Origin of the sequence: Aquimarina sp. RZ0, assembly GCF_008370685.1 — a bacterium.
GTDB lineage: Bacteria > Bacteroidota > Bacteroidia > Flavobacteriales > Flavobacteriaceae > Aquimarina.
Window position 1 is genome coordinate 57,672 of the sequence record NZ_VTZU01000012.1, and the last position, 53,436, is coordinate 111,107.

Annotated in this window: 44 protein-coding genes and 2 tRNA genes (1 of these 46 cut by a window edge); 19 read left to right on the plus strand and 27 right to left on the minus strand. The window is 33.1% G+C overall.

From position 1 onward, the window contains the following. The 5 genes from F0000_RS06590 to F0000_RS06610 form a co-directional block, all read left to right on the plus strand. Nucleotides 1-406, plus strand: partial view of a CsgE family curli-type amyloid fiber assembly protein gene (locus F0000_RS06590; protein WP_149623922.1) — the 3' portion only. The gene continues 320 nt to the left of window position 1, outside the view; only the last 406 of its 726 coding nucleotides appear in the window; its start codon lies beyond the left edge, outside the window; the stop codon is at nucleotides 404-406. Between the two features lie 22 nt (nucleotides 407-428). Beyond that, nucleotides 429-836 carry a curli production assembly/transport component CsgF gene (locus tag F0000_RS06595; protein WP_149623923.1) on the plus strand — a complete coding sequence of 136 codons (408 nt, stop codon included), beginning with the start codon at nucleotides 429-431 and terminating at the stop codon, nucleotides 834-836. A gap of 6 nt (nucleotides 837-842) precedes the next feature. Beyond that, on the plus strand, nucleotides 843-2,318 hold the full coding sequence (locus tag F0000_RS06600; RefSeq protein ID WP_149623924.1) for a CsgG/HfaB family protein: 1,476 nt from the start codon (nucleotides 843-845) through the stop codon (nucleotides 2,316-2,318). A 13-nt stretch (nucleotides 2,319-2,331) separates the two neighbouring features. Further along, entirely contained in the window at nucleotides 2,332-3,822 is a 1,491-nt protein-coding gene (locus F0000_RS06605) for a carboxypeptidase regulatory-like domain-containing protein (protein ID WP_149623925.1), read from the plus strand. A 78-nt stretch (nucleotides 3,823-3,900) separates the two neighbouring features. Then, on the plus strand, nucleotides 3,901-5,082 hold the full coding sequence (locus F0000_RS06610) for an AIR synthase related protein (RefSeq protein WP_149623926.1): 1,182 nt from the start codon (nucleotides 3,901-3,903) through the stop codon (nucleotides 5,080-5,082). Nucleotides 5,083-5,365: 283 nt separating this feature from the next. Here the strand turns inward: F0000_RS06610 and F0000_RS06615 are convergent, their stop codons facing one another. The 3 genes from F0000_RS06615 to F0000_RS06625 all read right to left on the minus strand — a co-directional run bounded on the left by F0000_RS06615 (nucleotide 5,366) and on the right by F0000_RS06625 (nucleotide 6,911). After that, nucleotides 5,366-5,746 (minus strand): peptide-methionine (S)-S-oxide reductase, encoded by a 381-nt coding sequence (locus F0000_RS06615; protein WP_255452656.1) that lies wholly within the window; start codon nucleotides 5,744-5,746, stop codon nucleotides 5,366-5,368. Between the two features lie 364 nt (nucleotides 5,747-6,110). Then, complete coding sequence (locus tag F0000_RS06620) at nucleotides 6,111-6,305, minus strand: hypothetical protein (protein WP_149623927.1); 195 nt, start codon at nucleotides 6,303-6,305, stop codon at nucleotides 6,111-6,113. A 219-nt stretch (nucleotides 6,306-6,524) separates the two neighbouring features. Continuing rightward, complete coding sequence (locus F0000_RS06625; protein ID WP_149623928.1) at nucleotides 6,525-6,911, minus strand: hypothetical protein; 387 nt, start codon at nucleotides 6,909-6,911, stop codon at nucleotides 6,525-6,527. Nucleotides 6,912-7,271: 360 nt separating this feature from the next. Here F0000_RS06625 and F0000_RS06630 point away from each other — a divergent pair, with 360 nt between their 5' ends. Then, nucleotides 7,272-8,798 (plus strand): T9SS type A sorting domain-containing protein, encoded by a 1,527-nt coding sequence (locus F0000_RS06630; RefSeq protein ID WP_149623929.1) that lies wholly within the window; start codon nucleotides 7,272-7,274, stop codon nucleotides 8,796-8,798. Nucleotides 8,799-9,133: 335 nt separating this feature from the next. Beyond that, on the plus strand, nucleotides 9,134-10,210 hold the full coding sequence (prfA, locus tag F0000_RS06635) for a peptide chain release factor 1 (RefSeq protein ID WP_149623930.1): 1,077 nt from the start codon (nucleotides 9,134-9,136) through the stop codon (nucleotides 10,208-10,210). 140 nt (nucleotides 10,211-10,350) lie between these two features. Here prfA and lgt read toward each other — a convergent pair whose 3' ends face one another. From lgt to folE, 4 genes are all read right to left on the minus strand, one after another. Continuing rightward, complete coding sequence (gene lgt, locus F0000_RS06640; protein WP_149623931.1) at nucleotides 10,351-11,283, minus strand: prolipoprotein diacylglyceryl transferase; 933 nt, start codon at nucleotides 11,281-11,283, stop codon at nucleotides 10,351-10,353. 82 nt (nucleotides 11,284-11,365) lie between these two features. Beyond that, a complete protein-coding gene (gene yidD / locus F0000_RS06645) occupies nucleotides 11,366-11,653 on the minus strand; it encodes a membrane protein insertion efficiency factor YidD (protein ID WP_149623932.1) in 288 nt (95 codons plus the stop codon). A 10-nt stretch (nucleotides 11,654-11,663) separates the two neighbouring features. Further along, nucleotides 11,664-13,160, minus strand: a complete 1,497-nt coding sequence (gene cysS, locus F0000_RS06650) for a cysteine--tRNA ligase (protein ID WP_149623933.1) — start codon at nucleotides 13,158-13,160, stop codon at nucleotides 11,664-11,666. Between the two features lie 49 nt (nucleotides 13,161-13,209). Then, on the minus strand, nucleotides 13,210-13,887 hold the full coding sequence (folE, locus tag F0000_RS06655; protein WP_149623934.1) for a GTP cyclohydrolase I FolE: 678 nt from the start codon (nucleotides 13,885-13,887) through the stop codon (nucleotides 13,210-13,212). 334 nt (nucleotides 13,888-14,221) lie between these two features. On the opposite strand from folE, the gene F0000_RS06660 reads away from it, so the two are divergent. Both F0000_RS06660 and F0000_RS06665 read left to right on the plus strand, forming a co-directional pair. Then, complete coding sequence (locus F0000_RS06660; protein ID WP_149623935.1) at nucleotides 14,222-15,709, plus strand: T9SS type B sorting domain-containing protein; 1,488 nt, start codon at nucleotides 14,222-14,224, stop codon at nucleotides 15,707-15,709. A gap of 229 nt (nucleotides 15,710-15,938) precedes the next feature. Then, on the plus strand, nucleotides 15,939-18,497 hold the full coding sequence (locus F0000_RS06665) for a T9SS type B sorting domain-containing protein (protein WP_149623936.1): 2,559 nt from the start codon (nucleotides 15,939-15,941) through the stop codon (nucleotides 18,495-18,497). A 77-nt stretch (nucleotides 18,498-18,574) separates the two neighbouring features. Here the strand turns inward: F0000_RS06665 and F0000_RS06670 are convergent, their stop codons facing one another. Beyond that, complete coding sequence (locus F0000_RS06670) at nucleotides 18,575-20,086, minus strand: OmpP1/FadL family transporter (protein ID WP_149623937.1); 1,512 nt, start codon at nucleotides 20,084-20,086, stop codon at nucleotides 18,575-18,577. Between the two features lie 31 nt (nucleotides 20,087-20,117). Further along, nucleotides 20,118-21,164 (minus strand): hypothetical protein, encoded by a 1,047-nt coding sequence (locus F0000_RS06675; RefSeq protein ID WP_149623938.1) that lies wholly within the window; start codon nucleotides 21,162-21,164, stop codon nucleotides 20,118-20,120. 99 nt (nucleotides 21,165-21,263) lie between these two features. Between F0000_RS06675 and proS the strand changes: the two genes are divergently transcribed. From proS to rpsT, 4 genes are all read left to right on the plus strand, one after another. Continuing rightward, entirely contained in the window at nucleotides 21,264-22,742 is a 1,479-nt protein-coding gene (gene proS, locus F0000_RS06680) for a proline--tRNA ligase (protein WP_149623939.1), read from the plus strand. An 80-nt stretch (nucleotides 22,743-22,822) separates the two neighbouring features. Next, nucleotides 22,823-22,894, plus strand: a tRNA-Glu gene (locus F0000_RS06685). Between the two features lie 69 nt (nucleotides 22,895-22,963). After that, nucleotides 22,964-23,035 (plus strand) — tRNA-Glu (locus tag F0000_RS06690). Nucleotides 23,036-23,070: 35 nt separating this feature from the next. After that, nucleotides 23,071-23,319, plus strand: a complete 249-nt coding sequence (rpsT, locus tag F0000_RS06695; RefSeq protein WP_149623940.1) for a 30S ribosomal protein S20 — start codon at nucleotides 23,071-23,073, stop codon at nucleotides 23,317-23,319. 133 nt (nucleotides 23,320-23,452) lie between these two features. Here the strand turns inward: rpsT and F0000_RS06700 are convergent, their stop codons facing one another. From F0000_RS06700 to F0000_RS06710, 3 genes are all read right to left on the minus strand, one after another. Further along, a complete protein-coding gene (locus tag F0000_RS06700; RefSeq protein WP_149623941.1) occupies nucleotides 23,453-24,688 on the minus strand; it encodes a glycosyltransferase in 1,236 nt (411 codons plus the stop codon). A 148-nt stretch (nucleotides 24,689-24,836) separates the two neighbouring features. Further along, nucleotides 24,837-25,613, minus strand: coding sequence for a zinc ribbon domain-containing protein (locus tag F0000_RS06705; protein WP_149623942.1), 777 nt, complete (start codon nucleotides 25,611-25,613; stop codon nucleotides 24,837-24,839). Between the two features lie 3 nt (nucleotides 25,614-25,616). Beyond that, entirely contained in the window at nucleotides 25,617-26,711 is a 1,095-nt protein-coding gene (locus F0000_RS06710) for a Nif3-like dinuclear metal center hexameric protein (protein ID WP_149623943.1), read from the minus strand. Between the two features lie 146 nt (nucleotides 26,712-26,857). On the opposite strand from F0000_RS06710, the gene lpxK reads away from it, so the two are divergent. Next, nucleotides 26,858-27,871, plus strand: a complete 1,014-nt coding sequence (gene lpxK / locus F0000_RS06715; RefSeq protein ID WP_149623944.1) for a tetraacyldisaccharide 4'-kinase — start codon at nucleotides 26,858-26,860, stop codon at nucleotides 27,869-27,871. A 1,019-nt stretch (nucleotides 27,872-28,890) separates the two neighbouring features. On the opposite strand, the gene F0000_RS06720 is transcribed toward lpxK, so the two are convergent. From F0000_RS06720 to lipA, 3 genes are all read right to left on the minus strand, one after another. Then, complete coding sequence (locus tag F0000_RS06720) at nucleotides 28,891-31,035, minus strand: response regulator (RefSeq protein WP_149623945.1); 2,145 nt, start codon at nucleotides 31,033-31,035, stop codon at nucleotides 28,891-28,893. A gap of 106 nt (nucleotides 31,036-31,141) precedes the next feature. Further along, nucleotides 31,142-32,146, minus strand: coding sequence for a type I glyceraldehyde-3-phosphate dehydrogenase (gap, locus tag F0000_RS06725; RefSeq protein WP_149623946.1), 1,005 nt, complete (start codon nucleotides 32,144-32,146; stop codon nucleotides 31,142-31,144). Between the two features lie 29 nt (nucleotides 32,147-32,175). Next, the gene (lipA, locus tag F0000_RS06730) at nucleotides 32,176-33,048 is read right to left on the minus strand and encodes a lipoyl synthase (protein WP_149623947.1); all 873 of its coding nucleotides are present in this window, start codon (nucleotides 33,046-33,048) and stop codon (nucleotides 32,176-32,178) included. An 847-nt stretch (nucleotides 33,049-33,895) separates the two neighbouring features. Here lipA and F0000_RS06735 point away from each other — a divergent pair. After that, on the plus strand, nucleotides 33,896-34,117 hold the full coding sequence (locus F0000_RS06735) for a hypothetical protein (protein ID WP_149623948.1): 222 nt from the start codon (nucleotides 33,896-33,898) through the stop codon (nucleotides 34,115-34,117). Between the two features lie 55 nt (nucleotides 34,118-34,172). On the opposite strand, the gene F0000_RS06740 is transcribed toward F0000_RS06735, so the two are convergent. From F0000_RS06740 to F0000_RS06755, 4 genes are all read right to left on the minus strand, one after another. Further along, nucleotides 34,173-34,745, minus strand: a complete 573-nt coding sequence (locus tag F0000_RS06740) for an RNA polymerase sigma factor (RefSeq protein ID WP_149623949.1) — start codon at nucleotides 34,743-34,745, stop codon at nucleotides 34,173-34,175. 35 nt (nucleotides 34,746-34,780) lie between these two features. Beyond that, complete coding sequence (locus tag F0000_RS06745) at nucleotides 34,781-34,987, minus strand: membrane or secreted protein (RefSeq protein ID WP_149623950.1); 207 nt, start codon at nucleotides 34,985-34,987, stop codon at nucleotides 34,781-34,783. Nucleotides 34,988-35,260: 273 nt separating this feature from the next. Beyond that, on the minus strand, nucleotides 35,261-36,274 hold the full coding sequence (gene murB / locus F0000_RS06750) for a UDP-N-acetylmuramate dehydrogenase (protein ID WP_149623951.1): 1,014 nt from the start codon (nucleotides 36,272-36,274) through the stop codon (nucleotides 35,261-35,263). 51 nt (nucleotides 36,275-36,325) lie between these two features. Continuing rightward, nucleotides 36,326-37,555 carry a pyridoxal phosphate-dependent aminotransferase gene (locus F0000_RS06755; protein WP_149623952.1) on the minus strand — a complete coding sequence of 410 codons (1,230 nt, stop codon included), beginning with the start codon at nucleotides 37,553-37,555 and terminating at the stop codon, nucleotides 36,326-36,328. A 167-nt stretch (nucleotides 37,556-37,722) separates the two neighbouring features. Between F0000_RS06755 and F0000_RS06760 the strand changes: the two genes are divergently transcribed. Continuing rightward, nucleotides 37,723-39,042 (plus strand): pepsin/retropepsin-like aspartic protease family protein, encoded by a 1,320-nt coding sequence (locus F0000_RS06760; RefSeq protein WP_149623953.1) that lies wholly within the window; start codon nucleotides 37,723-37,725, stop codon nucleotides 39,040-39,042. A 50-nt stretch (nucleotides 39,043-39,092) separates the two neighbouring features. On the opposite strand, the gene F0000_RS06765 is transcribed toward F0000_RS06760, so the two are convergent. Continuing rightward, nucleotides 39,093-39,497, minus strand: a complete 405-nt coding sequence (locus F0000_RS06765) for a DUF1573 domain-containing protein (RefSeq protein WP_149623954.1) — start codon at nucleotides 39,495-39,497, stop codon at nucleotides 39,093-39,095. Nucleotides 39,498-39,622: 125 nt separating this feature from the next. On the opposite strand from F0000_RS06765, the gene F0000_RS06770 reads away from it, so the two are divergent. Then, entirely contained in the window at nucleotides 39,623-42,259 is a 2,637-nt protein-coding gene (locus F0000_RS06770; protein ID WP_149623955.1) for a valine--tRNA ligase, read from the plus strand. A gap of 579 nt (nucleotides 42,260-42,838) precedes the next feature. Here F0000_RS06770 and F0000_RS06775 read toward each other — a convergent pair. The 7 genes from F0000_RS06775 to F0000_RS06805 all read right to left on the minus strand — a co-directional run bounded on the left by F0000_RS06775 (nucleotide 42,839) and on the right by F0000_RS06805 (nucleotide 49,915). Further along, nucleotides 42,839-44,389 carry a spermidine synthase gene (locus F0000_RS06775; RefSeq protein ID WP_149623956.1) on the minus strand — a complete coding sequence of 517 codons (1,551 nt, stop codon included), beginning with the start codon at nucleotides 44,387-44,389 and terminating at the stop codon, nucleotides 42,839-42,841. Continuing rightward, nucleotides 44,386-44,985 (minus strand): hypothetical protein, encoded by a 600-nt coding sequence (locus F0000_RS06780; protein WP_149623957.1) that lies wholly within the window; start codon nucleotides 44,983-44,985, stop codon nucleotides 44,386-44,388. The genes F0000_RS06775 and F0000_RS06780 overlap by 4 nt, the downstream gene beginning before the upstream one ends. Nucleotides 44,986-45,213: 228 nt before the next feature. Then, on the minus strand, nucleotides 45,214-47,289 hold the full coding sequence (locus F0000_RS27635) for an ATP-binding protein (protein WP_188112032.1): 2,076 nt from the start codon (nucleotides 47,287-47,289) through the stop codon (nucleotides 45,214-45,216). A 223-nt stretch (nucleotides 47,290-47,512) separates the two neighbouring features. Beyond that, nucleotides 47,513-47,749 carry a TM2 domain-containing protein gene (locus F0000_RS06790; RefSeq protein WP_223148878.1) on the minus strand — a complete coding sequence of 79 codons (237 nt, stop codon included), beginning with the start codon at nucleotides 47,747-47,749 and terminating at the stop codon, nucleotides 47,513-47,515. A gap of 418 nt (nucleotides 47,750-48,167) precedes the next feature. Further along, nucleotides 48,168-48,776 carry a hypothetical protein gene (locus tag F0000_RS06795; protein WP_149623958.1) on the minus strand — a complete coding sequence of 203 codons (609 nt, stop codon included), beginning with the start codon at nucleotides 48,774-48,776 and terminating at the stop codon, nucleotides 48,168-48,170. Between the two features lie 544 nt (nucleotides 48,777-49,320). Next, nucleotides 49,321-49,626, minus strand: coding sequence for a DUF4134 domain-containing protein (locus F0000_RS06800; protein ID WP_149623959.1), 306 nt, complete (start codon nucleotides 49,624-49,626; stop codon nucleotides 49,321-49,323). Next, nucleotides 49,613-49,915, minus strand: coding sequence for a hypothetical protein (locus tag F0000_RS06805; protein ID WP_149623960.1), 303 nt, complete (start codon nucleotides 49,913-49,915; stop codon nucleotides 49,613-49,615). The genes F0000_RS06800 and F0000_RS06805 overlap by 14 nt, the downstream gene beginning before the upstream one ends. 786 nt (nucleotides 49,916-50,701) lie before the next feature. Between F0000_RS06805 and F0000_RS06810 the strand changes: the two genes are divergently transcribed. Further along, nucleotides 50,702-52,636 (plus strand): OmpA family protein, encoded by a 1,935-nt coding sequence (locus tag F0000_RS06810; protein WP_149623961.1) that lies wholly within the window; start codon nucleotides 50,702-50,704, stop codon nucleotides 52,634-52,636. Nucleotides 52,637-52,927: 291 nt separating this feature from the next. After that, nucleotides 52,928-53,206 (plus strand): hypothetical protein, encoded by a 279-nt coding sequence (locus F0000_RS06815; RefSeq protein WP_149623962.1) that lies wholly within the window; start codon nucleotides 52,928-52,930, stop codon nucleotides 53,204-53,206. Nucleotides 53,207-53,436 lie beyond the last annotated feature (230 nt).

Consider the following 53,436-nt stretch of genomic DNA (forward strand, 5'->3'; position numbering starts at 1 on the left):
ATATGAGGAAGACAAAATTGTAGGTAAAGATCGATTAGCTTTTAATGAAGCTACAAAAAAAGAGGTAGTTAAAGAAGATGATAATACTGCTGATGATGGGATCACATTAAGAGGTATTGTTATAGAAGAAACAAAAACAAAGCCGGGAAAAGATTTTTATGAATTTTTCTATAACTCATATACGCTTAATAGAATTAATGGTAATAAAATTGTAGGAGTTTATGAAAAGTTGAGTTTTGGAAGAAGTACCATCGTTCAGGTAAAGATTGAAGATAATGTCATTCATGAATTTCTTGGAAAGCCTGATTTAGAATACCTCGAACAAATGTCCAAAATTTCTATTCGAAAAGTTTATAAATATTTTAAAGATCAAGAAAACCAAAAGAACGATATTTTTCAATATTAAATTTATTTTTATTCACACAAATATGAAGTCACTCGTCATTACTGCTATCCTTGCTTTGTTTGCCTATTCGGGCGGTACCGCTCAAGATTTGGTATACAGACCAAAAAACCCAGCCTTTGGTGGAGATACATTTAATTATCAATGGTTATTGAGTTCTGCGGAGGCTCAAAATACTTTTACAGAAGATACCAGTTCTGATAGAAACCAAAGATCTGATTTGGACAGGTTTACAGAAGGTCTTAATAATCAATTGTTGAGTCAAATTTCCAGAACCTTATTCAATGAGCAATTCGGACAAGATGGACTTACAGAAGGGACATTTAGTTTCGGAACTTTGTTTATAGAAATTTTTCCTTCAGGAGAGGGTTTGGTAATCAATATTTTAGATACAAATACAGGAGATCAGTCTCAAGTAATAATTCCTAACTAAATTTTAATGCGTCATACGTTTTATCAGGTAATTGTAATACTTTCATGTATTTTATTACTACCTCGATGTGGAGCTTATTTTAATCAACCGATCACCATTGAACAAGCTCGTATAGGTGAAGATACAGAAATATCTCAGAAATTAAGAAATTTTCCATTACCCGTAGAACCAGTTGTGGTGGGTGTTTATAAATTTAGAGATCAAACTGGGCAATACAAGCCTACAGATGCGGGAAGTACATTTAGCACTGCCGTTACGCAAGGGGCAACTACTATTTTGATTAAAGCTCTAGAAGATTCTAAGTGGTTTGTACCTATAGAAAGAGAGAATCTTAGTAACTTATTAAATGAGCGTAATATCATACGATCTACGCGCAAGGAATATAGAAAAAACAAGAATACGAGCGAACCTCAATTACCACCATTACTGTATGCAGGAATTATTCTCGAAGGAGGTATTGTATCTTATGATTCTAATATTATAACAGGTGGATTAGGAGCACGTTATTTTGGTGTAGGCGGTTCTACGCAATATAGACAAGATAGAATTACGGTATACCTTAGAGCTGTATCTACCTCTAGTGGTAAGATCCTGAAAACAGTATATGTTTCTAAAACAGTCTTATCTCAGGCATTGGATGCCAGTTTTTTTAGATATGTAAAGTTCAGTAGATTATTTGAGGCAGAAACCGGGTTTACTAAAAATGAACCAGGTCAGATTGCAGTTTCTGAGGCAATCGGAAAAGCAGTAGAAGGTTTGATCATAGAAGGTATAGAAGACAAATTGTGGAGCTCGAAAGCAGCACCAGAAAAAATTGCTGCTATGATCACAGAGTATAATGCAGAAAAAAACGAAGCACAGAATACAGGGCTGTATGAACGATATTTTAAAGAGAGAAGAGGAGAAACCGCTGTATTTGGTAACGGCGGGGTTGCATTGATAAGTGGAGATTATAACAATTCTAATATATCTTACTCTGCAAGAGCAGGAGGTAAGTGGTATCTTAACCCATATCTAAATGTTAATGCAAGTCTTAATAAATTCGAACTCAGAAATGAACAAACTTTTTCAGAAGGGTTTAATGCTGTAGATATAAATACAGAACTAGTGTTGCTTCCTTTTGAGAAATTGACACCATCTTTTTTTGGTGGAATGGGGACGGTGAATAGTGATGATTTTAGTAGCACATTTTTTAAATTTCAATATGGCGGAGGTGTAGAATATTTGGTTTCAGATCATATAGGTGTTTCTCTTAATGCAACACATAATCTTGTTTTGGGAGATAAATTAGATGGAATAGCACAAGGGAAAAGAGATGATCAATATTTTAATTTTTCAATAGGATTAAATTGGTATTTTAAAAAACCTTTAAAAATGGATAAAGAGCTTCGGAAACAAAAGCGTATAGAACAAAAAGAATTAAAGAAGTTAAAGAAGAGAAATCAAGAAGTTATCAAAAATAGAGGAGTTCCAAAAGAATAAAAATTTCATGATGATGAAAAGAAATATAGTAAAAATAATTAGTATCGTTACTATTACGTTGGCTACCGCTTGTAGCGAAGATACCGTAGATTTAGAAGGGTTAGGTGCTGTAAGAGGTAGAGTAGTTGCTGTTGATACCAATGAACCATTAGAAAATGTAAAAATATCAACAAACCCATCTACAAGTACAGTCTTTACTAATAAAGACGGATTTTATGAAATAGAGAATATACCTTCTGGAGATTATTCTCTTTCTGCTCAGAGAGAGGGGCTTTTGGCGCAATTTGAAGGGATTTCTATAATCGCAGATCGAGAATTAGAAATAGTTTTTGAGATGGATGTAGAAACTGCCGGAAACAAACCGCCAGATGCTGCAATTCTTATTGAACCTACAGATAATGCAGTGGATCAACTATTGGAGGTCACATTAAAATGGAGCGGTAAAGATCCTGATGATGATGACCTGAGCTATAGAATAACACTGAGGAATGATGAAAATTCTGATATCCAAACCTTTGAAAACATAACAGATACTACTTATGTGCTTACTGATCTTTCTTATAAAGTGAAGTATTTTTGGCAGGTAAGTAGTAATGATGGTATTAATTCTTCAGTGAATAGTGAAACATTTGCTTTTGAGACACAGAGTCCGCCAAATAACAGGATTGTGTATATGCGTTCTGTAAATGGTAATGGAGTGATCTACTCTGCCGATGAAGGAGGTATGACAGAGGTTAAGCTCACCTCAGAATCCAAAAATAGTTTTAGACCCAGAAGAAATACCAGTACTGGTAAGATAGCTTTTTTACAATCAGTAGGATCACAAACTCATTTATTTACAATGAATGAGGATGGATCGCAGGTAACACAAGTTACTTCTCAGGTTTCTGTCACTGGTTTTAACCTGGAAGAAATCGATTTTTCCTGGGCAGAAAACGGATCAAAGTTATTGTTTCCTAGTCAAGATAAATTATATAGTATCAACGCAAACGGGAGTGGTCTTTCTCTCGTGTATCAAACATCAAATGGAAAGCTAATAACAGAAGTAGATAAAAACGATGTCAATAACACGATAGCCTTAAAAACTAATAATCTGGATGGTTATGAAGTAGAAATCTTCACTATTAATTCCTCCGGGGATGTGTTAGAAACAATATTATCTGATGTTCCTGGTGCCGCAGGAAGTGTAAACCTTTCTGTAGACGGGACTCAACTTTTGTATTATTATGATGTTTCAGGTTTTGAAAATAGTGATTACAGACAACTAGACACACGTCTTTTTGTGTATAATTTTGGTGATAGTTCTCAAACAGATATTTCTGGAGACAAACCAGCAGGAACTAATGACATAGATGCGCGTTTTTCACCAAATGAGGCTGTTGTGATATATACGAATACATCTAATGACGGAATCTCTCAAAAAAATATACAAACCATAGAAATACTTGAATTATCCAACAGGACGGATTTGATTATGAATGCCTCTATGGCAGATTGGGAATAATATAATTCTGAATTCTGAATTCTGAATTCTGAATTTCGAGTATCTTTGCTGCCTAATAGTGGTAATAATACAATAGTAATGAGTCAAGAAGTAAGTAAACGTTATGCTCAGCGTGGAGTTTCGGCATCCAAAGAGGATGTGCACAGTGCAATCAAAAATATTGATAAAGGACTTTTTCCTCAAGCATTTTGCAAGATAGTTCCTGATTACCTTACAAGAGATGAAGCATATTGTTTGATTATGCATGCAGACGGAGCAGGTACCAAATCTTCTCTTGCCTATATGTACTGGAAAGAAACAGGAGATATTTCGGTTTGGAAAGGAATTGCTCAGGATGCATTGATTATGAATATTGATGACTTATTATGTGTGGGAGCTACCGATAATATTATGCTATCTTCCACGATTGGAAGAAATAAAAAACTGATTCCTGGAGAAGTCATTTCGGCTATTATTAACGGCACCGAAGAATTATTAAATGAATTAAAAAGTTTTGGAGTAACTATTCATTCTACAGGAGGCGAAACCGCCGATGTGGGAGATCTGGTACGTACAATCATTGTAGATTCTACAGTTACTGCCAGAATGAAGCGTAGTGATGTTATTGATAATGCCCGAATTAAAGAAGGTGATGTCATTGTGGGTTTAGCCTCTTTTGGACAAGCTACTTATGAGAAAGCATATAATGGAGGTATGGGAAGTAACGGTCTGACTTCTGCTCGCCACGATGTGTTTGCTAAAACTCTCGCAGAGAAATATCCAGAAAGCTTTGACGCAGCAGTGCCATCAGATTTAGTATACTCTGGTAAAACTCAGCTGACGGATTCAGTCAAGAATTCTCCTATTGATGCAGGTAAATTAGTGTTGTCGCCTACAAGGACATATGCGCCTATTATTAAACAAATATTATCAAAATTTGATAATAACACCATTCACGGAATGGTACATTGCAGTGGTGGAGCACAAACAAAGGTTTTACATTTTGTTGATAAGCTACATATTATTAAAGATAATTTATTTGATGTTCCCCCCTTGTTTCGATTAATTCAGGAAAATTCTGGTACAGACTGGAAAGAAATGTATCAGGTGTTTAATATGGGGCATCGTATGGAGCTGTATGTATCTCCAGAAATTGCAGACGAAATTATGACAATCTCTAAAAGATTTGATGTAGATGCTCAAATAGTAGGTAGGGTTGAAGCTGCTTCAGAAAAGAAATTGACCATAACAAGTGAATTTGGGACATATACCTATAATTAACTACGTTGCGATATTAGAGTATTTGTTTCTTAAAAAATCTAATTTTGGATTGATATATTTCTTGCAAAAAGGTTTTTCTGGATTTTTTATATAGTAATTGAGAAGTTCATTTCTGGAAGGTTGAAATTCTTTGAATTTAAGGATACGTGTAATACGATTTATAACTAAAAATTTCGCATATTCATCGTTTCTTTTTCCTTTCTACTTCGTTTAAAAAATAAACCGTAGCTATAGCTATGCTTGATTTTTTTGCCTTGCATAAAGAAAAAATAATTCAATGAATTTATACGAATTTTTTAATCACAAATCGTATAATTATAGCAGTGTCAAAATCTTTTTGAAGCTCGCAAAGTACATGTTCTATGTATTCGTATTGTTTCTCATTTTCTTTAAAATAATATACGGCACTTCTGTATTTCTTTCTAAAACTGTGGTTCGAAGTACTATTATGGGTATGTAAATGAATTTCAATTAAATCTTTTAGATTGATTATTTGTGGATCATAAGAAACGATAACAGCTTCAGAGAAATAGTCATTTTTGTCAAAACTACTAATATAGCCTTGCGCTACTTTTGTAACACCATTCAGTTGCTGAAAAACAGCTTCTGTACACCAATGACATCCACCACCAAAACCTATTTTTTGCGTACGAATCATTGTCATATCCTACAAATTAAAAATTGAGAAAATAAATATTTTATTATGTTGATTTTAAAATTAAGTTATTAAAAGTCAAGATGAGTTCATACATAAAAAATACATTGGTAAGAGTATTTTATAAAAAGTAAATATATTTAAAATTGCAATGATATAATGACAGTTCTCAAATAAAATTACCTGCTAAAATCGTTTCTTTTTGTTTTATTTCTCGTCTGAATTAAAAAACAATTTGATTCAGTTTACAATGATTTCACCCAAGAACTGCTATAAAACGCTATTTTAATACAGTTTTCTTTTTGTGAAATTAGTCAAGATGAGTTCAATATGTGTCATCAGAGAATTTAAATAAATTGATACAAAAGAATACTCAAAATTTTGCCTCTTGCGCTGTTTTTGAATTACTTTCTCCATCCTCTTCTTCTGTTGTTACAAGTTCAATAGTTGTGTCGTTATCAAATTTTCCTTCCTTTTTTTGTACAAAGATTGGAACGGGAATTAAAGCAACTATAATTAATGATATAATAAAGACAATCCGTCTTAATGTTTTTTTTAATCTTTTCATTGTTTTATAAAAATAAATGGGAATTGAAATAATAGAAGTTCACCATTATTGATTTTGCAAAATGTTTTACATACAATTGGTTAAGGGTAGTAAACTAAGTGGATGTTTAAAAAGAATATAGTCAGAAAGCCCTGTTTCAATAAGAAACATGTCAGGTTATTAAGATCATTTGAAACGATCTTAAGATTTTCAAAAAATAACTACTGACAAATAAGGTTTTTAAACAAATGTTACATGAAAAGAGTTTCCTTCAGTATCATATGAATTACGATGAGGGAGGAGTATGGTGTAAATATTGGATAAAGAAATTAAGGTATTATATTCTTTATCTTTAAGAGTGCTGAGGATAGTATGAAATTTTGACAACCAGTTTACATACAAACCAACTTCAAAAATATGAATAGATTTCCCTTTGTTGTAAAGTGTTTTAAATGAAACAGATGGCCTTGAGGAGCTTCTTTGGTTTTTTATTACCAATTCTGTAGTTACCTCCGGGCAGAGTGGTTGGTTATAATTAGAATATCCTGTAACGCTACACAGAAGTAGTACGGAAAATAACCATTCTTTTATAAGATGTTTTCTATATGGGTTTGTATCTCTATTCATAATAGCCTTATAAAGATACAATTTTTGAATAGATAATAATAGGAGTAAGGGCGTAATGATAAATATAAGGTATGCTCTTTTAAAGCTGTATAATTAAGATTCTAATTTTGGGATAAAAAAAATGTTCAGCATAAAAATTTGTAGCAGTTTTTGTTTTAAGGATTATGTAAAAAAGACACGGTTTTATTAATGAATTCAAATTGGAAAAGGAATTAGTTACAATGTATAGGAAATCTAATTATAGAAATGTATGAATCCTTTGTAGAATCATCTGCAATTTATAATTTTGGACGGCATAGAGATTATGTCATAGATCTTTTAATTGATTAATTATTCAGTACTAAAAAAATATATATTTTAATGAACACAGATAGAATGATGAAACTGGGCTTATTTGCATTATTGTTAATTACTTTAAATACTAATGCTCAGGTCAATGATTTGCGAGATTGGCTAAATCTTGTTCCTGCAAACAGACCGCCGTTGGAAGATTTAAATTTTTCTAAGGAAGCCTTATCACAAAGTGAGGCTACTACAGCACTAAACCTTTTGATTGAAGAGAAACAAGCAAGAATGCTTGATGATTTTGACTTTCAATGGGATAATCGTGTGCTTAAACATGATATTTATGAAATGCCTTTTTATTATCAAATTTTTGGAACAGAACCTGTTGATGGGCGTAGTTTATTTATTTCATTGCACGGAGGAGGAGGAGTCCCGATTGAAGCTAATGATCAACAATATGAAAATCAAAAACATTTGTATGATGTCATAATGAATTCGCTAGAAGGGGTTTATCTCGCTCCAAGAGCTCCTACCAATGTATGGAATTTATGGCATCAAGAGCATATAGATGATTTTCTTAATATTATTATTCAATTGGCAGTTATAAAAGAAAATGTAAATCCCAACAAAGTATATATACTTGGATACTCTGCAGGAGGTGATGGTTTATATCAATTGGCTCCGAGAATGGCCGATAGATGGGCCGCCGCATCCATGATGGCAGGCCACCCTAATGATGCCTCCCCTTTAAGTCTTAGAAATACACCTTTTGCAATACACGTGGGTGCATTAGATAGTGCTTTCAATAGAAATGGTGTCGCAGAAGAATGGGGTGTTCTTCTTGATGATTTGCAAGCTAATGATCCTCAAGGATACGTTCATGATGTTAATTTGCATGAAGGGCGAGGTCACTGGATGAGTCTTGAAGATGCTGTAGCACTCCCCTGGATGAAAAATTACCAACGCAATCCACTCCCAAAAAAAGTGGTATGGAAACAAGACGATCGACATCATACTAGTTTTTACTGGCTTCAAGTACCTCAAAACAAAATTGTAACCGGAGAAGAGGTTGTAGCCGAATATAATAAATCCTCAAACGAAATCAATATAATTGAAAATTACAGCGACACTCTCCAATTACTAATTAATGATACTATGTTGGATTTGGATGTGCCAATTACTATAAAATATCAAAACACTGTAATTCATCAAGGTATGTTTCACAGGACTATTCTAAATATTTACAAAAGTTTATTTGATAAAGGAGATAGAAATCTGGTTTTTCCGGGTATGATTTCGATAGCAAATAATCAAACAGTAACCGAAGAGGATGTTACATTAGGATTGTTAGATGATATAGCTATTCAAGGTATAACCATTTATCCGAATCCTATCGTTGAATATGTTAATGTTGATTTGTTAGCAAAATTTGAAAAAGAAACAACGATTTCTCTCATAGATATTCGCGGGAGTATTGTAAGAAAAATAAAAACTTTTTCACCAAAAAATAAAATAAATTTGGGTGCGTTAGCTAATTCGGTATATTTTCTTAAAATTGAAAATGATGAAAAGATACATACATACAAAATTTTGAAATTATAATATTCTAGTAGCTTTTCGAGTGGTGAGAAGCAAATATAACCTTCTTGTATAGTTCTCATGACTGTTATCCAGTAATTTTTATAATATATTTTGACAAGCATTATCAAAATTAGCAAAGTAAACGAATACATAAATAGATTCGTTAAGAGGTTTAAGCGAGTGCCTTAAATGAGCTAGTTGTATGAGTTTGATGTCAAAGCTAAGTACTATAACTTAGATTTTGTTTTATTCTAAAAATTCATTAACCGGAAATCTTTTAGAATCTTAAAAAGCCATATGAGCTTTTATCAAAAAAGCTTACTTTTGTAAATTCCACATACAGGACAGATAGCACTATGATTGATAAATTAAATATTGTAAAGCAACGATTTGATGAAGTAAATGATCTAATCATTCAACCAGATATTATTGCGGATCAAAAGAGGTATGTAAAGCTCAATAAAGAATATAAAGATCTTAAAGCTCTTATGGATGAGAGAGAGCGATATATTGAATTAACAGATAATTTAAGGGAGGCAGAAGAGATCATTGCCGATGGGAGTGATGCAGAAATGGTAGAAATGGCCAAAATGCAACAAGAAGAAGTAAAGGAAGAGCTACCTGAGTTAGAAGAAAAAATTCGTTTCATGCTTGTTCCCAAAGATCCTGAAGATGCTAAAAACTGTGTGGTAGAGATTCGTGCCGGGACGGGAGGAGATGAGGCAAGTATTTTTGCAGGAGATTTGTTTAGAATGTATACTAAATACTGTGAAGGTAGAGGATGGAGTACCAGTGTAGTTGATCTTAATGAAGGTACCAGTGGAGGATACAAAGAAATTATTTTTGAAGTAAATGGAGAGGATGTATACGGAGTCTTAAAATTCGAAGCGGGAGTGCATCGTGTTCAGCGAGTACCACAAACTGAAACACAGGGGCGTGTGCATACCAGTGCAGCTACTGTAATGGTATTGCCAGAGGCAGAAGAGTTTGATGTAGAATTGGATATGACAGAGGTGCGAATTGAGCGAACAACTTCTACCGGGCCTGGAGGACAATCTGTAAATACAACCTATTCTGCAATTAAATTACATCATGAGCCAACAGGAATGATTGTAAGTTGTCAGGATCAGAAATCATCTCATAAAAACCTAGAAAAAGCGCTAAAGGTACTGCGGTCTCGTTTATATGATATGGAATTAGAAAAGAAACAAGCTGCAGATTCTGAAAAACGTAAAAGTATGGTCTCTTCCGGAGATAGATCTGCAAAAATCAGAACCTATAATTATCCACAAGGTAGAGTAACGGATCATCGTATAGGACTTACTTTATATGACCTGAGTAATATTATTAATGGTGATATACAAAAAATTGTAGAAGAACTTCAGCTGGTAGCCAATACTGAGAAATTAAAAGAATCAAATGAAGTGTTTTAAAAAGCTTTAAGTAATAAGAAAAACATTGGATTTAGATAAAAAAAAGAAGAATTATATGATTGTAATTCTTCTTTTTTTTATTCAATATATCATTTGATAGAAAGCGATGTTAAAGTTTTTTTGTGTAGATACCAAATGCTTTATTTTTCACTTTCAGACACTTTCTTGGCTGTAATTATAAAGTAAAGACCAATTAGTATAAAAGGGATGCTCAACCATTGCCCGGTAGATAGTAAGCCTAAAGCACTCTCGAATCCTCCCTGACTTGTTTTGACATACTCCACAAAAAATCGAACTGTAAATATGAGAACCAGGTACGACCCAAACAAGAATCCCCTATTGTGTCTTTTGTCAGTTTTCCAATAAAGAAACCACAGTATAAGCGATACAAAAATATATCCAAAAGCTTCATACAATTGAGCAGGGTGTAAGTAAGGAACAGATTCTAATAAGTGACTGAATTTTGGGTTTTCTACGATGGCTGCATAGGCATCATTCACATTCTTAATTCCGGTTTCTCGAATTGCTTCTGATTTACTAAAAGTAGCTCTTATAAATTTTACTCCAAATAATGAATCTCCGGATTCTTTACCAACAATTTCTGAGTTAAAAAAGTTTCCCAATCTAACAAAAATACCGCCCACTGCGGCAGCAATGGTTACTCTATCCATAATCCATAACGGATGTTTGTGGATTATTTTTTTAGAATAATAATACATAGCAATGATAAATGCTATTGCAGCACCATGACTAGCTAATCCAGTAAATCCAGTGAATTCAAATGTTGGTTTAAACCGCATGGGTAAAAGGATTTCTAAGAGATTATTTTTGTAATAATCCCAGTCATAGAAAAAAACATGTCCCAATCTCGCACCTAATAATGTTCCGATTACTGCATAGATAAATACAGAATCTAATTTTTCCATAGAGAGCTTCTCACGTATGTAAATCTTCTTTGTAAGATACCATCCTAATGAAAATGCAACAACAAACATCAGACTGTAAAAGCGTATGGTGAAAAAACCAAGATCTAATCCTTCGATAGGATTCCAGGTAATTTTAGAGAATATCATATAGAAATCTATTTTTCAAACGTAAATATAGGTATTTAATCGAATTAGAAATTACAAAAAAATGTAATAATGAGTTAAAGGATTATTCTGATCGGTTAACTTCTTCGGTATTGTTGGTATCATTATTGTCTGGTACAGGATCATAACCACTGCCGCCCCAGGGATGACAGCTAAAAATTCGTTTTACAGAAAGCTTACTTCCTTTGATGAATCCGTGCTTTTGTAACGCTTCAATAGTGTAATGAGAACACGTTGGTTGATAGCGGCAAGTCGCAGGGGTTAATGGCGAAATTAAGTTTTGATATAGTTTAACTAATCCTATTAATGGAGCTGTAAGTACTTTTTTAAAAGATGTTCTAGCTGTTACCAAAATTGATCAATTAATTCAGTGAAAAACTAGTGCCTTCTCTTCCGTCTTTGAGCTGTATCCCAATAGCCAGTAACTCATCTCTTATTTTGTCACTTGTGGCAAAATCTTTATTAGCTCTAGCTTCTGCTCTCAGGTTAATTAATAATTCCACAGTTCCAGAAAGTTTATCGCTAATATCAGAAGAAGCTTCATTTTCATTAACCAATCCTAAAACATCAAAAACAAAATCATGCATTGTTTTTTTGATAAGCTCGTGGTCCACTTTGGACAAAGAAGCTTTTTCTTCTTTTACAGTATTGATAAACTTAACAGCTTCAAATAGTTTTGCAATCAAGATAGGACTATTGAAATCATCATTCATAGCTTGATAGCATTCTTTTGTCCAATTTATTGCATCAAATCCTTCTGTTTTTTTGTTAATCGATACCATATCCAGAGCTTGTATGGCATCCATTAATTTGTAAAAACCTTTTTCTGAGGCTTCCAAGGCATCATTAGAAAAATCTAAAATACTTCTATAATGAGCTTGTAGCATAAAAAATCGGGCTACAGTTGGACTGAAAGCCTTACCTAAAACAGTATTGTCGCCACTAAAGATTTCTGCCGGAGAAATAATATTTCCGGTAGACTTGGACATTTTTTTTCCATTTAGAGTAAGCATATTGGCATGCATCCAGTAGTTTACAGGCGTTTTACCACAAGCAGCTTCTCCTTGTGCTATTTCACATTCGTGATGCGGAAATTTAAGATCCATTCCTCCTCCATGAATATCAAATTGTTCTCCTAGGTATTTGGTGCTCATTACAGTACATTCCAGATGCCATCCCGGAAAGCCATCACTCCATGGAGAAGGCCAACGCATAATATGTTCTGGTTCTGCTTTTTTCCATAATGCAAAATCCTGAGCGTTCTTTTTATCACTTTGAGCGGCCAATTCTCGGGTATTCGCAATCATATCTTCGAGATTACGACCACTTAGTTTTCCGTAATTATTTGTTTCATTAAACTTTTTTACATCAAAATATACAGAACCATTTGCTTCATATGCAAAACCATTTCCTATGATGGTTTTGATAATCTCAATTTGTTCGACAATATGACCGGTAGCCGTTGGTTCTATACTAGGAGGTATGTTATTAAATTTAGCCAAAATATTATGAAAATCCAGTGTGTATCGCTGTACAATTTCCATGGGTTCTAATTGCTCCAACCGTGCCTTCTTAGAAACCTTATCCTCCCCTTCGTCAGCATCATTTTCTAAGTGACCAGCATCCGTAATATTGCGTACATAGCGAATTTTATAATCTAAATGTTTCAGGTATCTGTAAATAAGATCAAAAGAAATAAAGGTGCGGCAGTTACCTAAATGAACATTACTATATACAGTAGGGCCACATACATACATACCTATATTACCTTCTGTAATTGGTGTAAATACCTCTTTTTGCCCTGTAATAGAATTATAAATTCTTAGTTCTTGAACTTTATATAATGGAGTTGCCGCCATAATTTGGTGTATATTTATGATTAGGATTGGTTGATTTAAGGATTGTGTATTAAAATGTAGTATCGAGTTTGATGTAATCTAAAAATTCTCTTTTTACAGCCTCTTCTTTGAATTTACCGCCAAACTCGCTTGTTACAGTACTGCTTTCTATATCTCGAATTCCCCTGGAATTAACACATAAATGTTTCGCATCAATTAGACAGGCAACATCTTTTGTGCCCAGAACAATCTGAAGATCCTGTACAATCTGCATAGTCATTCGTTCCTGAACCTGAGGGCGCTTGGCATAATAATCTACTATGCGATTCATTTTTGATAGACCAACAACTGTACCGTTAGAGATATAAGCTACATGAGCTCGACCTACAATGGGTAGAAAATGGTGCTCACAGGTAGAATAAACGGTAATGTTTTTTTCAACGAGCATTTCACCATATTTATAGCTATTTTTAAAAGTAGAAGCATCTGGTTTTCTTTCTGGGTGTAAGCCTGAAAAAATTTCATTTACAAACATTTTGGCAACACGTTGTGGGGTACCTTTTAGACTATCATCGGTAAGATCTAATCCCAAGGTTTCCATAATATGCTTCATGTCTTCTTTAATTAAAGCAATCTTTTCTTTGTCACTTAATTTGAATGCATCTTCTCTAAGAGGAGTAACGGCGCTGGTGGCAACATGATTATCACCTAACGCTTCAATAGCTTCGAGGGCCTTGTCTATCTTCACAAATTTTTAATTTTATTATTATAAAATCCAAAAGAATTAGTAATGTTGTAGATTGAATTATTCAATTAAACACTTAAAAATCCAATGACAATTAATTCCTTTGTTTAACTCCCTACATTTTATGTCTTTATTTTGTAATAATAAAAACATTTTGTTTTAAATTAAAATATAAAACGAATAATGTAGAGGTTTGCAAAGATACGATTTTGTCTTTTTACTTGGTGAAAGCTATGTTAACAATTATAAATAATACAGATGTAAATCAGTTTTGTTTATAGAATTTATTACTTTTAGTTCTTTTATAAGAAAATTAGCTAACATACGTTATAAAAATATGATAAAATTAACGCCCCAAATTTCATTATTTTTTGTTCTACTGTTTTTCCGTAATGCAATTTTTTATTCGCAGGATTTTGATATAGCTTGTAGAACTGCCGAACCTTTTTGCTCTGACGCTGCCTTAGATCTTACATTCGCTAATACGATTGGAGATGTTGATGGCTTGGGAGAAGTTGGTTGTTTAAATACTACACCCAATCCTTCCTGGTTTTTTATGAGAATCGATACTGCAGGAGAACTTGTTTTTGATATTCGGCAATGGGTTGATGAAGATGGAGATAATAGATTAGATCGGCAGGAGCGACAGCTTGATGTTGATTTTATTGCCTGGGGGCCATTTAATACCTCCTTTGTTGTTTGTGATATCTTGGAGAGAGGATGTGATCTTAATGGAGACGGAGAGAATATTCGCCCTGCCGAATGTGTCAATAATGTCGATGATCCTGATTTTTATATAAATAACGACGATAATACCAATATCATAGATTGTAGTTATGCAAGAACATCAGATGAGAATTTTATAGAAACATTTACAATTCCTAATGCGCAGTCAGGAGAGTATTATCTTGTTTTGATTACTAATTTTGCAGATGAATCAGGAGTAATCCAGTTAGATCAGACAAATCTCGATGAGGATGATGCAGGAACTACGGATTGTAGTGTTCTGGTGGATGGTGTTGGACCTGATATTGCTACCTGTGGAGAATTTCCTGTAGCTATTCAAGGAAGGTTTGGTGGAGCGGTCAGATATCAGTGGTATCAGGATGATGGAACAGGTAATTTTGTGCCTATTGCTGGCGCTACAGATCCTTTTCTGGAAGTAAATCAACCCGGGACATATCAATTAGAAGGATTTGATATTTCGGATGTTTCTTTGGGGACTGATTCTTTACAGGTTTTGGATGTTTCTACCGTCGAAATTACTGTTGGATATCGCATAGATGAAGAATCTTTTAACGGAGTCTATACCATAACAGCAGAAATTACAACAATACCAGATATTCAGGCAGATGGATTTACCGATTTTGAATACAGGTTGGATAGAGATCTCGAAGATGATGCTTTGGATTTTTTTACGTTTAGGGATTTCCAGTCATCACCAATATTTGAAAATGTTCCTCCTGGAGATTATCAAATCGTAGCCAGATATGCTAATTGTCCTACAAATGAGGGAGAATCGATTGTAATTATGATTCTTGGTTATCCTAAATATTTTACACCCAACGGGGATAATTTCCACGATACCTGGAATGTAATTAATCCAGAAGACCAACCAACGCCGTCATTAATTTATATATTTGATCGAAATGGTAAATTATTAAAGCAACTGAATCCTGCTGGATCTGGTTGGGACGGCACCTATAATGGTAGCCTAATGCCTTCCTCACAATATTGGTTTAGAGTAGAGTTCAATGAGCAATTGGATAGAGATGCTACTAGAGCACGGAGAGTATTTTCCGGAAGTTTTTCTTTAATCAGGTAATTGCCCAAAACAAAAAGTTGTTGTATTTTTTAGGGGAAATAGTAGTTTTTTTAAAAAAAGCGATGAGTAGTTTTTATTTTTAGTTTTTATTGCAGTAATTAGTGGGGATTTTTGTACAAAAATTTGACCGAATAAGGTGTTTTTAAGACTGAAAGTTAAAAAAATTGTTATTTTAAAACCTAAAATTATTAAAACTATACTATGGATTTTTGTTCCGTTGAGCTTCTTTTTGAGCGCGAATTTGGGTATAGCGCAAGGTTCAGTTTGTGCTGATAATATAGGTGATACTGGAGCGGATCCTTTTTGTAGTAGTACCGGGATTTTATTTCCTAATTGTAATCTTGTTAATAATGATTGCACTACAAGTTCGGAGATGGGGCCTAATTACGGATGTCTCATTTCTCAGCCTTTTCCTGCTTGGTATTTTTTACAGATAGATGAAAATGGATTGTTAGGATTTACTATTAGGCAAACAGCAAATGCTGATGGTACTGGAATGCCTCTGGATGTCGATTTTATTTGCTATGGTCCTTTTGATGATCCAGTTACTCCGTGTGTTTCAGAATTGACAAGCGCTAGTATTGTCGATTGTAGTTTTCTTTCTGATTTTACAGAGACTATGACAATTCCGAATGCAGTTTCTGGAGAATATTATTTAGTTTTAATAACAAACTACTCTCAGCAACCCGGTTTTATAAGTTTTGAGCAGACTGTTGGTTCTGGTTCTACGGATTGTTCTATTCTGGATGCTTTTTTAGGACCGAATCAAAATATTTGTGGATTTACACCTGTATCTTTAAATGGTGCCTCAGATGGTGCAATAAGATATGAATGGTCTGTTTTTAATGAAGAAACTATGCTTTTTGATACGATCGCTGGTGAAACTAATCCTTTATATACTGTGACAGTTTCTGGTCGCTACCAAATACTGATAGAAGATATAGAAGGAAATACAGAAACTGATGAGGTTGTTATTACATTTAATTCGCCACCTGTAGTTGAGAATTCTCCATTGGATATCACATTGTGTGAATTGAGTTCAGACACTGCCGAATTTGATTTTACAGCTAATACATCTCTGATTTTAGGAACTCAAGATCCAGATCAATTTGTAGTAACATATTATACCAGTCAATTGGATGCAGAGAATAAGGAGAATTCAATATCAGAAGTTTATACAACCATTGCAGGTGAAGTTTTTGCTAGAATAGAAAATGTAAATCTGAATAGTTGCTATTTGACTACGAGTTTTAATTTGTTAGTAAATCCATCACCAAATTTATCTAATTCTACTTATAGCTATACAATTTGCGAAATATCAGATGGCTCACAAGATCAGGGGACTTTTGTGTTTTCTGACGTATTGGGTAGTCTGACAAATGCCAATGGGGAGTCTGTAGGTTTGTTAGCAAATGATGAGTTATTATCCATCTATGATTTTAGCATTACATTCCATAATTCTGAAACAGATGCTAGAAATGATGAAAATCCAATTACAAACGGCAGCCAGGTTGCTGCAGGAGATATTATTTTTGTTAGAGTAGAAAATAATCAAACGTCTAATCCGACAGCTTGTTTTAATATTGATAATATAGCACGTATCTATATTGAAATTGGTCAAATCCCAGAGGCTAATACAGAGGTTCCTGATTTAGTTCAATGTGCAATATCGTTAGAGAATCAGCATGTTGCATTTTTTGACTTAACATCCAATAATACAGTTATATCTGGGAGCAATAACTCACCAGAATCTCAGGTTATTTATTATGCAAGTTTACAAGATTTTGAAAATGATTTGCCTATTGCAGATACTCGTGCGTATTCAAATATTAGTAATCCGCAAACTGTAATAGCTGTTATTATTGATCCCGATAGCGGGTGTGAGAGAAGCACTTCAACCAGTTTTGATATACAGGTAGAAGCATTACCAGTATTAGTAAATAATGAAGCTTTTTCCGGGAGTGTGGATGTTTGCGTTTTTGCCGATGGAATTGTACAGGGTATTACAATGATAGGTGAGGATATAGGAGCTGTTGACGGGCAGGAATATAGGTATGATTGGACACCAGATAATATAGATTCTGATAATGACGGAAATGAAGATGCTATTTATTTTATTGATGAATTGTTACAAGAGCAAGTTTTTAATTTGGTAATAACAAGAATCGCATCATCTGGAGGTGGAACTGATTGTAGTAATGCTATTAATCCAATAACTTCTGAGCCATATAAAATAACTTTAAAACCTATTTTAGGACTTGTAGGTGTAGATTATGAAGTGGTCGAGCCTTCTTTTTCTACTACTGAGTATACGATTGTGGCGATTCCCGAGCTTCCTATTGGGGATTTGTCGGATTTAGAATACGCATTACAAAGTATGAGTAGTAGTAATTTTTTAGAATATCAGAATTCTCCCGTATTTACGAATGTTTCAGCTGGTGATTACAAGATATTAGTTAGAAATAAAAAAGGTTGCTTGCCAGAAGCAACATCAGAACGGATTAGATTAATAGGTTTTCAAAAATATTTTACGCCCAATGGGGATGGCATGCATGATACCTGGAATTTGATCAATATGGAAAATCAAATAAGAACGTTGATTTATATTTTTGATAGAAACGGAAGATTATTAAAACAATTAATACCCGGAGAGCGAGGGTGGGATGGAACCTATAATGGCAAACTTCTGCCTTCTTCAGAATATTGGTTTAGAGTAGAATTTAATGAACCAAAAAACTTAAATACAACTCAAAGCATATTTTCAGGTAGCTTTTCGTTAATACGATAGAGGGGAGGGGGTTGTAAATAATCATAAACACATGGGATTGAGAATTCTCAATCCCATGTGTTTAAATAAATGCTTCTTTATAAATTAAGTCCAAAAGTGAAAGTAAGATTATCGCGATAACTATCAATAGAGACCGCATTTGTGAATCCAGAATTGGTATAAAATTGTTGACTGCGTTCTTGTACAGAATAATCGTAAGCGACATCGAATTTAATTTTACCAAAATTATAACCCAATCCAAAGGATACTCCTGTTCGTTCACCTAGAATCTGTTCATTTTTATATGGGCTTTCTTCATAGCTATATCCTCCTCTAAAACTCCAGTTTCCGTTTCTTAATTCACCTCCCAATCTAAGGGTTGATGCTGCTTGCAAGTTGGTTTCTATTGCTCTGTTTAATTCAGAAAAATTTGCCCTTCCGTCAGAATCAAATTCTGTTGTAGTGTAATCTTTGTATGAATAATCCAAGCTAATCAATCCTCTTTTGCCAAATAATATGGCAATACTACCAGTGGCTTTTGCTGGTGTGCGTAGTCGGTACTCTGGAAAGATATTAATAACATTGGGGTCTAATACGATTCTTCCGTTTTCTCCGTTGGTTTCTAATCGTTGAAGACTTTCTTCTTCTATGTGATACCAGGTAGGAGATTCAAACGAAGCTCCCAGACGCAACATATCAGATACTTTAATAATTCCTCCGATCTGAGCGGAAAAACCAGCTCCCACAGTTGATAATCGATTGGTAAATACTACTTCATTTATGGTACTGCCCGCATTGTTGTTAAATTCTCCAAACTCTGTCACTCTATCAAAGTTTATAAAATGAGAATTAAGGTTAACACCTACATAAAAATTGTTATTGATTTGAGTACCTCCATTTACGGTAAATTTACCGTTTAGCCCTGTACTCTGATAAAAATAGTCTTGATCAAAAAAACCAGGACTTATATTTGATGAATAAGAAGTGTTATCATCATCAGTAGGGTCATTAGGTGATATGATGCCTCCTTGTAGCCCTAGAAAAGCTTGTTGCGCACTAAATCCTTCATTTTCTCCAAGATCAAGATATACACTTTGCACGGTTTCATTACCAGTGGCTGGTTGTATAACGGAGAAGGGAATCCCCTGTGCTTCTGTTCTAAAAAAGCTATCTATAGAGTTGTTATTTCTTCCAAAAGCCGAAAATTCATCAGCATTATCAGCGGTTTGGTCATATGCGACTCCTAAGGAAAGCTTATTAAAAACAGAAGACTCATTTCTGTTATTATATACAAAAACGGCACTTAATTGATTGAAGTTAAAATTATTAGAAGAGCTTGTAAGAAAGCTATTAGAATAGTTAACATCATTTTCGACATTAGCACTGGACAATGTTACAGATCCAGAAGAGTTTAAAAAAACTGCAGATCCGGCTGGATTAATTTGTAGTGCCGACGCGTCTCCGCCAAGGGCGCCAAATGCTCCACTCATTCCTCTAAATCTTGCCGTGCCTAATATACTTTGTTGTGAATAGCGTAAGGCATCTGTGAGGTCCTGAGCGTTTAAAAAAGACATAGATAGTACACCTATGAACAAAAATATTTTTTTCATATTATGCTTATATTCTTAATTAAAATGAATTTTATCTTCGTCTTCCTCCTCTGGAAGAAGATCTACTACCTCCTCTTGATCTAGAACCACTGCTTCTGCTATATCCTCTACTTCTTGATGCAGAACTTCGACCGCTTCTGGAAGAGCCTGAATAATTTCTAGAGCCAGAGCTATTCCTGCTGGACCTAGTATTGCCATAGGATCTTGAGTTACTTCGACTGGAATTTGATCTGGAACCAGAATAAGATCTATTGTTGGAAGATCTTGACCTGTTAGAATATGCTGCTGAGTTTCGTGTTCTTCTATTGTCTGCGGATACTCTTCTTCTATTATTATAAGTGCTTCTATTGTTGTAAGCGCGGTTGTTTCTTGATCTGGTATTATAGACTGCATTTCTACTACGACCTCTGTAGTTGCTTGCATATCCATTTCTGTATCCTCTGTTGTACGCGACATAACGATTATTTCTGTAAAAAGGAGGACAATAGAATCCGCCATAAAATCCACCATACCAAGGATTGCCAAAACCGATACCCCAGCCGCCATAACCAAATCCACCAAAACCGAAGCCTCCATTAAATCCGCCAAAGCCTCCATAACCGAATCTGTTATATGGTCCATAGAAGCCTCCCCAGCCATAGTTCCAGGGACCACCCCAACCAAAAGCACCGCCCCAGTATGGATTGTTCCAACCATTATTATAAATATTTACAGATACTTCGTCATAATCACTTCCCCAGGTGGGTTGTCCGGCTTTATAATCCAAAGCAACTCCTGTTGTGTCTGAAGAATTGTAGTTTTCACTAGCATAAGAGTCTATATCAGTAAAAATGGCATCTTGTTCTAAGGCATTATCAATCTGAGCAGATTTTTCTGAGAAGTAATTAGAATAATAATTAGGCTTTTCCTGAGTTGTAGTAGTTTTTGGTTTGTAATCTCTTTGGCTTCCTGCATCACCATAAATACCATCATCATAAGATACATAGTCATAAGAACCGCAAGAGGTCAACATAAGTAGACTAGCTGCAAAGAAAACCCCAACAGCCCCAATTTTTTGAAAATAATTTTTAAGTCGCATATCTCCTTATTTTATTGTTGAACAATACAAATTTAGTTAGTTTTGCGCTAACTATTTTTTATTTAACAAAGTCACAACATTTGTGCCAAATAGCAATTTATGAGCAAAAATTTAACAAAACGTAGTGAAGATTATTCAAAATGGTATAATGAATTGGTCGTAAAGGCTGATTTAGCTGAGAATTCGGCTGTAAGAGGATGCATGGTTATCAAGCCCTATGGATATGCTATTTGGGAAAAAATGCAGGCAGAATTGGATAAAAAATTTAAGGAGACGGGTCATCAAAACGCATATTTTCCTCTTTTTGTGCCAAAAAGCCTGTTTGAAGCTGAAGAAAAAAATGCAGAAGGCTTTGCGAAAGAGTGTGCGGTAGTGACGCATTATCGATTGAAAACAGACCCTGATGATGCGTCAAAATTAATAGTTGACCCTAATGCTAAGCTGGAAGAAGAGTTGATTGTTCGACCTACTTCAGAAGCTATTATATGGAATACTTATAAAGGCTGGATTCAATCGTATAGAGATTTGCCAATCCTTATAAATCAGTGGGCAAATGTGGTAAGATGGGAAATGAGAACACGTTTGTTTCTAAGGACAGCAGAATTTCTGTGGCAAGAAGGGCATACAGCCCACGAAACCAGAGCAGAGGCAATTGCAGAAACGGAACAAATGAATAATGTATATGCTGATTTTGTCGAAAACTTTATGGCTATACCTGTAATTAAAGGAAGGAAGACAGAAAGTGAACGTTTTGCAGGTGCAGAGGATACTTATTGTATAGAAGCATTGATGCAAGATGGTAAGGCTTTGCAGGCAGGGACGTCACATTTTTTAGGGCAGAATTTCGCAAAAGCGTTTGATGTGAAATTTACTTCCAAAGAAGGAAAGCAAGATCATGTTTGGGCTACATCCTGGGGAGTTTCAACTAGATTAATGGGAGCGCTTATTATGACACACAGTGATGATAATGGTTTGGTATTACCTCCTAGTCTGGCACCAATACAGGTGGTTATAGTGCCTATATATAAGGGGCAAGAACAATTGGATCAGATTTCTAATGTGGTTAATACGCTTGTAGATGAGTTGAAATCAAAAGGAATTTCGGTAAAATTTGATAATCGCGATACATACAGACCTGGAGCTAAATTTGCCCAGTATGAATTACAGGGAGTTCCGTTAAGAATTGCGATTGGTCCTAAAGATCTTGAAAAAGGAACTGTAGAGCTTGCTCGTCGTGATACACTGACCAAGCAATATGTAAATAAAGAAGAAGTTGTGAATACGGTAGCGTCTTTGTTAAGCGAAATTCAGGATAGTTTACATAAAAAAGCAACTAGCTATAGAGATGCGCATACAACAGAGGTGTCTTCCTTTGAAGAGTTTAAAGAAGTTCTTGAGACTAAAGCAGGTTTTATTTCTGCACATTGGGATGGTACTATCGAAACTGAACAGAAGATAAAGGAATTAACTAAGGCTACTATACGCTGCATTCCTTTTGATCAAAAAGAAGAAAATGGCAGTTGTGTTTATAGCGGAAAACCTTCTAAAACAAGAGTGTTATTTGCTAAGGCATATTAAGTTTTAGAAAAAAATAAAATAACACTTGCGCGATTAAAAAATAGTTGTATTTTTGCATCCGCAATTAGGCAAACAACTATGGCCCGTTCGTCTATCGGCTAGGACGCCAGGTTTTCATCCTGGTAAGAGGGGTTCGATTCCCCTACGGGCTACGAAATAAAAAAAATAATTGCAGGTTTGTTGTGAAAGCTATAAATTTGCAATCCTTTTAGAGGAAAAAAGGCCCGTTCGTCTATCGGCTAGGACGCCAGGTTTTCATCCTGGTAAGAGGGGTTCGATTCCCCTACGGGCTACAAATTTTATAATAAAAAATTTAACGAAAAAAAAGATGGCAAATCATAAGTCAGCATTAAAGAGAATTAGAAATAGTGAGACTAAGCGTCTTAGAAATAAGTATCAGCATAAAACTACTCGTAATGCTATCAAGAAATTACGTGAGTCTGATAAGAAAGAAGCTGAAGCTCTGTTTCCTTCTGTGGTGTCTATGATTGATAAATTAGCTAAGCGTAATATTATTCATGATAATAAAGCTGCTAACTTAAAATCAAAATTAGCGAAGCACGTAGCGGCTCTTTAATTAAGAGGTCTTTTAGAAAATAAATAATTAGCTTCTCCAGAAATTGGAGAGGCTTTTTTTTGTTTACTATAGTGACAATTGTTGAAGTGAATTCGGGACCCCTAAAAAGAATGAGCTAAATATTTGATCTATATTACTTGTTTTTCTCTTCGATCCAGCGAGACATAAATTCTGTACTCCTTAAGGTGTGATGTTGTAGCATGGCACCAATAAAATTTTTAAATCTATGTTCTTCGAGATTACTTTGTAAATCGATAATGCATTGGATAAGTTGATTTTCGTATTTTTCTTTTTTAAATCGGGTATTAATAATTTCAGTCCCACGCTGTTGTGCTTCTTGCCAAATATTTTGTTTATTATATAATTGGACCGATGCATTTGCAAACTCAATATCATTGTTTTTGATAAAACCGTTCCAGTCTGATGGCTTATTAGTCATTCCTTCTGCGCCAATAGATGTCGTGACAGTTGGTGTTCCACAGAGCATAGCTTCTGCTAATTTACCCTTTATCCCTGCGCCAAAACGCAAAGGAGCGAGGCATACTTTTGCTTTTTTCATTACGTGCATTGCGTCTTTTGTCCAGCCTTTTACCAGGAAACCTTGTTTTGTGTTATGTAGCTGGGTTGCTTTTGGTGGAGGGTAGGCTCCATAGATATGAAGTTCAGCTTCTGGCAGTTGTTTTTTTATCAAAGGCCAGAGTATATGTTGTAAGTATAATACACTATCCCAATTAGGTTCATGTCTGAAGTTACCGATGGTAATAAAATGATTTCTTTCCTTGTAGTCTAACCAGTTGTTTTTTGTTTTTGTTGTGATAGGATCAAATAGAAAGGGGATGTAAAAAAGAGATTTTTTTTTAATACCAAAATGCTGTTCCAGAATATTTATTTCGTAATCAGAAATGATTAAAGAAATGTCGCATCGATAGATGCTTGCAATTTCTCTTTTTGTGATATCATTACTTTTTAAGGCTGTAATAGTAAACTCTTTTTTTTCTTTAAAAGCTTGCTGACGAACTTTTCTTATGCAGTGAAGATCTTCTGTGTTGAGTATTTTTAAAGCATTGGGCTGATGTTTGGATACTCTCCATCCAAATTGTTCCTCTATCATAAAACGATCAAATAGAACAGTGTTTGGTTGTAGTTTGGTGATAAAATCATCAAAGGAGGAATCGTTAAGTGTTATATTAACTTTGTTAATCCCCAGTGATTCCAGGTCAGTCATATGGTTGCTATCTTTTGCCGAGCTAGCAAAGGTTATTTTCCAGTTTTGAGCTAAGAATATATTAATTAATTGGAGCATTCTTACTCCCGCAGCAGATGAATTAGGTTCGGGCCAAACACTGCCAATAATTAAAATAGTATCCATAAGAATTGAATTTTATCAGGTGAGATGGGGTTAAGTATTTTTTTTAAAGGGTAATTTATGTAATAAGTAGTTTAAAAGTTAAGTATTTAAATAAAAAAAGCCTCAGTATAGACTGAGGCAAGTATATGTATCAAAAAAAACAGATTTTTTATAATTTAGAAAAAAGTGTTTCCATTTTTTGTTTTTGTTCTTGGGCTAATAATTCATCTACTAAAATACGACCACTGTGTTCATCTGTAATAATCTTTTTACGAGAAGCGATTTCCATTTGTACTTGTGGTGGGATAGTAAAGAAAGAGCCTCCAGAAGCTCCACGCTCAATAGCAACTACTGCTAAGCCATTCTTAACATTTTCTCTAATTCTCTTATAGGCAAGAACGAGTCTCTCTTCAATTTCTTTTTTGTAATCTTCTGATTTTGCTAGTAATGCCTGTTCTTCTTTTTCGGTCTCTGCAAGTATAGCGTCTAGTTCTCCTTTTTTGTGAGCAAGATGCTCATTTCTTTCGTTAAGACGTGTTTTGGTTTGATCAATGATGTCATTCTTTTGAATGATTTGAACTTTAAACTCTTTGATATGTTTTTCTGATAGCTGAATTTCTAATTCCTGAAACTCCATCTCTTTACTAAGAGAGTTGTACTCACGATTGTTTCTTACATTTTTTTGTTGCTCTCCGTATTTTTTGATCAGTACTTTAGCTTCTTCGATTAGATTTTTTTTACTCTTTATGCTTTCGTCGATAGTCTCAAGATCATTGTTTAATTTATCTAATCTTTTGTTTAATCCAGCTACTTCATCTTCAAGATCTTCAACTTCTAAAGGGAGTTCTCCACGTACATTTCTGATCTCATCAACTCTAGAGTCAATTAATTGCAAATCATACAGTGCTCTTAATTTTTGCTCAACAGTAACTTCTTTCTTTGCCATATTTTATGTGTATTGTATGGGATTGGTATTTTTATCCGATAAAACGATTGCAAAATTACTGATTTTTTTTCTAAGATAACTAACAATTAAGTTTTTTGTGTATTGCTCGCTTTCATAATGACCAACATCTGCAAGAATAATACGTCCTTCAGCTTCATAAAATTGATGGTATTTTAGATCCGAAGTAATAAAAATATCAGCTTTTGCATGGAGTGCATTTTTAATTGCAAAACTACCGCTACCTCCCAATACCGCTACTTTTTTTATCGGTTTTCCGAGTGTTGAAGAATGTCTTACACATCCCGTTTTGAATACGTTTTTTATATGTTTTAAGAATTCTGATTCGTCCATTTGATCCGGTAAATCACCCACCATACCCATTCCAATGTGTTGATTTTTGTTTTCTAAGGTAGTGATTTCATAAGCGACTTCTTCGTAGGAGTGATTCTCAAACAATGCCTTTATGATTACACGCTCATTATGTTTTGGATATGTTATTTGGATTTGAGTTTCCTTTTCGTACTGCGTTTTACCGACGTCACCAATGGATGGGTTTGCATTTTTTAATGCCCTAAAAGTTCCTGTTCCTTTAGAAGAAAAACTACAATTATCATAGTTTCCAATTGTACCACCACCGGCTTCAAATAGTTTAGCCCTTAATAATTCAGCTTCTGCAGTAGGTGCAAAAGTCACAAGCTTTTTTATGTTTCCGCTTTGCGGTATAAGAATTTTACGATTTATCAGACCTAATTGCTCACAGATCATGTCATTTACACCTTGTAAAGTATTATCCAGTGCTGTATGAATGGCATAAATTGCAATATCGTGTTTGATGGCTTTCATCACAACACGTTCTACATAATTATTGCCATTAAATTTTTTGATTCCTTTAAATACAATAGGATGGAAGCTTATGATGAAATTGCAATTTTTTTCGATTGCCTCATCTACTATAATTTCCAGGGTATCTAATGTTACCAATATTCCTGTAATCGCTGTGTTTTTATCGCCAACTAATAATCCTACGTTATCAAAATCTTCGGCATATGCTATTGGAGCCAGAGTTTCAAGGTGAGATATAACCTCTTTAATTTGCATCTGTGGTATGTTTTAAAATAGAAAGGGAATGTAAAAAAACTTTTAGCAATAATCAAAGTTTCGTTTTATACATTTGTCAAAAGGAATTATGAATGAATTTGGATACAAAAAAAAGTTGACTGATTACAATCGTACGTGAAGTGGTTTTGAATTTACTAAGAAAAATACTTTTGCCCATTGTTCCTGTATATTATATGGTAACTTGGTTAAGGAATAAACTTTATGATCTTGATATAAAGAAATCAATGACTTATGAGGTACCTGTTATTGCTGTAGGTAATCTAAGTGTTGGGGGGACTGGAAAATCACCGATGGTTGAATATCTCATTCGATTACTTAGGGATAAGGTGCATTTGGCAACATTGAGTAGAGGTTATAAGCGAGAAACTAACGGTTTTCAATTGGTCACTATTAATTCTTTGGTAAAAGATGTTGGTGATGAGCCTTTACAGTTTAAAACTAAATTTTGTGATATTGTTGTGGGGGTAGATGGAGATAGGAGGAATGGTATTGCTAATCTAATGAATTTAAGACCCAAACCTTCACTTATTTTATTGGATGATGCTTATCAGCACCGAAAAGTAAAAGCAAGTTTTTATATCTTGCTTACGCCTTACGATGACCTGTATTGTGATGATATTCTCCTGCCAACTGGTAATTTGAGAGAGCCTAGAAAAGGTGCGGATCGAGCAAATATTGTTGTAGTGACCAAATGCCCTGGAGATATTACGCAAGAAGATCGGGTTAGAGTCGCACAAAAATTGCGTATAAAGTCTAATCAGATATTGTTCTTTTCTACAATTAATTATGGGAATGAAATTTTTAATACCTCGGCAAATCGATCTCTGGATTCTCTGAAAGATGTTTTTTTTGTATTAGTTACCGGAATAGCAAATCCAAAACCACTGATAGATTATTATACATCAATAGGGTTGGATTTTAAGCATGTTAGGTATCCTGATCATCATAATTTTACAACCAAAGAACTTAGTGATATAAACAAACATGATTTAATTATTACCACCGAAAAAGATTATGTGCGATTATCCCCAAATTTATCTTCTGATAAATTATGGTATCAACCAATAGAAGTGAAATTTATAGAAGGTAAGGCAGACTTTGACGCTAGAATATTAGAGAATCTCAAAAAAGCGAAGTAATAAAATATTTTTTGTTTGTAACCAATCGTGTTCAGGAATTCCAAATTATTTCTTTTTCTATCATTGATTAATCGCATAACGTATAGCTATGCGTAATGCGGAAGCAGAAAATCTCTAAATTTCGAACTAACACTAAGTCAAAGATTATATTTTGTTTTTATATTTTCTAAAATAGGGCTTGCTGATTTTCTAAAAAAAGCGTTTCAAGTGTTTTGTTTATAGTATATTGAAGTTTTTTTCTTTTCCAAAAAGTCTGTATAAGTGCATTAGATTTTTTATCTTCAGTTCAAATGCCTTGCACTTATGATCAAATATACGGCATCCAATCAATTAACATTAGCGGGTTTCGAGCATCCCTTTGACCAAGAGTTATCTCCAGAAAACAGATGGGTAAAGTTAGCCTGTTTAATGTGAATGCTGTCTCTTTATTGGATACATTTTTTTTTAAGAATCTGGGTAATCAGCTCGATACTTCCTATGCCAATATTTCATGATTCCGTAAGTGATGCCTTGTTTTTCACTATAGTCTCTTATACTTGACGTACTCTTCTTCCATTTTCTTAGGATAGTACCCATCTCTTGTTTTCTTTTTGTTTCTTCTTTTTGCATAGCACAAAACTAAAACCTAATAAGAAGCCAAACAATATGTGGTTTACCGAATACTTACTATTGTCTTTTGTATCTCCATTGTATTATTTTTAATTTAACTCCTTCCTTTCAAATTAGTTCTTCTAGTTATATTTTATACGTTTTATAACTAAAAATTTCGCATATTCATCGTTTCTTTTTCCTTTTTACTTCGTTTAAAAAAATAAACCGTAGCTATAGCTATGCTTGATTTTTTTGCTTTGCATAAAGAAAAAATAATTCAATGAATTTATACGAATTTTTTAATCACAAATCGTATTACAATTAAAAGAAGCAGTAGGGTAGTAGGGTTGTACTTTAATCTTCTTCTTTTCTAATCAGAAAAACACTGTTTTTTTTAATTAAATGTATTTATTAGGAGGAAAAAGGTGCTATGAAGTAGTTTTTGGTGTAGTGAATGCTTTGTGAAGCTTTGTGAAAAACTCTTCTGTTTTATAAGGTTTGGGGATGATATCATTGAATCCGTTATTATAAAACTCATCCAGATTATCGTCCAGTGTCACTGCGGTCAATGCTACAATAGGTATCTTAATATTGAATTCTCTGATTTGCTTGGTAGCCTCGATACCACTAATTCCCGGCATATGAATATCCATAAGAATTAGGTCAAATTCGCCATCTTTGGTTTTATTGATGGCAATGTCTCCATTATCAGCTACATCGCATATCATTTTGTTTTTTTCTAAAATCTTTCTGGTGATTAACTGGTTAATCTTATTGTCTTCTACCACTAATACACGCTTATTGACCATTACACTGTAGTCAATTTTTTTTGCTTCTTCGCGGTAATTTGTAGATGAGTCTTTAAAAACTTCAAATGTAAGGTCAAAATGAAATCTGGATCCGTGACCTAATCGGCTTTCTAGTCTAATTTCGCTATCCATCAATGATAATAAGTTTTTTACAATTGATAAGCCCAATCCGGTACCACCAAATTTTCTGTTGATCTGAACAGATCCTTGTGTAAAGTTTTCGAAAATACTTTGTTGCTTTTTATCAGAGATACCTACTCCATTATCTTTTATTTCAAAATTCAAAAAGACTTTGTTATCAATATGATTAATCATCTTTACGTGTATCCAGATATCTCCATTTTGCGTAAACTTTATGGAATTTCCTATTAGGTTTATCAATATCTGGGATATTTTTAGAGGATCTCCTTTAAGCTTACCAGGTATAGATTTGTCAAACTCATAATGAAGCTTGTTGTTTCTGTCTTTTGCGGATTTGCCTAGTGCAATTAAAACATCATTAATTCTTTTTTGAAGATTAAAAGAAGTGTTTTCTATTTCTACTTTATTGGCTTCGAGTTTGTTTAGGTCCAAGATATTATTAATTAAAGAAAGTAAATACTCTCCAGAGAACTTGAGAGAATTAAGATGTTCTTTTTGGTTAGGTGTAGGGCTTTCTTCTAGTAAGAGATGAGTTAATCCGGTAACAGCATACAGCGGAGTTCTTAGTTCGTGTGTTATTGTGGATAAAAATTGAACTTTGGCTTCGCTGGCACGTTCTGCATTTTCTTTGGCTAATATAAGTTCTGAGTTTTTATTCTGTAATAATTCATTTGCTCTGGCTCTTAGGTTATTATTTTTATATAAGGATAATGTAAGAAGTGATAAAATAGTGATTAGAGCAATACTTAAGATAGTCGTTAGGCGACCAAGTTTGAGTGATTTTTGCTGTTGATTGGTCTGATTTGTTAACTCTTCAATAATAATATCACTCTCCTCAAGATTTAATTTGGCTCGTGCATCTTGCGCAATTATTTCCTTATTGATGTTAAACAAAGAGTCTTTAAATTGCTGATGAAACCTTAAATTGGATAGTGAGGTCTCAAACGCTCCTTTTGCCTGATAAATCTCGCTGTTTAATTGATAACTTTCTGATTGGATTTCAAAATACCCCATCTCTTTACCTATTTGTATCGCCAGTTCATTAGTTTCTATAGCTTCGTCTAACAAGCCCAATATCATTTGTGCTCTTGCTTTATTGGTATATAGTTTTGCCTTATAATAAAATTGCTCGAGTGAATTTATATTAGGAAGTCCACTGTTAAAATGTTTGATGGCCGTTTCTGGTTCATCGATTGCCAGTGCTAATAAACCAAGATTTAGTTTTAGTGGTCCTTGTAGATTTTTCAGATTATTTTTTTGAATTAGCGATTGTGCTTGTTCCAGATGTTTTTTTGCGGTTCCGAAATTTTTAAATTTTGTGTTGATTGCGCCACAAATAGTATAAGAATATGCGAGTGCTACTTCATCATTTTCTTCTTTTTGAATTTTTATTGCACTTGCTATTTGTTCTTCTGCACTTTTTAGGTCACCTAATTCCAGATATAGCTCCGCAAGAACTCGATTTGTTTTTGCCCTGTAAGTTTTGTTATGATCTTTTAATGCCAATTCCCTTGCCAGCGTAATATGATAGAGCGCACTCTCTAGCTGAGCCGTATTAATTGCTTGGGAAGCCATGGTAAGATAGACTTCAATAGAGTCCTTTACTTTACTACTCTCATTCATCTCTCCAGTTTGGGGAAATAGTGTAAAGTTGCAGCTAAGCAATAATAAAATTATAAAATTTTTGATTTGGGTTGGCATTTTCCTCGAAATAACTCAACTAATATAGTTATTTCTTATAAATGTTGATAATTAAATCAATTATTCTATTGCTATATCCTATTTCATTATCATACCAACCGATGATTTTTACCATTTTTCCGATCACAGAAGTCATTAAGGAATCAAATAGGCATGAATTAGGATTCCCTAGTATATCTACAGATACTATCGGGTCTTCTGTATAATCCAGAATACCTTTTAGATAGGTTTCTGATGCTTTTTTAAAAGCTTCATTAATTTCTTCAATAGAAGTTTCTCTTTTTACATTAAAAGTAATATCCGTAAGTGATCCGTCTGGAACAGGTACTCTGATACCACATCCACCAATGACATCACTAAGTTCTGGAAAAATTTTTGTCAATGCCTTTGCAGCTCCGGTAGTAGTGGGAACTATAGATTGACTAGCAGCTCTTGCTCTTCTGAGGTCTTTATGTGGCTGATCGTGCAGGCTTTGATCTGTGGTATAACTATGAATGGTAGTGATATATGCCTGTTCAATGCCGCATAATTCTTTAATTATTTTGATCATTGGTGCAGCATTATTAGTGGTACAGGAGGCATTAGAGATAATGCGTTCTGAGCCATCCAGAATATGATCGTTTACACCAAGTACAATAGTTTTAATGGAATCTTCTATAGGAGGAGCAGAAAGTAACACCTTTTTTGCTCCTGCATCAATATGTTTTTGAACAGCAGATTTGGTTCTAAATTTTCCGGTAGCTTCTACTACAATATCAACAGCATAGTTCTTCCAGTTACAATTCTCAGGCTTTTCTTGACTAGAAAGAGGAATTGATTTATTATTAATGATAATATGCTCTTCAGAATATGATATATCGTGTGTAAGTACGCCGTGGATACTATCATATTTGAGAAGATGACTTAATGTTCTTGTATCCGAAAGATCATTTATTGCGACTACTTCTATATCTTGATGATTAATTAGTAGTCTAAAAAGATTACGACCTATTCTTCCAAAACCATTAATGGCAACTCTTATAGGTGTATTCATTAAATTTTTTGATTGAATTTTACTTGTATTTATGTTAAATGCTTTTGAGCTTTATAAGAAGAGCGGACTAAGGCTCCGCTTTCTACATGTCTGAACCCCATCTCTAACCCAATTTCTTCATATTTTTTAAATTGATCAGGAGTAATGAATTCTTTTACAGGTAAATGTCTTTTACTTGGTTGTAAATACTGTCCAATTGTTACAATATCAAGATTTACAGATCTTAAATCTTTAAGAACCTGAATGACTTCTTCTTCTTTTTCACCAAGACCAAGCATTATACCACTTTTTGTTCTCGAGATACCGTTATCTTTTAGATATTTAAGTACTTCAAGGCTTTGCTCATATTTGGCTTGAATACGTACCTCTCTTGTTAATCTTTTTACGGTTTCCATATTATGAGAAACGACTTCTGGTTTTACCGTAATGATTCTATCTATATTCTTAGTTTTTCCTTGAAAATCAGGGATTAATGTTTCTAAGGTAGTTTCAGGGTTCATTCTGCGAATAGCTTGTATGGTTTCTGCCCAAATAATAGAACCACCATCGGCTAAATCATCTCGATCTACAGAGGTAACCACTGCGTGCTTGATATTCATAATTTTGATAGAACGGGCGACTTTTTCTGGTTCTTCCCAATCTACAGTTTCAGGTCTTCCTGTTTTTACGCCACAGAAGCCGCAAGATCTGGTGCAGATATTTCCCAGGATCATAAAAGTAGCTGTTCCCTCACTCCAGCATTCGCCCATATTAGGACAGCTACCAGAAGTGCAAATAGTATGTAAATTGTATTTGTCAACTAAACCTCTAAGTTCAGTATATTTTTTTCCTGTAGGTAGTTTTACTCGTAGCCATTTTGGTTTCCCCTTTGGTGGGGCTACAGCCGCAACATCATTATTCATACTTAGCAATATTTTTACAAAAATACGAAGAAACCTTAGATTAATTCTTAGTTCTTTAAAAAGTTCTAGTTATTGCAGAAAATGAGTAGTTCTCAAAAATATAAAAAAATCTGTAGCTGTGGTTATGTCTTAATTCTACTTTTTTTAGTACACAAAAAATGACTTTATTTTATGTGAGTAATTTCAAAACCAGAATTGGTATTCCTGTTGAGGACAAGAAGACAAATAATTAGTTTTAAGACATAAGTCAGTCAAATAGTAAATGGTTTAGGAACTAATAATGATATCATTCAGGGAATAGAAAATAATTTCATATATGAATTAAAAAATTCAAATGTGGTAATGAATTGTACAGTTGTTGTTCACCTTTCTTTAATGAAGAAAACAATTTATAATGCTAATAAGATAAGATTGTTAAAATTTAAAATTTTAATGGTGTACAATAATGTCACCTATTTTTAAGTTTTTTTTTTGGTAAAGAATTGATAAACTGACGAAAATCAGGGTAATTTCCAATTAAAAATCAGGGTTTTCACCCTTGATTTATCAATTTATTGTGAGAAAATAGTGTTTTGAGTATTTTTTTTTTGTAAATCTAAAAGTGAAGTGAAAAGCCGAAAACCTAGTAATGACGCTTTGTGAGAAATGCTGGCGGAATTTTTCTGTTATCTTTTTTGACCTACTTTGTGGTTAAACCATATAAAAAATAAGGTTAAACAGTTGTAAATACGATTTCTTTTTATATTTTTGGAATACATAATTTTGAGCATAAACGCTTTAAATCATGGTTAAAATTAGCTTAACCCCATTTTTTATTAATTAAAAAAAAGTTAAAAAAACCAAAAAAATGTCACAAGAAAAAAAACAACTCGAAAAAAACAGAAAAAGAGTAGAAAAATGGTTAATGAGTAATCAAAGATTTATTAACATCACAGGAATCGAAAAGGAGATATCTGCACCTAAAGGATTGGTTCAAAAATTTATCAAATACGATAAAAAAATAAATGATAAATGGATAAATCCACTACACGGTGTTATAAAAGTAATTTCATCTTTTAGTCTTAGATAAATAATACAGTACAGCAATAAGTAATAAGGGAAAAAGGATTCAGCAGAAAAATGAATCACTTTTCCTTTTTATTTGTAATAATTTCTGCAAGAAGCTTACGAGCGCGTAGTAATTTTATCTTTACATTATTCATCGGTTCATCTAATACTTCAGAAATCTCTCTATAACTCAATTCCTGAAAATACCTTAGATTAATTACTTTTTGATAATTAGGTTTTAATTGTTTTATGTAACGTAATAGTTGAGCAAGGTTTTGCTCTGTAATCAATTGATCTTCTGGTGTAGGTGTGTCATCGGCTATTTTATAAACAGCATCATCGACTTCTGTCGTGGTTTTGGATCTTATAGACGCATTTCTTTTACGCAGTAAGTCAATATGTATGTTTTTGGAAATCTGAATTAACCAGGTTTTGAAGTTATATTCTTCTTTAAAGGTATCTATTTTGTCAAATGCTCTGGAAAAGCTTTGAATGGTGATATCTTCAGAGTCATACTCGTCTCTTGTTCTTTTTAGCTGAAAGTTGTATACATCATTCCAGAATGTATGTAAAAGAAAATTAAATGAAGCTTGTTTACCTTCTTTTGCTTTTTTTATGTGTTCCGAAAGATCAGAAGGTTCTTTTTCCAAGGAGTTACTTTTATCAATTCTAATTATAGAATAAACTAATTAGTGTGTTCGCTTTCATTACAATTAGAATACTGATCAGGAGTTTTTCCGCAGAGAGAGCAAGATTCACCTTCTTTATTAAGAAAAGGGCTTTGACTTGCACATGTGCCTGCAAACTTCCCATCTTTTTTAGCCCATAATTTTATAGCAATACCAGCAAATGCCAATAATAGAAGAGTGATTGTAAGTAATAATAATTTCATGATTAAAATATCAAAATTCAATTGCAAAGATACAAAGAAAAATAGCCAGAATTGATGTGATTTATAAATTAGAAAGCGGTAATGACTTACGAATCTTTATTGTGTGTATTGTATTTTGTTGATAAACAGTTGTTTATTTAATTTTTTTAGTATGCTAACGAAAACCAAAATTCCTGTTTTTCAACATCTGTGGTATGATTTTAACAAAAAGTAATCTTTAAAAATTAAATAAATTGGATTAATTTTTATAGGTGATTGATTGTCTTGAAAAATCTAGATAATATTAACTTCAGTTTCTAGATTAATATTGAATTTTTGAAAGACACTGTTCTGTATTTTTTTAGAAAGTTTTAGTAATTCTTGTCCGGTAGCTTCTCCATAATTTACGAGCACCAGTGCCTGCTTGACATGAACACCAGCATCTCCCCACCTTTTTCCTTTAAACCCACATTGTTCTATAAGCCAGCCTGCCGGAACTTTAGTGTTATCCCTGTCTATTTGATAAAAAGGGGCGTTAGGATATGTTTCTTGCAATTTGGAAAAGTCTGTTGTCGATATGACAGGATTTTTGAAAAAACTACCACTATTACCTATCTCTAAAGGGTCGGGAAGTTTGCTTTTTCGAATTTTGATCACTGCTTCTGATACATCTTTGATAGTAGGGTGCGTGATATTGTTTTGCATCAGAGCATTTTCTATAGCTCCGTAACTAGTATTTAGCGTATGTGTTTTTGTTGTTAATCTAAAAGCAACTTTTGTGATAATATATTCACCTTTGAGTTTACTTTTGAAAACCGAATTGCGATATTCAAAATTACAGTCATCATTCAGGAAAGTGTGTTTTTCACCAGTTTGTATGTGAATTGCTTCGCAGCTCACAAAATTATCTTTGAGCTCTGCTCCATATGCTCCTATGTTTTGGATTGGAGCACTGCCGACATATCCTGGTATTAAAGACAGGTTTTCCAGTCCGCCATGATTATTTTTAATGCAAAATTGCACAAAATCATGCCAGTTTTCACCAGCACAAGCCGAAACTAAAACAAAATCTTCTGATAGTTTTTTAATAGAGATCCCTTTGATAGCAATATGCAAAACCAAAGCATCTACATTTCTAGTGAGTAGCATATTGCTGCCACCACTAATGACAAAGATGTTTTTTTTTGGCCTAATAGAAAGTACGTCTATAAGTTCTCTTTCTGAGGTAATTGTTAGAAACTCAGAAGCTACTGCATCAATACCAAATGTATTGTATTTTTTAAGAGATTTATTATACTCTATTTTCAAATGTTTAAAATTTAATATGAATAATCCTTGAGAGAGACAAGTTCTTTATGGTTATAAAATTACATCACTTTGGACTGAAACTATCGCTTCTTGTTCTTTATATTTTTCTAAAGCAAGTTTTAGAATGTGAACAGCTTTTTTTAGATCTCTCCTGTTTAAAACATAAGCTATTCTCACTTGATTTATCCCTTCATTAGGGCTTGAGTAAAATCCAGAAGCCGGGGCAACCATTACCGTTTGTCTGTCAACATGAAACTCATCTAAAAGCCATTTGGCAAAATGATCAGCATTTGAGATAGGTAATTCTGCAATACAGTAAAAAGCTCCTTGTGGGGTAGCAACTTTTACTCCCGGAATTTGTCTTAACCCCTCAACTAATGTATCTCTTCTTTCTTTATATTTTGCAACCGTTTCTATATAGTAGGTATCGGGAGCCTCCAGAGCTGCTTCACTGGCAATTTGAGCAAAAGTAGGAGGGCTTAATCTTGCTTGTGCAAATTTCATTGCAGTTTCCATAACACTTTTGTTTTTGCTAACAATACAGCCAATTCTAGCACCACACATACTATATCTTTTTGAGACAGAATCTACAACAATAGCGTGATCATTCAGGGCTCTTTCCTGTAATATGGAATAATGTTCAGAATTGTCATATACAAATTCCCTATAGACCTCATCAGAGATTAAAAATAAATCATATTTAATAGCTAATTCTGATAATTGCTGTATCTCTTCTTTACTATATAAATATCCTGTTGGGTTTCCAGGATTACATATAAGAATGGCTTTTGTCTTAGGAGTAATAAGTTTTTCAAAATCTTTGATTGGCGGAAGCGCAAAACCATCATCAATTGTAGAAATCACAGGAACTACCTTAACGTTAGATTGTGTAGAAAAACTATAATAATTAGCATAAAAAGGTTCTGGTACGATAATTTCATCTCCGGGATCAGTAATACTACCCATTGTAAATATTAAAGCTTCACTTCCTCCTGTAGTAACTAAAATATCATCAGAAGAGATCGTAATATCATGCTTAGCGTAGTATGCAGCTAATTTTATTCTAAAACTTTCAAAACCTGCAGAATGGCTGTAGGCAAGAACTTCTAGTTTATGATTTCTTACGGCATTTAGGGCTTCAATAGGCGTTTTTATATCGGGTTGTCCAATATTAAGGTGGAAAATATGTTTTCCATCTTTTACGGCTTTTTCTGCAAAAGGAGCTAACTTACGAATTGGTGATTCGGGCATTGCTTTACCTTTACTTGATACTACAGGCATTCTTAGATTATTTAAAATAAGTAAAATAGCGGTAAATTTCTTAAATTATTTAGAATTTAAGTTAATTATTGTAATGAATTTTTAACTATTTTTCTATATTTAGCGAAAAGGAGGTTTTGTACTTGAATTTTTATCATTTTCTCAAAAGAAAAACTTTAATTCTATTTTTGTTGGTTTCTTTCACCTTAATCGGGCAAGAAGGGTTCGAACTTCCTTTAAGGGTTAAGAATAGCAAAATCAATTTTCAATTAGCTAATAATCTTATTATCATTCCGGTAGAGCTTAACGGAGTTAGCCTTTCTTTTATAATGGATACAGGTGTGGGATCTACCATTCTTTTTAGTATCGATAACCGAAAATCTTTAGAGTTAAATAATGCATCCAAAATATATCTTAGAGGTTTGGGGAATGATGAATCTGTAGAAGCTGTAAAGTCATTTGGTAATACCCTAAAAATAGGAGATGCTATTAGTGCAGATCATACTGTGTTTATGATTTTTGACAAATCTATAAATTTTTCCCCTCAGATGGGTTTCCCTATTCACGGTATCATTGGGTATGATTTTTTTAGAAAATTTATTTTGGATATCAATTATACTAGAGAAACAATCAAAATATTTGATCCCAGATTCTATTCTTATAAGAATTGTAAAAAGTGTTATCGTACAGATTTAGATTTAGAAAACGGAAGAAAAAGGCCTATAGTAAAAGCTAAGTATCATACAGAAAATGATGTATTAGATATCAATCTCTTATTAGATTCTGGTTCCAGTTCTGCTTTATGGTTGTTTGAGAGTGATAGTATGAATATACGTGTTCCTAAGGATTCTTTTGAAGCTTTCTTAGGGAAAGGGTTTAATGGTGAGATTTTTGGAAAAAAAACTAAGATTAAAGGGCTTCAGATAGGAGATTTTAAACTAAAAGAAGTTACGGCAGCATTTCCTGATTCCATGTATATACAAGGAATTCCCATAAAAAAACGTCAAGGTTCTATCGGAGGTGGTATTCTAAGAAGATTCAACCTGATAATTGATTACCCTAATAGTAGGATTTCGTTTAAAAAGAACCTTTTTTTTTCGAAACCTTTTTTTTACAATATGAGTGGTCTGACTATCCAGCATAGCGGGATAAGGATATTAAAAGACTATGATATTAGAAAAGGAACAAATCGACCTTCTCTGGATTTTGTGTCAGAACATGATGGAAAAATCTCTAATAGTGTGTATAGTGCAAACGCTAGTGGTTTTATATATACAGTGCAACCTAGATTTGAAATAACAGATGTAAGACCTGATTCTCCGGCAGCTATGGCAGGTCTGAAAAGAGGAGATGAGGTTTTGGAGATAAATGGGCGTAAGGCTCAGAAGTATAAACTCTCTGAACTTAATGACTTGTTTTATTCGGATGAGGGAAAGAAAATAAAAATGAAAATAATGAGATTAGGGATAGAAATAAAATATATTTTTTATCTAAAAAAAGTGATATAAAAAAAGGTTTCGATCAAAAACCGAAACCTTTCTTGTACTAAGACTTTTTTTTAATTCTTTTTTTCAAGAATACTTTTTGTGTCGTCTAATACAGTACCTTTTATTTTAATAGCTTTTGTAGCTTCTTCAGCGTTAGAGTATACTGTTATAGTTTTACGGATAGGTCCGACTCTTTTTGTGTCATACTTAACCTCAATAACACCAGTTGCTCCTGGAGCAATTGGGTCTTCCGGTTTTTTAGGGATTGTACATCCGCAACTAGAATATACTTTAGAGATGACTAAAGGAGCATCTCCTGTATTGGTGAATTCGAATGTACGAACTCCATCACTACCTTTGGCAATTTCTCCGTAATCGACGACCTCTGTTTTAAATTCAATTTTCGCTTTAGCATCCTGAGCATTTAGGGTAGCTCCCAGGAAACTAACAAATAAAATCATTATTATATTTTTCATATTGTAGGTTTTATAATATGTAAAAGTACTTACTTTTTATCCAACTTCAAAATTCCGAAAGACTTTCAGGTTGTCGTATATAATAATTACTTTTGCATTTTAAAAATCAAAAATCAGACCAAAGTATGGCTTTAGCAGCAAAGTATGATGCAAAATCAGTAGAAGAAAAGTGGTATAACTACTGGATGGAAAATAATTATTTTCATTCTGAAGTTGATGAAAGAGAAGCCTACACAATAGTCATTCCACCACCTAATGTTACGGGTGTTTTGCATATGGGACATATGCTCAATAACACTATTCAGGATGTGCTGATCAGAAAAGCACGTCTTCACGGATATAATGCTTGTTGGGTGCCTGGTACAGATCACGCTTCTATAGCTACAGAGGCAAAAGTGGTAGCAAAGCTAAAAGAAGAAGGGATTGATAAAAATAGCTTAACCCGTGAGGAATTTTTGGAACATGCCTGGGAGTGGACTCATAAGCACGGAGGTATTATTCTGGAACAACTTAAAAAACTGGGAGCTTCTTGTGATTGGGAACGTACTGCTTTTACGATGGATGACAATTTGTCTGCTTCTGTGATCAAAGTTTTTGTAGATTTATATAATAAAGGGTTGATATATAGAGGGTACCGAATGGTGAATTGGGATCCTGAAGCTAAGACGACCCTATCAGACGAAGAAGTTATTTATGAAGAAAAGCAAGGAAACTTATATTATCTAAATTATAAAATAGAAGGAAGCGATGAATCTTTAACGATTGCTACGACACGCCCGGAAACAATCATGGGGGATACTGCGATCTGTATCAATCCTAATGATGAGCGATTTATAAATCTAAAAGGTAAAAAGGCAATTGTTCCTATTTGTAATAGAGCCATTCCGATCATTGAAGACGAATATGTGGATATGGAGTTTGGTACAGGTTGTTTAAAAGTAACTCCCGCTCATGATCAAAATGATAAAGAGTTAGGAGATAAACATAGCCTGGATGTGATAGATATTTTTAATGATGATGCTACACTCAATTCTTTTGGATTACATTATGAAGGGAAAGATCGTTTTGTGGTTCGTAAAGAAATTGTAAAAGAGCTTGAGAGTATTGGAGCTTTAGAAAAAACGGAAACCCACCTTAATAAAGTAGGAACTAGTGAACGAACCAAAGCTGTTATAGAACCAAAGCTTAGTGATCAATGGTTTCTAAAGATGGAAGGTCTCGCAAAACCAGCACTTGATGCAGTATTGGATAAAGATGTACATCTGGTTCCCGAAAAATTTATCAATACCTATCGTCACTGGATGGAAAATGTTAGAGATTGGAATATCTCACGGCAGTTATGGTGGGGGCATCAGATACCAGCATATTTTTATGGAAATGGCAAAGAAGATTTTGTTGTGGCCGAGAGTAAAGAGGAAGCACTTCTGTTGGCAAAAGAAAAAACAGGAAATTCTGCTTTAACGATTACAGACTTAACACAGGATCCAGATGCTTTGGATACCTGGTTTTCATCCTGGTTATGGCCAATGAGTGTATTCAATGGTATTTTAGAACCGGATAATAAAGAAATCAATTATTACTATCCAACAAATGATTTAGTAACAGCACCGGAAATTTTATTTTTTTGGGTAGCAAGAATGATCATAGCAGGATACGAATATAGAAAGGAAAAACCTTTTACAAACGTGTATCTCACAGGTATAGTAAGAGATAAACAAAGGAGAAAAATGTCTAAATCATTAGGGAATTCACCTGATCCTTTGGATTTGATCGATCAGTACGGAGCTGATGGTATTCGTGTAGGGATGTTGTTGAGCTCTCCTGCAGGTAATGATTTGATGTTTGATGAAGATTTGTGTAAGCAGGGTAGTGCTTTTGTAAATAAAATATTTAATGCATCCAGGCTTGTTTTGGGATGGGAAGTCGATGCTGATATTTCGCAACCAAAAGCTTCTGAAGTGGCTGTGCAATGGTATCGATCTAAATTTCAGAATGCCTTATTAGAATTAGAAAATAACTATAAGAAGTATAGAATTAGTGATGCGCTAATGACTACTTATAAGCTTATATGGGATGATTTCTGTGGTTGGTTATTAGAAATGGTTAAACCAGCTTACCAATGTCCGATAGATGCAAAAACATATAATGAAGTGGTTACAATTTTGGAAGATAACCTAAAAATAGTACATCCGTTTACTCCATTTATTTCTGAAGAAATCTGGCAGCATATTAAAGAAAGAACGTCAGAAGAGGCTTTGATTATTAGTAGTTGGCCAGAGATTTCAGAAGTTGACACCGGGCTGATAAAAGAATTTGAAATTGCAGCTGATGTGGTTTCAGGAATAAGAACCATCCGAAAAGAAAAAAATATTGCATTTAAAGAGACTATAACATTATCGATTCTAAACCATGATAAGATTGCTAATATTTTTGATCCTGTGATTGTAAAAATGGGGAATATAGATACGCTTTCTTATGTAGAAGAAAAAGTGGAAGGAGCTTTGTCATTTAGAGTGAAATCTAATGAATATTTTATTCCTATTTCTGGAGCAATCAATGTAGAGGAGGAAATTAAAAAGCTCACAGAAGAATTAATATATACTGAAGGCTTTCTGAAATCAGTACAGAAAAAATTACAAAATGAGCGTTTTGTAAATAATGCTCCGGAACAGGTGATTACTAATGAGCGTAAGAAAGAGGCAGATGCAGAGGCAAAAATTGCAACGCTAAAATCAAGCCTTTCTGGCTTGCAAGGAGGATAATGATATTCTATTAATGAACTCATCTTGAGTATTACTTTGACCTACAAAAGTCAAACTTTTCGGTTCAACACCACTGCTCAAGATGAATTCAATATGAAGAAGACGTTGACCATTAAAAGTTGTCAACGTCTTTTTTTGCCCGATAACCAAGATTTAAATTTAAATGCTCTGCTTACCGCGAAATTGAATTTTTTCTAATAAATAATGCATCGTGGGCTCGTCCCGAAGTAGCTAGCAGTAAATTCAGAGGGCAAATGGTAATAGAAGTTGGTATAAAATCATTTTTTTGTTTTTCAGACGTGTAACCCTGTAATACGATTTATAACTAAAAATTTCGCATATTCATCGTTTCTTTTTCCTTTCTACTTCATTTAAAAAATAAACCGTAGCTATAGCTATGCTTGATTTTTTTGTCTTGTATAAAGAAAAAATAATTCAATGAATTTATACGAATTTTTTAATCACAAATCGTATAACTGGTGAAATTATTACATTGTAGTCAGGATTATTCTTTTTAAGTTTTATATCATTTCCTACTAAAAATAACCGCTGAATAGTTACGACCACTACATGAGTAAATTAATATTTTTTGCCATAGAAAAAATTAGAGAATATATTGTCAACTTTGTATTCAGATGCAATATTATCGTCTGTTATTAACCATAAGTTTTCTTTTAGAATTGACTCCCTAACATCGATTAAAGGCGTATTAACAAGTTTTTCTAATATTGTTCGGGTATTTTTATTTTTTTTAAAAAGAGGTGTATTGTCAATTTTGAAAGACAAAAGGTTTTCTCGTATACTACTTTTGGGTATTGCAAATGGTGTATCACTTGCAGCAACAAAATTTCTATAGGTTACTATATGCTCATATACATTAGCTCCAGTATAGATATTATCTCTAAGTCCGGTTGTATTCCAATAAACCACTCCTCCTATGTTCAGAGCGCTCTTACATTTTTCAAGAAATTCTTTAGAAAGCAAATTTGTACTATGCTCCCTCCAATAAAAAGTAGTATTCATGATAATCATATCAAATTTTTTATCTGGATTGTGATGTAACCATCTTCTTCCATCATCAATGTGAATTTTAATTTTTTCATCTTTTAGAATTGAAGCGATTTCAGGGTATTCTTTTATAGCATTTATGTACTGCGGATTTATTTCTATAATAGTTAATGTATTAATTTTTTCATAATTGCTTAGCATTTTTGCCCAAGCCCCTGTACTTAATCCGATCATTAATACATCTCGAGGTTCTGGATGTAATGCTGCTGTCATACATGCTCTTTGGATTCCGTTAGAATCGTTTTCTATATCTACTTGAACTCTACCGTCATAAATTCCATTGCCATAGACTATATCCCCAGATTCATCTCCAACAATAGTAATAATTCCATTTTTTCCATGCCACATTTGAGTGAATTTTGTCTTTTCTGAATACTCTGTTCCAAAATGAAAAATTTCGAAATAGTCAGCATATAAGATGTCTGATGTAAATATCATAAAAACCATTGTGCCTATAGAGAAGTAGGTCATAGTTTTGTTAGATAATATTTTGGATTTGGTTTTTAGATAAATGATAAGAGAAATGACTAAACAAATGATGCAAAGAATAGTAACTATTGTAGGAGTAGAAAAATGGTCCAACAATACAAAACCTGTTAGTAAGGGACCAGCAGTAGCTCCCAATATAGTACCTGCATATATCCATGAAGTATATTTTCCGATCAATTCTACTTTCGGAGGTATAGATATATGACATAATAGGGGGAATATACACCCTAGTAAAAATGAAACAATACTAACGATAATGAGTAAGAAAATGAAAAACGACTCATGTAGTGTCATAAGATGACCTGTCAAAGGGAAGCCTGCAAAATTTAAAATTCCAGCCAAAAACAGGCATTTCGAAATTATTAACGTAATATTTTTTTCGTTTTTAGAAATCAAAATATTTCCAAACTTTGCTCCAAAAGCAATTCCAAACAGAACAAGAGATAGTACAAGTGCAAAAACTCCTGATTTTCCTTTCATTACATAGCCTATGACAGACATCCATAATATTTCCATACTTATACTGACAAAACTCACAATGGTTGCTATAATAATTGCAGATCTTAGTTTCATATAGTTAATTTTTGAGAGAATTTTTGTATTAAATAAGTTAGTAATCCGATGATGAGATTAAGGGCGGCAGCAATATAAGTCACCGTAGATAATGAAAATAAGGTAAAAAGAAACCATATAGTTATCAGGCAAGCCAATGCCGAACCTAAAGTATTTACATAATAGAGTTGAGATAGAGAGTTTCCAACAGATCCTGAAACCTTATAAAGATAGGTGACCAATATAGGTAATGTTGCTCCCATACCTATAGTAGGGATAATTAGAATCATAAAAACAGTAAAAGGCAAGAACCATGTGGGAAAATGCAATGTTACAAGGGTTATATACTTTATAATAGGAATACTAAAAATGCCAAACAGACCTATCCCTATCTCAAAAAGAATAAAGAGAAATAAAAGCCTGTTCTTAAATTTTTTAGAAAGATATCCTCCAAATAGGGATCCAATACCAAGCCCTAACATAAAAATAGATACTATAATTGTTATAGCTTCTATATTAACTCCAAAGGAAGTAAACAAAACACGTTGCCATACTATTTGATAAATAATGGCTGAAAAACCAGATAAAAAGAAAAGGGATACTATTTTTTTTAACATTATTATCTTTTTTTAAATTTAAGAATGATTAGGGTCTATTTAAAAACAATTTACAAAGGCAAAACCCTTCTCTTTTTTATAAAGATTTTATATCCCCTTGTTTTAAAATCACTGAGTAAAAAATCAGTTTTTTTACCTACACAAAAAGAGTAAATAGCTATTTTTTGTTTTTCATAAACAAAGAAGTGTAATTTCAAGATTACAATGATGTAAATTAATGGTTCTCTTTTAATGTTTTTTTTGAATAGCTTGTAGTGTTGCTCCACCATGTTTGGTAACCCTGGGTCTGGTCGAAATTTTTAGAGGTTTAAAGGTGATGCCTTTTTCTGTAGCCTTTGTAGCCCATAAATATCCATCTCCTGGGTTTAAAACATTCATATCCTGTGGACTTAATATTTCTAGTTGTGTAAGCGAGTATTTTATATGATCCAGCCACTTTGGACTGTTAAATTTGTGCAATAGTACCACTGAACTTAACTCTATGATCTCATTAGGTAAACTGGGGGGATCCTGGCTGGCAATAAGTATGTTTACTCCTTTGTGGCGCATTTCTCTTATGGTAGTAACAATATTGGAAGTAAGTTCTTTATTATCCATATATTTATGAGCCTCATCAAAAACGATGAATTTATTAAAATGATTGCCGTCTACTTCCTTTATACCCGAAAAAATATTAAGTATGATAACAAACAACCCCAAAGCTTCATCCTTATCAATAAATTCATCTCTCAGGTCTACAATAATCAACCTGCCCGGTTTTACAATATCCTTAAGATAAAATGTATCATCAATATACTCTGCAGCAAAATCAATTTTTTGTAGAGCCAGACCTTTTTCAAATTCTGTAAAAAGAATGGAAGATTCAACATCTCTTCTTATAGCGTCTAGATTTAGGTTTTTTCGATGACTTTTTGCTATGGCTTTCAATTGTTTTACATAGTTGGCATCGGTTCCTACAGCCCCCAACATAAACATCCAGTCCTGAACTTTTAACTCCTTAGGATTAAAAGCTATAGGGAGTATTTCTATTGATGGATATTCTTCTCTTTTTTCCAGGAGCTTATCTTTAGGACATAAGATAATAACATCTTCGATATTACCAGGATCTGCTCCGTATACTTTTTTTAGTTTTTTTAATTCCCTATCCTGATCGTTTGGGTATATCATAGAAGTAAATTCTGGTTCATATTCCATGCTTTCACTGTAGTGAAAAATAACACCTGCAAGAGGGGATGGAAGTTCAGACACATGACTGAATTGCTTCAGTACCATTTCTGAGATAGTTCCAATGGTATAACTCTTTCCGCCTCCTTGAACACCAAAAAGGCTAATAGTGTTGGTTCCACTTAAATCTATAGCAATCTTTCCGCCTCTATAACTTTCTCCAATAATTCCAAATTGATTAGTAGGAGAATTGCTTCCTATCAATATATCATAATGAGGTGTTATGTGCTCAGTAGGTAATGATATGGAATCTACATCCTCAGGCATTCTCCATTTAGAAAAATTTAAAGCAGGGTATGTCGTGAAGATTATTTTGCTTAAGTTTTGAATATCTTCTTTATGATTGCTGACAAGACTGATCAAATCTCTTTGTAATACATCTTGTCTTGCCGGTAAGAATGAGATTCGATCATAAATCGTTTTTTCTGAGGCGCATAAAACATGAATACTTTTCAAATTAATATCCAATCGCTGCCTAATTGTGTTATGATCTCTAATCAGATCTTCATCTGGTATTAATCCCAATAAAAAAATAAAGTTTCCTATATTTTTTGCGTTAAACCCATATGTATGGAGAGCAATTAAATAGTTGATTGTGCAATAGATATCAAGAGGATTGGGTTTAATATAATCTAAACAATTCAGAATATCCTCTTTTATGATTTTATAATAATCCTCAGGAGCTTTAGCAAGTAATTTTGTAAAGGTTTGTGTTTGCAAATCCCAAGAAAATAATTCATCCATTTCTTTTATCCCAATAATATTTTCTACAACAGATATTACTGGAGAAGGTATCAAAATTAAAAAGGCTTTATTTTTATTTTGTAAAAGAGGAAAAAATTTAGATACTGAAATATATTTTTGATCATCGCATAATTCTGAATCAAGAATGTAGGGTGATATCGATGGATATTCTGAGTTAAGAATTTCCCAAATGTATTCCATACTATTTGAATTATATCCCTTTATCCCATATACTTCACCCGGCTGTATTTTTAAGAGTTCTTCTTGGATGAATATTGTAAATTCATCCATAATAGATTTATAATTAAAACTTAATGTTGAAATATCTTTTATCATTTCAATATCTTTTTAATGTTGTCTTCGCAGAGAAAGATCTCAGGGTTAAGCCGAAGGTTTTAGTGTTTTCAAAACAAGAGGGTATGAGCGCTCAAAAAGACAATTTTACATGTCTTGGTCTATCTTATTGGTAGATCAAAATTTAAAATAGAATTGAGAATAATTTAGCTAGCTTTAATTCTTTGAAATTCATCAATGATCAAAAAAAATATTCCATAAACCTCTAGTTTTTGATAATAATTCCATCACCGTCTTTAAAATTACCTGTAATAATTACAATGAGATCAATAAGAGCCCAAATGCCAAGTCCACCAAAAGTAAGGAGCATAAAAATTCCTGTCCATGGTTTCCTAACATAAAATCTATGAATTCCTAGTGGTGCAAGAAAAAAGCACAGTAATAATGTGACCATAAAATTTTTGTTACTTTTCTTAACTGTTTCCATTGTTAATGTTTCCATAATGTTATAGTTTTAAATTTTTGTTTTATTAATTTTTGTTTTATTAAATTTTGTTGTTGTTGCTTGGAGTTATTACTTACCTTACGCAATTGGATAAGTATTTTCTTCGTTTTAACAAAAAAACCTTTTGGTAAATCTCTTTTTTCTTAAAAAATAATATTTGCCGTAGTTTTAGCCATTAAATTGAGTTTAGATAATATCGAACAGATCAATTAGATTTGATTGTAATGCATTAATAGTTATTTAAATAAAATCTTCTCAACAATACTGTTTAATTTTAAAAAATGTGCGTAAGGTGAATTAATTTGATTATCCTTTTAGTTTTTAAAACACTGTTTTATATTTATCTATTTAAAAATTGAATCAAAGAGTACTCTCATTAATCAGTGCTGAAACAGCAGATTGCACAATTTTTTAGTTAGTAAGTTTTTATCATGTAATTTTCAATCAATAATCCATGAGGGTTTTTTTCTGACCTGCTTATATTTTGAAGCCGAAAGGAAGTGTATAAATTATTTACACTTTCTAGCTGATTATCTGTTCTTTTTACAATTACTTTTCCATAGAACTCCCCTCTATATGGATGACTGCTGTCATCAACTTTTATAGAATCGATTTGTAAATGATGTTCAAAATTATTAGATAATAGATCAGAATAATGACCATTGTGTTTTCGTGTCAGATACAGGTCTTTCCCGGAACTTCCAATAAGATGAAGTGCTTTGTCGATTCTCTGTTCATAATTAAACTGATCAATTTCAAAAAAATGTTTATGAAAAACCTTGATGTGATCTATGATTTCAGGTTTTCTGGTTTGATCTACCTGATATTTGTCTATGCTATTGATAAGGATAGCTTTTCCGTCGTTAGTTAATAAATATGTTGTATCAATATATTTAGTACTTACACGATAAGACCATAGCATACTTCCAAAAGAAATTAATACACAGAGAGCAAAACTGGTAAATAAAGCAATTTTAATAGTGGTAAAAGTCTTTGGTATATTTTTTAAAGAATCTAACTCCATGGTTTCAAGATTTTATTTTTTAAAAATGAAGGAAAACTTCACAAGGTGTTTTAGAAGCGGTTTAATCTTTTCTCAATTCGCTATAAAAATGTCCTTTTTCATTCAATTTTTGTCTTTTTTTTATATCGTAGTGCTGCTATGAAGTGCAAAAAACATTTTGATGGATTAAAAACTACTATTTTTCGCTAGAATCAAAAAAGTTTAAATTACTTCTATTAAAATACGTAACAAAATGATACTTTTAAATAGATATAAGATAGAAAAACTGTGCCTGAGAATTTAATAAATTATTAGGGTTACCCATTTAGTTCTCAAAGTGTTGAAAATGAGCAGTAATTTTTTTTGAAAATTTTGACCGTTTTGCCATAAAACTCAATATTTATAATCCTTAAGCTGATATAATTAATATTATTCCTGCGACTTAATTGGGTAACCCTATAAATTATAAAACAGTTTTTGATTTACACTAATTAATATTCATCGAAGTTCTATCTGGAATACTGTTTTTTTAACTTGAAAAAAACATTTTAAATAGCTTGTTATATTATACAAAAACATTTACTATTAGTGCAGCTAATCCAAATACTGCCAAACCAATTACAAACTTGATAAAGTTTTTCTGAGCCTGATCATTTCCTTGCATATATTGAATGAAAATCAGGAAACCACCTACGATTGCAAAAACACCTACAGCAGCATTTAGCGAAGTACTGATAGTAGATCCCCAAGAAGAGATTTTATTAGCTATTCCGGAACCTCCGCCTCCGGAAGCTGATGCGAAACTTGAGGTTAGTAAACATGCCATAATCACTAATTGCTTAGCTCTTTTTTTAAATTTAATTATTTTCATTTTCAACAGATTTATTATTAATTATTCTTTTAATTGGCGTATCCATAAGGATGATTTTAGAGTCTGTTAAATATTTAATATACTCAAACAGTTCTCCCTCTCTTTTAAATTTCTTCTTCATCCATATATATATAACTAATAGTACTGGGCATATTAGAGAAATTAAAAAGTTGGTAAATACAGTAAACATAAAGAATAGACTAGTTATGATTATGAAAACTACTGTCTTTAGAGGTATTCCAAATACTACAGGAACTTTTTCTAGTTCTTTTGGGATCTTAAATTCCATTGTTAAAGCTATATTATATGAGGTTAAAAAATGATCTCTAAATGAGTTACCATCATAAAAACAAACAAGGAATCAAACTACCCTATAAGTTTCTAAAATTTTTAACTGATATATTAAATAAAAATATTGGTTTTGATTACTAAAAACTAAATAGATGGGTGTTAAGATTCACTCAATCAGTTAGTTAATTTGATTAGTTTGATATCAGAGATAGGTTGTAATTGTTTTAACAACACGGAGAAAAACATTTGAATTTAATCAAAAGTGTTTAGAATAACTGAGAGTATGTTTAAAAAGAATACAAATTGAAAATCAATAGTTTGAGGTTCTGAGTACACTTCAAATTATGAGTATATCGAGATATTTACATTAATTTGAAGTAAGCTCACGGTTCTTAAAATATTTGTTTTCAAGAAGTAAGGTTTTTAAACAAGCTCTAAGATCTATTCTCAGTAAGAACCGATCTTGTTTATATGGGTTGTGATAAAAATCCCACTAAAATTCTAGTATTAAATTCAAAAAATGAAAAAAGAATTTTAATAATTGCATAGGGTGATTGTCTGCTTCAGATGTCTTTAGAAAAAGTACCTGACATGAAATCAAAGTGTTTAGATTACACTTTTCAGTTATAGATTAAGCAGGTACATTAATAGTTTGCTATTTAGTTTGTATTGATTTTGATAAATCCTTTTTATAAATGATACTTGACAGCAGCTATCAATCGCATTAATTATTAAACAATTAATATCTATAATTTAACACTTTCTTAGAACTAATAAATAACTTATGAAATCACAGAAAATTATCCTATTATGCGTCTCTTTTTTTTGTTTTATGACTACGATTTCTCAGGAAAGTAAAAAAAAATTATCAATAGCGCATTCAAAATTCGAAAAATATGCTTTTGCTGACGCTAGGGAGATGTACTTAGAATTAGCTGCGACTGGTTATAGACCGGCAGATCTGTTAATGAAACTAGGTGATTCGTATTATTTTAATGGAGAGCTACAAAATGCTTTTGAGTGGTATGCTGAATTGATCACCAAATTTTCAGATTATGATGCAGAATATTTATTTAGATATGCGCAAACTCTTAAAAACATAGAATTATATGATGAAGCGAATAACAGGATGAAAGAATATTACCTGAAAAAAGGAATTAGTTATAGTGACCTTTTTAAAAACAAAGAGCGTAATTATCTGGAATTAATAGACTTGCAATCTGATAATGCTAAAATACTAAACTTCGAATTCAACTCTATTTACTCAGAATCATCTCCAGGTTTTATGCCCGATGGAGGCGTGAGTTTCTCCTCATCCAGAGATATGTCTTCAAAAGAAAAAGACACTCGTAATAATCAACCTTTTAAAGATTTGTATTTTTATAAAGAAGGTAAGATTACTAAATTCCCATCACCGGTCAATACAAAAAATTCTGAAGTTTCTGTAGCATTTACAAAAAATGGGGATACGATTTACTTTACAAGAAGTAGTAACTTAAATGGTGAGAAAATAAGCAAATACAGGAGCACTGCTCATTCTAAATTATATCGCGCCATATTCAAAAAAGGTAAGTGGAAAAATATAAAAGAATTACCATTTAACGATTCCAAATATTCTGTGGCTGATCCGTGTATAAGTCCTGATGGTAAAAAATTATTTTTTACCAGTGATATGCCGGGTGGATTTGGGAAAATGGATATTTATGAAGTAGAAATCCTCAAAAAAGGAAAATTTGGGAAACCTAAAAATGTAGGTAGCAAAATTAATACTATAGGTAATGAAGTAACACCTTTTCTTGGCAAAGAAAAAGAATTATATTTTGCCAGTAACGGACAATTAGGATTAGGAGGGTTAGATATTTTTGTGAGTGAATGTCCAAATGGAGAATATTTAGCCCCTGTTAATCTAGGAAAACCTATAAATAGTCCTGGAAATGATTTTGGCTTTGTAATCAATCAGGATTTAAAAGAAGGGTACTTTGCAAGTAATAGATCAGAAACTATTGGAGATAATGATATCTTTAAATTTAAATTAAAGAAAAAACTAATCACAAAATATAATCAGACACTTCAAATAAAAATTAAGGATGCTATAACAAAAAACAGCCTGGGAGGAATTGGATTATTATTATTTAATGAAAAAGGGGATATAATCGAAAGAGCTTCTACAAATGAAAACGGGTTTTACGAATTTGATATTAATTGCTCTCAATCCTACATTATTAGAACCTCTAATGACATCTATAGAACGGAAGAAGTTGTATTTCAATCAAATTACGAAATTCATAAAAAACATATGCTGGATATTGATTTATACCGAGGGGAAAATCTAGCAAGGATTAGCTTTCCGGCAAGAAATGACCTTAATGATATATTACAATCATCTACTATTTATTTTGATGAGGATGGGGGAGATCTAAAATCTAGTGATAAAATTGAACTAATGGATGTCATAGGATTACTTACAGCCAACCCTGATTTAAAAATAGAAGTGAAAGGCTATACAGATAATCAGGGAAATCGTGACTATAATCATATATTAAGCTTAAAAAGATCTATGAGTATTAAAAATTATCTGGTTCAAGATGGTCATATAAATCCCAATAGGATAAAAGCCATCGGTAATGGGGAATTAAACCCAAGGGTTGATTGCGGAGATGATTGTTCTGAAAATGAACATCGACTTAACAGGCGGGGCGAATTAGTAGTGGTGCAATGACACCTCAATCGAATACATTCAAAACCTAATATGTGAAATTAAAAGTTTCCTTACCGTCTCTATTGAAGGAATCTCATTTGAATAATCATCATAATTTTTGAACTATTCAAATTCGTTTATGACCAAATAGATAATCAATAAATATTCTTTTGACCTACGAACGAAACAGCTCAAAATAATGATCCTTATTTCGGAAAAAACTACTTTTTTGAGGGTATGGTTATCTGTAAAGTATTTTATAATATAAAAATGCACAATATAAACTAGAGTATAAATCAAAAATCTTAAAATATGGAAAAACTACAATCAAGAGCATCAGTACCAACCCAGAAACCAATGATACCCAGAGCAGAAGCCCATAATAAATTAGAACTTAAAATTACAGCGAGGTATGGTGAAAAATCTGATCTTAAAACTAGTATAAGAAATAAAGCGAAAATGGAATTGACCATTTATCTAAAGAGCCATACAAAAGGGGTTAGCTCTTCTCAATTAGATAAATTTATAGATGATGCCCAAAATAAAGTAGATAAGAAAAATAATAAGAGGATTAAGAAAGTAAAAAGATAAGAAAATAAGATTATAGCGATTTACTCCTCAAATCCTATAGGTGTATGGCCGAGGGATTATGATTCTCAACTGTAAAATAATCTTCGGCCATTTTAATCTCATCGGAAGTGTAATTATAACCCTGTCTCAGGGTTAAGCCCCAGGAGGGCTCTGGGAGCTAGCTCCCAGAGCCCTCCTGGGGCTTGGTCGCTAAATCAAGTGCTATCCGATCCCCAAATTTAATATATAAT

Bases quoted from the DNA above. Each gene is read 5' to 3' on its own strand.
- F0000_RS06595 (WP_149623923.1), top strand. From the start codon at position 429: ATGAAGTCACTCGTCATTACTGCTATCCTTGCTTTGTTTGCCTATTCG.
- F0000_RS06600 (WP_149623924.1), top strand. From the start codon at position 843: ATGCGTCATACGTTTTATCAGGTAATTGTAATACTTTCATGTATTTTA.
- F0000_RS06605 (WP_149623925.1), top strand. From the start codon at position 2,332: ATGAAAAGAAATATAGTAAAAATAATTAGTATCGTTACTATTACGTTG.
- F0000_RS06610 (WP_149623926.1), top strand. From the start codon at position 3,901: ATGAGTCAAGAAGTAAGTAAACGTTATGCTCAGCGTGGAGTTTCGGCA.
- F0000_RS06615 (WP_255452656.1), bottom strand. From the start codon at position 5,746: ATGACAATGATTCGTACGCAAAAAATAGGTTTTGGTGGTGGATGTCAT.
- F0000_RS06620 (WP_149623927.1), bottom strand. From the start codon at position 6,305: ATGAAAAGATTAAAAAAAACATTAAGACGGATTGTCTTTATTATATCA.
- F0000_RS06625 (WP_149623928.1), bottom strand. From the start codon at position 6,911: ATGAATAGAGATACAAACCCATATAGAAAACATCTTATAAAAGAATGG.
- F0000_RS06630 (WP_149623929.1), top strand. From the start codon at position 7,272: ATGAACACAGATAGAATGATGAAACTGGGCTTATTTGCATTATTGTTA.
- prfA (WP_149623930.1), top strand. From the start codon at position 9,134: ATGATTGATAAATTAAATATTGTAAAGCAACGATTTGATGAAGTAAAT.
- lgt (WP_149623931.1), bottom strand. From the start codon at position 11,283: ATGATATTCTCTAAAATTACCTGGAATCCTATCGAAGGATTAGATCTT.
- cysS (WP_149623933.1), bottom strand. From the start codon at position 13,160: ATGGCGGCAACTCCATTATATAAAGTTCAAGAACTAAGAATTTATAAT.
- F0000_RS06660 (WP_149623935.1), top strand. From the start codon at position 14,222: ATGATAAAATTAACGCCCCAAATTTCATTATTTTTTGTTCTACTGTTT.
- F0000_RS06670 (WP_149623937.1), bottom strand. From the start codon at position 20,086: ATGAAAAAAATATTTTTGTTCATAGGTGTACTATCTATGTCTTTTTTA.
- F0000_RS06675 (WP_149623938.1), bottom strand. From the start codon at position 21,164: ATGCGACTTAAAAATTATTTTCAAAAAATTGGGGCTGTTGGGGTTTTC.
- proS (WP_149623939.1), top strand. From the start codon at position 21,264: ATGAGCAAAAATTTAACAAAACGTAGTGAAGATTATTCAAAATGGTAT.
- rpsT (WP_149623940.1), top strand. From the start codon at position 23,071: ATGGCAAATCATAAGTCAGCATTAAAGAGAATTAGAAATAGTGAGACT.
- F0000_RS06700 (WP_149623941.1), bottom strand. From the start codon at position 24,688: ATGGATACTATTTTAATTATTGGCAGTGTTTGGCCCGAACCTAATTCA.
- F0000_RS06705 (WP_149623942.1), bottom strand. From the start codon at position 25,613: ATGGCAAAGAAAGAAGTTACTGTTGAGCAAAAATTAAGAGCACTGTAT.
- F0000_RS06710 (WP_149623943.1), bottom strand. From the start codon at position 26,711: ATGCAAATTAAAGAGGTTATATCTCACCTTGAAACTCTGGCTCCAATA.
- F0000_RS06720 (WP_149623945.1), bottom strand. From the start codon at position 31,035: ATGAATGAGAGTAGTAAAGTAAAGGACTCTATTGAAGTCTATCTTACC.
- gap (WP_149623946.1), bottom strand. From the start codon at position 32,146: ATGAATACACCTATAAGAGTTGCCATTAATGGTTTTGGAAGAATAGGT.
- lipA (WP_149623947.1), bottom strand. From the start codon at position 33,048: ATGAATAATGATGTTGCGGCTGTAGCCCCACCAAAGGGGAAACCAAAA.
- F0000_RS06735 (WP_149623948.1), top strand. From the start codon at position 33,896: ATGTCACAAGAAAAAAAACAACTCGAAAAAAACAGAAAAAGAGTAGAA.
- F0000_RS06745 (WP_149623950.1), bottom strand. From the start codon at position 34,987: ATGAAATTATTATTACTTACAATCACTCTTCTATTATTGGCATTTGCT.
- F0000_RS06755 (WP_149623952.1), bottom strand. From the start codon at position 37,555: ATGCCTGTAGTATCAAGTAAAGGTAAAGCAATGCCCGAATCACCAATT.
- F0000_RS06765 (WP_149623954.1), bottom strand. From the start codon at position 39,497: ATGAAAAATATAATAATGATTTTATTTGTTAGTTTCCTGGGAGCTACC.
- F0000_RS06770 (WP_149623955.1), top strand. From the start codon at position 39,623: ATGGCTTTAGCAGCAAAGTATGATGCAAAATCAGTAGAAGAAAAGTGG.
- F0000_RS06775 (WP_149623956.1), bottom strand. From the start codon at position 44,389: ATGAAACTAAGATCTGCAATTATTATAGCAACCATTGTGAGTTTTGTC.
- F0000_RS06780 (WP_149623957.1), bottom strand. From the start codon at position 44,985: ATGTTAAAAAAAATAGTATCCCTTTTCTTTTTATCTGGTTTTTCAGCC.
- F0000_RS27635 (WP_188112032.1), bottom strand. From the start codon at position 47,289: ATGATAAAAGATATTTCAACATTAAGTTTTAATTATAAATCTATTATG.
- F0000_RS06790 (WP_223148878.1), bottom strand. From the start codon at position 47,749: ATGGAAACATTAACAATGGAAACAGTTAAGAAAAGTAACAAAAATTTT.
- F0000_RS06795 (WP_149623958.1), bottom strand. From the start codon at position 48,776: ATGGAGTTAGATTCTTTAAAAAATATACCAAAGACTTTTACCACTATT.
- F0000_RS06800 (WP_149623959.1), bottom strand. From the start codon at position 49,626: ATGAAAATAATTAAATTTAAAAAAAGAGCTAAGCAATTAGTGATTATG.
- F0000_RS06805 (WP_149623960.1), bottom strand. From the start codon at position 49,915: ATGGAATTTAAGATCCCAAAAGAACTAGAAAAAGTTCCTGTAGTATTT.
- F0000_RS06810 (WP_149623961.1), top strand. From the start codon at position 50,702: ATGAAATCACAGAAAATTATCCTATTATGCGTCTCTTTTTTTTGTTTT.
- F0000_RS06815 (WP_149623962.1), top strand. From the start codon at position 52,928: ATGGAAAAACTACAATCAAGAGCATCAGTACCAACCCAGAAACCAATG.